49 protein-coding genes are annotated in these 57,671 nt (G+C 41.0%); 33 read left to right on the forward strand and 16 right to left on the reverse strand.

What is annotated here, in order from left to right:
- Positions 1–113: 113 nt before the first annotated feature.
- From HYG93_RS12575 to HYG93_RS12595, 5 genes are all read right to left on the reverse strand, one after another.
- On the reverse strand, positions 114–1,202 hold the full coding sequence (locus HYG93_RS12575; protein WP_256733475.1) for a TniQ family protein: 1,089 nt from the start codon (positions 1,200–1,202) through the stop codon (positions 114–116).
- Positions 1,199–2,152 carry a TniB family NTP-binding protein gene (locus tag HYG93_RS12580; protein ID WP_126132107.1) on the reverse strand — a complete coding sequence of 318 codons (954 nt, stop codon included), beginning with the start codon at positions 2,150–2,152 and terminating at the stop codon, positions 1,199–1,201. The genes HYG93_RS12575 and HYG93_RS12580 overlap by 4 nt, the downstream gene beginning before the upstream one ends.
- Positions 2,142–4,019 carry a Mu transposase C-terminal domain-containing protein gene (locus HYG93_RS12585; RefSeq protein ID WP_178962527.1) on the reverse strand — a complete coding sequence of 626 codons (1,878 nt, stop codon included), beginning with the start codon at positions 4,017–4,019 and terminating at the stop codon, positions 2,142–2,144. Before HYG93_RS12585 ends, HYG93_RS12580 begins: the two co-directional genes overlap by 11 nt.
- 1 nt (position 4,020) lies before the next feature.
- The gene (locus tag HYG93_RS12590) at positions 4,021–4,728 is read right to left on the reverse strand and encodes a hypothetical protein (protein WP_178962528.1); all 708 of its coding nucleotides are present in this window, start codon (positions 4,726–4,728) and stop codon (positions 4,021–4,023) included.
- 255 nt (positions 4,729–4,983) lie between these two features.
- A complete protein-coding gene (locus HYG93_RS12595; protein WP_171499781.1) occupies positions 4,984–5,262 on the reverse strand; it encodes a hypothetical protein in 279 nt (92 codons plus the stop codon).
- A gap of 146 nt (positions 5,263–5,408) precedes the next feature.
- On the opposite strand from HYG93_RS12595, the gene HYG93_RS12600 reads away from it, so the two are divergent.
- Positions 5,409–6,377: a hypothetical protein gene (locus HYG93_RS12600; protein ID WP_178962529.1), complete on the forward strand. Its 969-nt coding sequence runs from the start codon at positions 5,409–5,411 to the stop codon at positions 6,375–6,377.
- A 162-nt stretch (positions 6,378–6,539) separates the two neighbouring features.
- Here HYG93_RS12600 and HYG93_RS12605 read toward each other — a convergent pair whose 3' ends face one another.
- Together HYG93_RS12605 and HYG93_RS12610 are read right to left on the reverse strand one after the other, a co-directional pair.
- On the reverse strand, positions 6,540–7,829 hold the full coding sequence (locus HYG93_RS12605) for a ribonucleotide-diphosphate reductase subunit beta (RefSeq protein ID WP_106985476.1): 1,290 nt from the start codon (positions 7,827–7,829) through the stop codon (positions 6,540–6,542).
- A gap of 958 nt (positions 7,830–8,787) precedes the next feature.
- A complete protein-coding gene (locus HYG93_RS12610; RefSeq protein ID WP_178962530.1) occupies positions 8,788–11,619 on the reverse strand; it encodes a ribonucleoside-diphosphate reductase subunit alpha in 2,832 nt (943 codons plus the stop codon).
- A gap of 600 nt (positions 11,620–12,219) precedes the next feature.
- Here HYG93_RS12610 and bfmR point away from each other — a divergent pair.
- Complete coding sequence (gene bfmR / locus HYG93_RS12615; RefSeq protein WP_106985478.1) at positions 12,220–12,936, forward strand: response regulator transcription factor BfmR; 717 nt, start codon at positions 12,220–12,222, stop codon at positions 12,934–12,936.
- A gap of 40 nt (positions 12,937–12,976) precedes the next feature.
- Positions 12,977–14,635, forward strand: a complete 1,659-nt coding sequence (gene bfmS, locus HYG93_RS12620; protein ID WP_178962531.1) for a sensor histidine kinase BfmS — start codon at positions 12,977–12,979, stop codon at positions 14,633–14,635.
- 109 nt (positions 14,636–14,744) lie between these two features.
- Here bfmS and HYG93_RS12625 read toward each other — a convergent pair whose 3' ends face one another.
- A complete protein-coding gene (locus HYG93_RS12625) occupies positions 14,745–15,101 on the reverse strand; it encodes a hypothetical protein (RefSeq protein ID WP_106985480.1) in 357 nt (118 codons plus the stop codon).
- Positions 15,102–15,710: 609 nt separating this feature from the next.
- On the opposite strand from HYG93_RS12625, the gene ndhC reads away from it, so the two are divergent.
- The 24 genes from ndhC to HYG93_RS12745 all read left to right on the forward strand — a co-directional run bounded on the left by ndhC (position 15,711) and on the right by HYG93_RS12745 (position 41,935).
- Entirely contained in the window at positions 15,711–16,256 is a 546-nt protein-coding gene (ndhC, locus tag HYG93_RS12630; protein WP_106985481.1) for an NADH-quinone oxidoreductase subunit A, read from the forward strand.
- Between the two features lie 6 nt (positions 16,257–16,262).
- Positions 16,263–16,940, forward strand: a complete 678-nt coding sequence (locus HYG93_RS12635) for an NADH-quinone oxidoreductase subunit B family protein (protein WP_086212662.1) — start codon at positions 16,263–16,265, stop codon at positions 16,938–16,940.
- Between the two features lie 87 nt (positions 16,941–17,027).
- The gene (gene nuoC, locus HYG93_RS12640) at positions 17,028–18,815 is read left to right on the forward strand and encodes an NADH-quinone oxidoreductase subunit C/D (protein ID WP_106985482.1); all 1,788 of its coding nucleotides are present in this window, start codon (positions 17,028–17,030) and stop codon (positions 18,813–18,815) included.
- 13 nt (positions 18,816–18,828) lie between these two features.
- On the forward strand, positions 18,829–19,338 hold the full coding sequence (gene nuoE, locus HYG93_RS12645; RefSeq protein ID WP_106985483.1) for an NADH-quinone oxidoreductase subunit NuoE: 510 nt from the start codon (positions 18,829–18,831) through the stop codon (positions 19,336–19,338).
- Positions 19,335–20,666, forward strand: coding sequence for an NADH-quinone oxidoreductase subunit NuoF (gene nuoF / locus HYG93_RS12650; protein WP_106985484.1), 1,332 nt, complete (start codon positions 19,335–19,337; stop codon positions 20,664–20,666). Before nuoE ends, nuoF begins: the two co-directional genes overlap by 4 nt.
- An 11-nt stretch (positions 20,667–20,677) precedes the next feature.
- Positions 20,678–23,356 carry an NADH-quinone oxidoreductase subunit NuoG gene (nuoG, locus tag HYG93_RS12655; RefSeq protein WP_106985485.1) on the forward strand — a complete coding sequence of 893 codons (2,679 nt, stop codon included), beginning with the start codon at positions 20,678–20,680 and terminating at the stop codon, positions 23,354–23,356.
- 3 nt (positions 23,357–23,359) lie between these two features.
- Positions 23,360–24,367, forward strand: a complete 1,008-nt coding sequence (gene nuoH, locus HYG93_RS12660) for an NADH-quinone oxidoreductase subunit NuoH (protein ID WP_106985486.1) — start codon at positions 23,360–23,362, stop codon at positions 24,365–24,367.
- A 16-nt stretch (positions 24,368–24,383) separates the two neighbouring features.
- The gene (nuoI, locus tag HYG93_RS12665; RefSeq protein ID WP_106985487.1) at positions 24,384–24,926 is read left to right on the forward strand and encodes an NADH-quinone oxidoreductase subunit NuoI; all 543 of its coding nucleotides are present in this window, start codon (positions 24,384–24,386) and stop codon (positions 24,924–24,926) included.
- Positions 24,926–25,444 (forward strand): NADH-quinone oxidoreductase subunit J, encoded by a 519-nt coding sequence (nuoJ, locus tag HYG93_RS12670; RefSeq protein ID WP_171406245.1) that lies wholly within the window; start codon positions 24,926–24,928, stop codon positions 25,442–25,444. The genes nuoI and nuoJ overlap by 1 nt, the downstream gene beginning before the upstream one ends.
- The gene (nuoK, locus tag HYG93_RS12675) at positions 25,444–25,752 is read left to right on the forward strand and encodes an NADH-quinone oxidoreductase subunit NuoK (protein ID WP_005007970.1); all 309 of its coding nucleotides are present in this window, start codon (positions 25,444–25,446) and stop codon (positions 25,750–25,752) included. The genes nuoJ and nuoK overlap by 1 nt, the downstream gene beginning before the upstream one ends.
- Positions 25,749–27,638, forward strand: coding sequence for an NADH-quinone oxidoreductase subunit L (gene nuoL, locus HYG93_RS12680; RefSeq protein ID WP_117006417.1), 1,890 nt, complete (start codon positions 25,749–25,751; stop codon positions 27,636–27,638). The genes nuoK and nuoL overlap by 4 nt, the downstream gene beginning before the upstream one ends.
- Before the next feature lies 1 nt (position 27,639).
- Entirely contained in the window at positions 27,640–29,250 is a 1,611-nt protein-coding gene (gene nuoM / locus HYG93_RS12685; protein ID WP_106985490.1) for an NADH-quinone oxidoreductase subunit M, read from the forward strand.
- Between the two features lie 3 nt (positions 29,251–29,253).
- On the forward strand, positions 29,254–30,798 hold the full coding sequence (nuoN, locus tag HYG93_RS12690) for an NADH-quinone oxidoreductase subunit NuoN (RefSeq protein WP_106985491.1): 1,545 nt from the start codon (positions 29,254–29,256) through the stop codon (positions 30,796–30,798).
- Positions 30,799–30,921: 123 nt separating this feature from the next.
- Complete coding sequence (upp, locus tag HYG93_RS12695) at positions 30,922–31,557, forward strand: uracil phosphoribosyltransferase (RefSeq protein ID WP_106985492.1); 636 nt, start codon at positions 30,922–30,924, stop codon at positions 31,555–31,557.
- Between the two features lie 83 nt (positions 31,558–31,640).
- Positions 31,641–31,934 carry a cold-shock protein gene (locus tag HYG93_RS12700; protein ID WP_106985493.1) on the forward strand — a complete coding sequence of 98 codons (294 nt, stop codon included), beginning with the start codon at positions 31,641–31,643 and terminating at the stop codon, positions 31,932–31,934.
- A gap of 379 nt (positions 31,935–32,313) precedes the next feature.
- The gene (locus tag HYG93_RS12705) at positions 32,314–34,353 is read left to right on the forward strand and encodes a UvrD-helicase domain-containing protein (RefSeq protein WP_117006419.1); all 2,040 of its coding nucleotides are present in this window, start codon (positions 32,314–32,316) and stop codon (positions 34,351–34,353) included.
- A gap of 43 nt (positions 34,354–34,396) precedes the next feature.
- Entirely contained in the window at positions 34,397–34,849 is a 453-nt protein-coding gene (gene dut, locus HYG93_RS12710) for a dUTP diphosphatase (RefSeq protein WP_106985495.1), read from the forward strand.
- A gap of 585 nt (positions 34,850–35,434) precedes the next feature.
- Positions 35,435–36,856, forward strand: coding sequence for a phosphomannomutase/phosphoglucomutase (locus HYG93_RS12715; protein ID WP_117006420.1), 1,422 nt, complete (start codon positions 35,435–35,437; stop codon positions 36,854–36,856).
- A gap of 10 nt (positions 36,857–36,866) precedes the next feature.
- Complete coding sequence (argB, locus tag HYG93_RS12720; protein ID WP_117006421.1) at positions 36,867–37,775, forward strand: acetylglutamate kinase; 909 nt, start codon at positions 36,867–36,869, stop codon at positions 37,773–37,775.
- 151 nt (positions 37,776–37,926) lie between these two features.
- Positions 37,927–38,706, forward strand: coding sequence for a GNAT family N-acetyltransferase (locus HYG93_RS12725; RefSeq protein WP_121532240.1), 780 nt, complete (start codon positions 37,927–37,929; stop codon positions 38,704–38,706).
- A 101-nt stretch (positions 38,707–38,807) separates the two neighbouring features.
- Positions 38,808–39,656 (forward strand): class II glutamine amidotransferase, encoded by an 849-nt coding sequence (locus HYG93_RS12730; RefSeq protein ID WP_106985522.1) that lies wholly within the window; start codon positions 38,808–38,810, stop codon positions 39,654–39,656.
- 276 nt (positions 39,657–39,932) lie between these two features.
- The gene (locus HYG93_RS12735; protein WP_106985498.1) at positions 39,933–40,388 is read left to right on the forward strand and encodes a bacteriohemerythrin; all 456 of its coding nucleotides are present in this window, start codon (positions 39,933–39,935) and stop codon (positions 40,386–40,388) included.
- Positions 40,389–40,529: 141 nt separating this feature from the next.
- Positions 40,530–41,612 carry a hypothetical protein gene (locus tag HYG93_RS12740; protein WP_117006422.1) on the forward strand — a complete coding sequence of 361 codons (1,083 nt, stop codon included), beginning with the start codon at positions 40,530–40,532 and terminating at the stop codon, positions 41,610–41,612.
- Complete coding sequence (locus HYG93_RS12745; protein ID WP_106985500.1) at positions 41,612–41,935, forward strand: RnfH family protein; 324 nt, start codon at positions 41,612–41,614, stop codon at positions 41,933–41,935. The genes HYG93_RS12740 and HYG93_RS12745 overlap by 1 nt, the downstream gene beginning before the upstream one ends.
- A 43-nt stretch (positions 41,936–41,978) precedes the next feature.
- Here the strand turns inward: HYG93_RS12745 and HYG93_RS12750 are convergent, their stop codons facing one another.
- Positions 41,979–42,377: an outer membrane protein assembly factor BamE gene (locus HYG93_RS12750; protein ID WP_117006423.1), complete on the reverse strand. Its 399-nt coding sequence runs from the start codon at positions 42,375–42,377 to the stop codon at positions 41,979–41,981.
- Positions 42,378–42,489: 112 nt separating this feature from the next.
- On the opposite strand from HYG93_RS12750, the gene fur reads away from it, so the two are divergent.
- Complete coding sequence (gene fur / locus HYG93_RS12755) at positions 42,490–42,927, forward strand: ferric iron uptake transcriptional regulator (RefSeq protein ID WP_067766225.1); 438 nt, start codon at positions 42,490–42,492, stop codon at positions 42,925–42,927.
- 114 nt (positions 42,928–43,041) lie between these two features.
- On the opposite strand, the gene HYG93_RS12760 is transcribed toward fur, so the two are convergent.
- Both HYG93_RS12760 and HYG93_RS12765 read right to left on the reverse strand, forming a co-directional pair.
- Entirely contained in the window at positions 43,042–44,163 is a 1,122-nt protein-coding gene (locus tag HYG93_RS12760) for a PilT/PilU family type 4a pilus ATPase (RefSeq protein WP_106985502.1), read from the reverse strand.
- A gap of 31 nt (positions 44,164–44,194) precedes the next feature.
- The gene (locus tag HYG93_RS12765; RefSeq protein ID WP_106985503.1) at positions 44,195–45,232 is read right to left on the reverse strand and encodes a type IV pilus twitching motility protein PilT; all 1,038 of its coding nucleotides are present in this window, start codon (positions 45,230–45,232) and stop codon (positions 44,195–44,197) included.
- Between the two features lie 123 nt (positions 45,233–45,355).
- Here HYG93_RS12765 and HYG93_RS12770 point away from each other — a divergent pair, with 123 nt between their 5' ends.
- Positions 45,356–46,045 (forward strand): YggS family pyridoxal phosphate-dependent enzyme, encoded by a 690-nt coding sequence (locus HYG93_RS12770; RefSeq protein WP_121532242.1) that lies wholly within the window; start codon positions 45,356–45,358, stop codon positions 46,043–46,045.
- A gap of 57 nt (positions 46,046–46,102) precedes the next feature.
- Here HYG93_RS12770 and HYG93_RS12775 read toward each other — a convergent pair whose 3' ends face one another.
- From HYG93_RS12775 to HYG93_RS12785, 3 genes are all read right to left on the reverse strand, one after another.
- Complete coding sequence (locus tag HYG93_RS12775; RefSeq protein WP_178962532.1) at positions 46,103–49,699, reverse strand: AAA family ATPase; 3,597 nt, start codon at positions 49,697–49,699, stop codon at positions 46,103–46,105.
- 9 nt (positions 49,700–49,708) lie between these two features.
- Positions 49,709–50,962, reverse strand: a complete 1,254-nt coding sequence (locus tag HYG93_RS12780) for an exonuclease SbcCD subunit D (RefSeq protein WP_178962533.1) — start codon at positions 50,960–50,962, stop codon at positions 49,709–49,711.
- Positions 50,963–51,101: 139 nt separating this feature from the next.
- Positions 51,102–51,479, reverse strand: coding sequence for a VOC family protein (locus HYG93_RS12785; RefSeq protein WP_178962534.1), 378 nt, complete (start codon positions 51,477–51,479; stop codon positions 51,102–51,104).
- Between the two features lie 440 nt (positions 51,480–51,919).
- Between HYG93_RS12785 and HYG93_RS12790 the strand changes: the two genes are divergently transcribed.
- Positions 51,920–52,369 (forward strand): ABZJ_00895 family protein, encoded by a 450-nt coding sequence (locus HYG93_RS12790; RefSeq protein WP_178962535.1) that lies wholly within the window; start codon positions 51,920–51,922, stop codon positions 52,367–52,369.
- 65 nt (positions 52,370–52,434) lie between these two features.
- Entirely contained in the window at positions 52,435–53,343 is a 909-nt protein-coding gene (locus HYG93_RS12795) for a TIGR01777 family oxidoreductase (RefSeq protein ID WP_178962536.1), read from the forward strand.
- A 67-nt stretch (positions 53,344–53,410) separates the two neighbouring features.
- Here HYG93_RS12795 and thiO read toward each other — a convergent pair whose 3' ends face one another.
- Positions 53,411–54,520 (reverse strand): glycine oxidase ThiO, encoded by a 1,110-nt coding sequence (gene thiO, locus HYG93_RS12800; RefSeq protein WP_178962537.1) that lies wholly within the window; start codon positions 54,518–54,520, stop codon positions 53,411–53,413.
- 200 nt (positions 54,521–54,720) lie between these two features.
- On the opposite strand from thiO, the gene HYG93_RS12805 reads away from it, so the two are divergent.
- Positions 54,721–55,962 (forward strand): OmpP1/FadL family transporter, encoded by a 1,242-nt coding sequence (locus HYG93_RS12805; protein WP_178962538.1) that lies wholly within the window; start codon positions 54,721–54,723, stop codon positions 55,960–55,962.
- Between the two features lie 64 nt (positions 55,963–56,026).
- On the opposite strand, the gene hemB is transcribed toward HYG93_RS12805, so the two are convergent.
- The gene (gene hemB / locus HYG93_RS12810) at positions 56,027–57,040 is read right to left on the reverse strand and encodes a porphobilinogen synthase (RefSeq protein WP_178962539.1); all 1,014 of its coding nucleotides are present in this window, start codon (positions 57,038–57,040) and stop codon (positions 56,027–56,029) included.
- Between the two features lie 107 nt (positions 57,041–57,147).
- On the opposite strand from hemB, the gene HYG93_RS12815 reads away from it, so the two are divergent.
- Positions 57,148–57,645 (forward strand): thioesterase family protein, encoded by a 498-nt coding sequence (locus HYG93_RS12815; RefSeq protein ID WP_120363832.1) that lies wholly within the window; start codon positions 57,148–57,150, stop codon positions 57,643–57,645.
- The last annotated feature ends 26 nt before the right edge of the window (positions 57,646–57,671 follow it).

The raw sequence follows: 57,671 nt of genomic DNA on the forward strand, positions 1-57,671 counted from the left end.
CAAGCAAAAAATGGACAATGCCTATCCAAAATTGGAAATCTGCTATGAACCGCTTTAGTATCATGTTTGAAGAGCGTGTAACCAAGTATTTTTAAAACTGTATTTACACAGAATTATTTACACCCTCTGGGATGAAGATGGATTTCCTTGGTACGTGGTTTCCGTAATAAATTTTTATGTCTGTTTAATATTAAAAATTTTTCAATCGATTGGCTAGGGATAACATCATAGTAATGATTAATATCACCTAGTTTTAGAAAATCTTGCTCAATCCAATCTTCGAGTGTGTTATGAGTAACTCCTAAAACAAGTTGTAACTCACGTTTTTTTAACCCAACGATATGACTTTTATCACTTGGGGTATATGTATGGCATTTTGCCTCGACTAAAGCTGCATAATTTTTAAAAAATCTAGAATGTTTCAAAAATGGGAGCAATTGGATTCTTGGATGAGCTAGATTAATTCTTTGATTAATCAAAGTACTTAATCTAATGATGGATTGATTATGATTATTAAAATATTCGTATATCAGTTCTAATGTAGTTTCATTATCTATAACGTTATCAAGCTCAAAAAAACCTCGTATTGCTAGCCAAAAGGCAGTGAAATATTGAAAAAAATCGTTCGAATCATGGTTCAAAGTTTCTACAAACCATCTGATTGCTCGTATTGAACTACATTCAATCTTAGGTGCATCTTGCAATAGCACATGGCAATGACGGCACTTTGTCACTCCTGAGCTAAGCGATATTGAGGATCCACATTGATAACATTTATCGACAAGGAAAATAGAGTGTATTGGACATGCATATAAGGGTTGTAAAAGCCAAATTTTTTTAAAAAATGGCTGTTCTTCTAAGCATTGTGGGCAATAGGAATAAGGATAGTATTTTAATAAATCTTCATGTAGTTCTATATTGCTCCATTTTCTCGCTGATCGGCTCGTGGGGCCAGCTTTTGCAAAGGCAAGACTTTGATGATTTGGGTCAATATTAAGTAGTTGTAAGACATATTTAAAACGCGGAAGATCTGCTAATCTACAATTCGGTGCGCTTTTTGCCAAGAAATGGCGCTGCTCTTTATTAATTAATCTCTCGATAGATGAATGTCTATTAAGCTCAGCCACTCTAGCTAAGAAGCTCTCTGCCGATTCGCCATCATAAGGAATGGGATGAATAAGAAGGTTGCTAACTAATGTCATGAGTACTCCTTTTTTAGAGTACTAGCTAGATTTGATAAAGACATTTCAAAAGGATTGGTTATTTGTTTACTGATAAATGATGTAATCCCTAGGTTCCAAGCCTGACTAAAGTCATTAATAGTTATGGTATTTCTATTATCTGCCAAGGCAATTGCCATGCTTTCACGTATCAAGCTCATGACATAGGCATGATAGCCTTTCGTTGCTGTATATATTTGTACTCTTAATAGGAAGTTATCAAAATCTGGCGAAAATGAAATCTGAATTTCCGATGCCCTATGACTGACCTCTTTGAGAAAAGGGTAAAGTGTTCCTGGCGTGGTTTGAGTGCCTAAAGTCAGAGGATTTAATTGATAATGAAAAGGAAATCGCCTCGCGATTTGACTATCAACTTGAATGAATTCTGCAAATTCAGGTAAACCAACGAGACAAAAGCTTATACCTGTTTCATTGACTAAGGTCTTAAGCCAATTGCCCACTGTAATATTTAAACGGGTAGATGTTGCTTTACGTTCAAATAAATGATGAAACTCATCAAGAAAAACAAGCTTGGTTTCACACTGTTGCAGTAAATAGCCTAACCGATCTGTGAGGTAGGAGGTTGTGCCTGTGTGATGCGATGGATCCCCTAGCTTGTGTAACATTGTTATTGCTAAAGACTTCACTGTAGCTGGTGAAGGAACCTCAACATAGAATGCGGGAATAATCGTTTTTTTGCGATCTTTTTCTATTTTGATGGATCGTGGCATTTGGCTCACAATCGTATTACATAGTGTTGTTTTCCCAAGACCACCTTTTGCTAGAAGCATACTTCCAATAGGTTCTTTGTACGCGATACTGCGCTCCGCACATTGTTGGATTCCATTAAAAGCCTGCATGAACTCATCAGAAGTAATTACGATTTCGTTAAGCTGACTTACGTGTTCATAGATAGATTGATTACTTATCATGTCTTTTCACCTTAAGTGAACCAAAACTTACAGCTGGTTGTGGAGCATTCTGTTGCTGGGGGATAGCTGTGAGTTCTTCATTACTTGGATGAGAAGTTAACTCAGACTCCAGTCGTGTAAGCTGCTTAGGCAGCTCAATTTTGAGTTGCTTCAGTTTTGGTTTTTTACGGACAAGATCATTTTGTATATCTTTCATAAGCAGATACAAATTATAAAGATCCGCGTGTTTACCCAGTCTTTGTTTATCGGATTCAGACATTTGTTTTTTACGCTTCTGAACTTCCAGATGAACACTGCGAGATAGGTTATACGTGTATTCAGGTTGGGTAGAGTCTGCTTGAATAACCAGATCCTTTTTATCTGGGTGTATGATATAAACTTTGCTCAGGTCTAAATCATCAACAAGTACAGTGACTTTTTTGATGCCGTCAGCTTTCAATGTAGTGAGTGCGTGTGAAAAGTAGCTAAGCCCATCAATAATAACTTGTCCATGATTGATATTTCGGTCAACTGGTCTTCTACAAATAATATCAGCATCGGTTTTAGTTAATGAGGAGGGCTTAATCTGTTCAATAGCATCATTCCAAGCAAGAAAGGGTGTTCGTCCAGTAGAGCTGTGTACTGTTTGCTGATAGACCGTGTTTATCCAAGAATCGACGTATTCTTTAACCTTGTCTAAAGTAAGGTTTGCTTTGCCTGATGAGTCATATTCTCCTCGTGCCGTAGGATTGGAAAAGGTTGTACCAAGAAGCTTTTGCAGAATACTCTTTGTCAATGTGCCAAAAAAACGCTCGATATGAGGTTTGTTGTTTGGTGTTCCAATTTGCGATGGTGTAATAGTAATTTTGAGTTGTTCACATACGCGCGCTAGTGAATTATTTTTAAATTCGACTCCATTATCTGGAATGATAATAGCAGGGATGCCACCTGGTAGATCTTTATTAGGGCGTGTAATCATGTCTTTGATTAGGGCTAAAGTTGTCAATGCACTAGGCGGAAACATACTGATGTAAGTCCCGACAATTGCACGTGAATATGTATCAATGGCACAAGCGAGGAACGGTCGCCCGAGTGCTCGCCCAGTTTCAGGATCAATGACAATGATGTCTAAATAATGGGTGTCTATTTCTACGGTATATAGAGCAAATGGGCTTGGAGTACTTATGCCTGCAGCTTGAAAATATTTACGAGCGACTCTACTCCCTTTCTTAACACGCATTTCAATATATGGGTCTAATCTTGCAATGGCACGCTGTATGGATCTACTGCTGGGTAAATATTCAAGAGAAAGATTTTGTTCTATAAACTTGCCTAACACGAATGCCCTCACATCTTTGCTTGTTCGATGTTCTGGTTGTAGATATATTTCTGAAATTCCTTGATTGATGATTTGATAGACTTCAGGTGGATATCTTAGTGTTTTGTTGCCTTTACCTTGTTCACTTAGGCTGAGAGCGCTATTACTACTCAATCGATATTGCAATATCCAGCGTGCAACAGTTCTTGCTGATGGTGGAGAGGAATCTTTAATCTCTGCTGCAATCTCTTGAATGAGTTCTCGTAGTGGTTCAATAGAAGTGGGGGCTGCCAGTTTTGCTAGTGCAGTGAGTACATAGCGTTCCTTGCGACGAATGGTTGAACAACTGTCTGGATTGATGAATAGTTTTTCTGGAGCGAAGATACATTGAATCTCTCCATTTTTATATCGAGTTTCAAATGTACTGGTGGGAATAGAACATGGTTTTCCTCCTGCAATTGCTGCATAACGGATTACACCATAATTAGATGATGTGATTTCAAATACATGTTCATGATCAGCAAAAGTAAATCGAAGTCCTGGTTGGGGGATGAGTAATGGCTTTTCCATTTTAAACCTCCTCACCTGAATAATAAGTTTTGTGGCTGATTAATGTGATTACTTCATGAAAAAGTAAGTAGTCACCTAATCGGGGATCGAGGTCTGCTTGTTGTAGGGCTTGATTTATTTGCTCGGAATGGCTGAATTTATGAGGCTTCAACGCTTCTGTTGCGAGTTCGAGTTCGTATTTTGTCCAAGAGCATGTATGACCTCGTTGATACCAATGTTGTAATTGTTGTAGGTCTTTATTTGATGGCAAGCTTTTCTGGTCAATCAGTCGAAATGCAATGTTTAGAGGATGTAGTAAGTTTGCTAACCAAAGAAATTTGTCTAGATCGTTTACAGATAGACTGGAGATATTAGGTTTAATTTCATGAACTTCATATTGGTTATCGATTGTTTTGACTAAGAAATCTGGGTAGCAGAATTCTTTTTGTCCAAGAGCGATTTTGAGAGCTTGGGATCTAAAACATTTAACCTGTGGGTTTTTCTCAAGACAAATAGCGTATGCCAATTCAAGACGACTTTCGGTAGGAATGGAGCCTCCAGATTTTGCGCTGGGGAAAAGTGCAGTTCTTCGTCCATAGCAACCCTGGTAGATTTTCCTTTGACCATGAATTGTAGAGGCAAGATTCGACTCTGCTTTAAAAGCGTTATTAATTTGATCAAGAATAGATTGATGAGGATTGTGTTTATCATCAAAAGAAAAAGCGTACATAGAGTATTTCCAGTATGTATAGCCATTCATCCAATTTTTAGGGATGAGTTAATTCTTGCGTAAAAAATACGCAAAACTTGACTGATGGCTCTATACGGAAGATACTAGGATTCTCAAGTCTCTATATCTAACCATATAGAACCAACGGATCCGAAAGGGTCCGTTTTTTATTTGGGCAGAATTTTATGTCATGGCTTATTTCTCCTTAATGTTGTTGGCTTTTAATCTGAGTAATCAGTAGTTCTAATAAAATTTCTATTTTTTAGGTTCTTGTTGTGTAATAGCAGCATTACGTTGTTTGACTAACCACTCTGCGACATCCTTTACCAGTGCGTATTTCCCACGACGGTTTTCAACTGAAAAGACTGGGATCGGTACAGTTTTCCTTGATAGAGCTTGTCTGAAAGCGTCAGTAGAACGATACCCTAGCGCAATCCTCAATGCATCGTCTGCAATAATTGGCCCATGGCGTTCAAAAAGCTCACGTTCAATGGTTTCTACACTAACTGGGGTAATGTGTTGCATTCCTGTCATGCCATGTCCTGTCTAGTCTAAATAACATCATATATTTTGTTCATTAGAGAGTCCATGAGTTACGAAATAGTAAAACTTTAATCTTATTTTTTTATTCATATATATGATTTTTAATGATAATGTTTTTATTTTCGGATTTTTCGTAGATGATGACGAAAATCAAAAAAATGCCTGGTCGACCAAGAAGAGATCATATAGATGACATAAGAGTGTCACTGTGGTATGAGTATCTGAAGCTTAATTTGTCGGCTACTAAGCCTTGTCAACTCGAAAGAATTATTGAACCAGAGGCTTTTGGCCAAAGTATTTATGGTGTTCCTTATCACCACAATAAGTGGGTGGTTTATCGTTCAGGCATACAGACACCAATGCCACATTTGGTTGCTGCTGCTGAGCTTCATGTTCCTGGTAGCTCTACTATTATTAATAGTGTTTTATGGGAGGTCATAAGAGGAAAGAAAAAATTAGATTGGATGCTTAAAGAGGGTATTAGGCAATTATCATGGGATGTTCAGAATGTTCTATATAAAACAAATAAATCTAAGAACTCTCGCGAGTTAGTACCAACTTTAACCAGAAAAAATATTTCTCGATTGATACGCTTAGCAAACTTAGATTCTTTGGCAGCACAAATAATTTTTCTTCGAGTCGCTGATAATAGAAATGAGCGGACTCTAGCATTAGAAATAGGACAATCGATTTATCAAACGCTTTTAATTATGTGTACATATCTTCCATTCTGTTCATCTAGTTTTTGTGCTGAGTTGATAAAATTGATGCAAGTGTATGTCTTTCCACTTGCACATGATGGGAGAAAGAGGATTCATATTCAGTGTGAAAATCAATTCTTTCATGAGGTGAGACAACTGTGTAATTTTCGGCTTGCCATGGAAGACCGAGGTAGAGTGGGGATGAATGAAAAAGATGGGGTTCACGCAACCGCTGATTGGTTGAGTGGTAAGTTAGGATTTCATTTACAATTTGCCTTTTCCGCTCCGATCTTTTCTAAAGATGGACGAATAATTAGTGAGCAACGATTAAAACAATGGGGACAAGAGCAACTGTTAACAGGACATTCTGAAAAATTCCCACCTTTTGACCTTTTCTCTGATTAAAGGTCGTTATTAGGTTTTGAATCATATAATTTATTATTGATAGTAAAAAGGCTGCGAATTGCAGCCTTTTCATTTGGTTGTTTATGACAACTTATGTGTCGTTCTTTGCCAACTTATGTGTCGCAAATGACAACATATGTGTCGCGTGACGGAATCTTTCGATTACCAGCTTAACGCACCACCAGTTTGGTAGTCAGTTACGCGAGTTTCAAAGAAGTTCTTCTCTTTACGCAAGTCCATCATTTCTGACATCCACTGGAATGGGTTATTCACACCAGCAAATTGCTCAGGTAAACCAAGCTGACTTAAACGACGGTTACAGATGAATTTCAAATATTCTTCCATCATGCCAGCGTTCATACCCAATACACCACGTGGCATCGTGTCACGCGCATATTCGATTTCAAGCATTGTACCTTCAAGAATCATTTGAACAACTTCTTCTTGGAATTCAGCAGTCCAAAGGTGCGGGTTCTCAATCTTGATTTGGTTAATCATGTCGATACCAAAGTTCAAGTGCATAGATTCATCACGTAAGATGTATTGGAATTGCTCAGCAACACCGTTCATCTTGTTACGACGGCCCATAGACAAAATTTGACTGAAACCACAGTAGAAGAAGATACCTTCAAGTACACAGTAGAATGCGATCAAATTGCGAAGCAAGATTTGGTCAGTTTCAGCTGTACCTGTTTGGAAAGTAGGATCACTTAACTGTTGAGTATATTTTAAGCCCCACGCAGCTTTACGTGCTACAGATGGAACTTCGCGGTACATGTTGAAGACTTCGCCTTCATCCATACCCAAAGATTCGATACAGTATTGGTAAGCATGAGTGTGAATCGCTTCTTCAAACGATTGACGTAAAATGTACTGACGGCATTCAGGGTTGGTAATGTGACGGTAAATCGCTAATACCAAGTTGTTTGCAACCAATGAGTCAGCAGTCGAGAAGAAACCAAGTGAACGCATTACAATCGTACGCTCATCTTCAGTTAAGCCATTTTCAGACTTCCATAACGCGATGTCCGCAGTCATGTTAACTTCTTGAGGCATCCAGTGGTTTGCACAACCGTCTAGGTATTTTTGCCAAGCCCATTCGTATTTGAACGGTACAAGTTGGTTCAAGTCAGCACGACAGTTAATCATCGCTTTGTCGTCAACTTGAACACGTTGCGCACCCATTTCCAACTCTTCTAAGCCTGGTGCTACATCTAAATTACTTAGGGCAGCAGATGCTCTTTCCAACGAATTGGTTGAATGTGCTGTTGCTCCTCGGGCTGGATTGGTTCCAGCGGGTTGTGCAACTGCCAAATTCGTCTGTGGTTGCTGTGCATGAGATACCACTTGCGAATCAGCCGCTTTTTGCGGTTCGACGGGCGCAGGCTGCTGTGCTGGTGCAGCTTGTTTCGGTTCATCATCTTCGAAATCGTCCCAACTTAGGATAGACATATCAATTCTCACAAATTATACGCTTCACTTATTTACAAAACATGGATGAATGTCTTAAAAACAAACAAACATTTTGTAAAGTTAGGCGATTTAGTTATTTAATAAATTTGGGAGGTATTGTAGTTTTTATTGGCTAAATTTGATAGATGAGTCGGATGCTAAATTAACCATTGAAGTTATAATTGTCATATAATTTTTTGATTTTTATAGCATTAGTTGTTGTTTATGTTTTATTGAAAAAATCAATAAAAATCATTGACTTATATTTTTAATCCACGTCGAAAATCCCCGATAGAATCGAGGTCTTTAAGAAAAACTAGTCGGTGTTGGTATGATCGAATTCACGCGGTGACTAGGAAATAAATAAGTTTTAAGTCTAGATAAACACGCAGTATTATTTATGTTGATTACGCGATTTATGGGCTTTGAACCAGAAATAAGCAATTGGAACGTAAAAGGTCAAAATAAAGGAAACTACCAAAGCAATTAGCCCTATTTGATAGTTATGAGTCATGTGCATCATGGTTCCCCCTTTACAGTTAAAGTTGAGAGGCTAAAGAGCCTCTCTAGTCATCTCAATTACTTGGGTTGACTACGATAGTGTGCACATACATTTTCGAATCGATTAAATCGACGTCGAATATATGAGCGAACATGTACACTTTTGATATGTCCCATGGCTCGTTCCTTTACAAATCAAAATGACTTGTACTGGCTCGAATAATAATTCAATGGTAGAATTATCACCGCATTGATATATGCCAGCCTCTTCGTGACCATTTTGGTATCACTTCGAGATTGTAAGCCTTCTAGTTAGTTTTGACGGACGCTAGAGGGCTTTTTTATTGCTTAAATTTTGAATCCCCCTAAATCCCCCTTTTGCAAAGGGGGACTTGCATCCCGCCATTTGCTTCAAGGAATCTCCCTCCTTTGAAAAAGGAGGGTCGGGGAGGATTATTTACTGACAAGCCTCACAATCAGGGTTGTCAATTGAACATGCTTGCGGCACTGGCGCTGCATTTGCAAAGCCGTCTTCCTCTGCAGGAGCTTCTGGTTTTGCTTCTGGAGCTGCAACCGCGGCTACTGGCGCTGCTACAGTTGCAGGTTTAACTGCGTTTAATGCGCCTGTGTTAATTGTAGATTTCTCAGCAGATGTTGCACCCAATGCACGTAGGTAATAAGTTGTCTTAAGACCACGTAACCACGCCATTTTGTATGTCATGTCCAGTTTCTTACCATTTGCACCAGCGATGTAAAGGTTAAGAGACTGTGCTTGATCGATCCATTTTTGACGGCGTGATGCAGCATCCACAATCCAACGTGGCTCAACTTCGAACGCAGTCGCGAAGATCGCTTTAAGCTCTTCAGGAATACGAGAAATCTTTTGAACAGAACCTTCAAAGTGTTTCAGGTCGTTCACCATCACAGAATCCCAAAGACCACGGTCTTTCAACGCACGTACTAGGTACGGGTTGATTACAGTGAATTCACCAGAAAGGTTAGATTTCACATATAAGTTTTGGAATGTTGGTTCGATTGATTGAGATACGCCACAAATATTCGAAATGGTTGCAGTTGGTGCAATTGCCATCACGTTTGAGTTACGCATACCGTCTTTTTGAACTTTAGTACGTAAAGTATCCCAGTCCAAACGTGTTGTACGGTCAACTTCAAACATGCGCTCAGGGCGTGCTTTTGCAACAAGGTCAAGCGAGTCAATTGGTAAAATACCTTGATCCCACAATGAACCTTTAAATGTTTCGTAAGTACCGCGTTCAACAGCTAAGTCGCTAGATGTTGCAATTGCGTAGTAAGAAATAACTTCCATTGATTCGTCAGCAAACTCAACCGCAGCTTCTGAACCATAAGCCAATTTCATTTCGTAAAGTGCATCTTGGAAGCCCATGATGCCCATACCAACTGGACGGTGTTTCAAGTTCGAATTACGCGCTTGAGGAACAGCGTAGTAGTTGATGTCAATTACGTTGTCTAACATACGAACCGCAGTTTTCACTGTGCGCGCAAGTTTTTCACGGTCTAACACACCACCTTGAACGTGTTGTACAAGGTTAATCGAACCTAAGTTACATACTGCAATTTCGTCTTTGCTTGTATTCAGCGTAATTTCTGTACACAAGTTAGAAGAGTGAACTACACCCACGTGTTGTTGTGGTGAACGTAGGTTACATACGTCTTTGAATGTGATCCAAGGGTGACCAGTTTCAAACAACATAGACAGCATTTTGCGCCACAAATCTTTTGCACGGATTTTCTTGTGCAACATATTTGTTTCTTTCGCAATTGCTTCGTAGTAAGCATAACGCTCAGCGAATTCAGCACCTGTTAAGTCATGCAGATCAGGCGTTTCAGAAGGTGTGAATAGTGTCCATTCAGCATCTTCAAATACACGTTGCATGAATAAGTCAGGAACCCAATTTGCTGTGTTCATGTCATGCGTACGGCGGCGGTCATCACCTGTGTTCTTACGAAGCTCTAGGAATTCTTCGATGTCCAAGTGCCAAGTTTCAAGGTATGCACATACTGCACCTTTACGTTTACCACCTTGGTTTACCGCTACAGCAGTATCGTTGGCAACTTTAAGGAACGGTACAACACCTTGTGACTTACCATTCGTACCTTTGATGTAAGAGTTAAGCGCACGAACTGGAGTCCAGTCGTTACCTAAACCGCCTGCCCATTTAGACAACATTGCGTTATCACGCATTGCGCCATAAATATCAAACAAGTCATCATCAATGGTTGTTAAGTAGCAGCTAGATAACTGTGGACGAAGCGTACCTGAGTTAAATAGGGTGGGCGTAGAAGCCATGTAGTCGAAGCTAGACAATAGGTCATAGAATTCGATTGCACGTTCTTCATGGTTTGCTTCATTGAGTGATAGACCCATAGAAACACGCATGAAGAACAATTGCGGTAATTCAAAACGTACGCCATCTGAGTGGATGAAGTAACGGTCAAATAAAGTTTGTAGACCTAAATATGTAAATTGGTTTGAGCGTTCAGGTTTGATTGCTGCAGCCAATTTTGCAAGGTCAAAATTAAGAAGTTCTGGAGAAAGTAAATCAAGCTCGATACCTTTCTTTAAGAAAGTCTCAAGTGCATCACCTTCAGCGGTTTCTACATCTAAACCTAAAAACTCTAAGCCAGTTGCTACAAGCTCGTTACGGAGTAAACGCGCAGTCACGTATGTGTAATTTGGTTCTTGTTCAATACGTGTACGTGTTGCCATCATCATCGTTGTAGAGATGTCTGACTCTTTTACGCCGTTGTAGAGGTTTTTAACGGTTTCTTCAACAATCGCTTGAACGTCAATGCCTTCTAAGCCTTCAGCTGCTTTTACAACATTGGCTTCTAAAGCGCTCAAATCTAGAGGTTGAAGCTGGCCATTCGCACCTGTGATTTGTAGTGTAGGGTGATGGTGTGCACCTGTCGCTTTACGCGCTTCTGCACGTTGGTCACGATAAATAACGTATGCACGAGCAACTTTTTGCTCGCCAGTACGCATTAGTGCAAGTTCAACTTGGTCTTGGATTTCTTCAATGTGGATTGTGCCACCAGAAGGCAAACGGCGATTGAACGTATTTAATACCATCTCGGTAAGTTGAGAAATACGGTCGTGGATACGGCTAGAGTCAGTACTTTGTTGACCCTCAACAGCCAAGAACGCTTTCCCAATTGCTACAGAAATTTTTTCTGCATCAAAAGTAGCCACGTCTCCGGTGCGTTTAATCACCTGAATTTGGCCTGGGGTTGAAGTAATTACGCTCATGTCAGCATAGCTCCATTATCATCTATTGTTATGTTCAGGGCCGTTTGAACTGGGCAAAAAATATGCCACAGTGTTTGAGGAATAAACACAAGACTTAGTGGTTTAAAAGTGAATTGGACACAAGATACGGGAAAAATTTGGCTAGATCAATATTGACATTTATCTAAATGTTTCGATCGGTTTTGGCTTGACGCAATCGCAAAAAAATCCATTTTTTTTATGATTCTTGTATATGCCTTATTAGACAAGGCACTAGCATAACAAAGCTAGGATTAAGTGCTTATAGATAACCTTGTGGATAAGTAAAAATGTATAAAAAGTTATTTGAACATAGAGTCACCAGATGTATAAAAATGTTGCAAATCGATATTCATTTTATCGCTTAATTTTTAAATAAAAGGCAGGAATTTGTGGGTGTATAAAGAAAAAAGATAAGGAATTCAAAGTCTCCATAAGTTTTAATCAAAAGTTGCATTGATGTATCAGTTTGGTGAACGCCCCCTTGTTTACAATGTAAACGTGTGTATATTGCAAATTATATTTAGCCGTATCTATTGGATTTCAAAAGGATACCTAAGCACTACTATAAAGGGGCTTCACATGAGTCAAGAAGAAAAGTTACCAAAAATTTTAATTGTTGAAGATGACGAGCGTCTTGCACGTTTAACGCAAGAATATTTAATCCGTAATGGATTAGAGGTTGGGGTAGAGCCAGACGGTAATCGTGCGATTCGTCGTATCATTGCTGAACAACCAGATCTTGTTGTGCTTGATGTAATGCTTCCAGGCGCTGATGGTTTAACCATTTGTCGCGAAGTGCGTCCGCATTATCATCAACCTATTTTAATGTTGACTGCACGTACTGAAGATATGGACCAAGTATTGGGTCTAGAAATGGGTGCAGATGACTATGTAGCAAAACCTGTGCAACCACGCGTATTGCTTGCACGTATTCGCGCATTGTTACGTCGCACAGACAAAGCACCAGAAGAAGAAGTAGCGCAGCGCATTGAATTTGATGATCTCGTAATTGATAACGGTGGTCGTTCAGTCACTTTAAACAATGAACTTGTTGATTTTACTAGTGCGGAATATGACCTTTTATGGTTGTTGGCATCGAATGCTGGGCGTATCCTGTCGCGTGAAGATATTTTTGAACGCCTACGTGGTATTGAATACGATGGCCAAGACCGTTCAATCGACGTACGTATTTCTCGTATTCGTCCAAAAATTGGTGATGATCCAGAAAATCCAAAACGAATTAAAACAGTTCGTAGTAAGGGTTATCTTTTTGTTAAAGAAACCAACGGCATTTAAGCGATGCCGTTTCACCAGTTTGAGCTGTAGGACACCCTAATTGTTAAAACATAGTATTTTTTTGCGCATATACACAGGTTTAGTCATACTTGTGGTGCTGGTAGCGCTGTTCAGTTATTTACTGGTACAGATTATTAACTATCAGCGTGCGCAAGAATATCGCGAGACTTTAACCGATGGTATGGCGTATATCATCAGTGAAGGGGTGGCACGTCAGAACAATCCACAACAAAAAATGGATTGGATTTCAGATGCATCAGCTTTGCTGGAATTACCTATTTACTATGTGAAAGCCGAAAAAGTTGATTTAACACGTGCAGAAGCCAAGCGTTTAGAAAAGCGTAAAGCCGTGGTGCGTTGGGATGCTCAGACGAATGTTGCTTATATTATTATGGGCTTGCAGGAAGATCCTGAGCACTTGTTATATATTAAGGCAGATAAAATTACAGAACGGCAAATGAAGGCATTGCCGGTATTTGTATTGGATTATTTGGTTTACTATCCTGGACAAGAAAAGAAATATCTAGAAAAGATTCAACATTATTTTACTTATCCAATTGAAATTCAAAATGTGCAAGATTTGCCTCTAGATTCAGAGCAAATAGGACGCCTACGTTTAGATCACAGTATTATTTTATATCGCGACAGTGCTTCTGTACGTGGTACAACCATCTCTATCGTTTCTCCTATTCCAAGTTCAACGTCTGAAGTCTTGGTTATGGGGCCTGTACCGTTATTTAATTGGATGCCTTTTCAATTGGCAGCAGGCATTACTTTATTAAGCTTATTTGTCTTAAGTCTTGGTGTGTATGGCTTGCTGGTGCCGATGCAGCGCAAACTACGTGCGGTTAATTTTGCCTTAAATAAAATGAAAACAGGCGATATGACGGTTCGTTTACCTGTAGATAGTGCGGACGAAATGGGTTCCTTGGCATCCAGTTATAACAATATGTCTGATCATATTGAACGTCTCATAGAGGCGCAGCGTGAATTAATGCGAGCGGTATCGCATGAGCTTCGTACCCCAGTTGCACGTATTCGTTTTGCCATGGAAATGTTGGCCGACGAAGATGACTATGAGTACCGTTTACAACAGGTAGAAATGATTGATAAAGATATTGAGGCACTCAATACCTTAATTGATGAGATCATGACTTATGCAAAACTAGAGCAGGGCATGCCTTCTTTAGAATTTGAAAAAGTTTCATTGTTTGAGCTCTTGGATCAGGTGGTTATAGAAACTGAAGCTTTAAAAACAGGCAAAACCCTTGAGCTACAAGTACCACCTTTGCATATAGAAGTTGATGCAGAGCGACGCTATTTGCATCGCGTAGTACAAAACTTGATGGGCAATGCTGTGCGCTATTGCGATAATCGCGTGGTAGTTAGTGGTGGTTTAGATGAATTTGGCAATGCCTATGTCTGTGTAGAAGATGATGGTCCGGGTATTCCTGAAGAAGAGCGTACTCGTATTTTTGAAGCGTTTGCCCGCTTGGATGATAGTCGTACTCGTGCTTCAGGTGGCTATGGTTTAGGGCTTTCAATTGTGAGTCGTATTGCTTACTGGTTTGGTGGACAAGTGGTGATCGATGAAAGTCCGCGTTTGGGTGGGGCACGCTTTACCATGACATGGCCTGCAAATCGCTTTAAACGGACAAAGTCTGTTGAGCGCAATGAGTCAGACAATACAGATTCATAGTAAATATAATATTAAAACCATAGGTGACTGAGTTTTCATTGCAGATCACATAAAAAAGCCATTCTTTCAAGAATGGCTTTTTATACGCTCTTTTAAGCTAGGTCGTACTTTATTCATAAACTGTTGCATCAGGCGGAATAATTTTCTTGCCATTTTTTAGGCTATCTAATGCGTTACTATTAAAGTCAATCAGCAGTGAGTTATTTTGAGCATCAATGTTATAGCGACTAATGAGCTTTTCATCGCCATTGAGTGTTTCCACTTTATATTCATCAGCAATATTTAAAATTCCATCGAGATTTGTGGTGGCAGAGGCTTTATCTTGACGGAACAATTCATAGATATCGCGCAAATCAAAAATGGCATTGTTCGCATCTGGGTGCTTTTCAATATAATTTTCAATATGACGAACAATCAGCTGGGCAAACAAAAAATAGTTTGGTTTGTGTGTGAATTCTAAATTCATTTCTTGCTCCCTCAGGTTCTATTTAAGTTGTTTTAATTAGGAATAGCATAATTCTTTTTAAAAGCAGATAGGTCACTTGAATTTGTTGCAAAAAAATACAAATGTGCCTGCGTTTGAATATGAGCTATGTTTAAAAAAAAGAGGATTAATTCTTATCGCAAGCTAAACTATTGGTGAAAAAATAAATTGAATAATGTTTCATTGGGGGATAATTGATGTGGTAAAAATTATTAAAATTATCGTATTGTGATATTTTTATTGAAAATAATAAATTATTTAACATATTTTTTTATTTGATCGGTTGGTGATATTTTTTATTAAAATATGTGTTTTTGTGGTGTGTTGGCGTGAAAATGATGAAAATTTATAAAAATAATCATAACTTGGAAAATTATTTAATAAAGCGATGATTTGCTTGAAAATACAGCCAGAGCGTAGCTTATAGCTAAAAATGTCCAAAAAATCATCCAAAAGACTAAGGCTTATGAACTAGCAAGTGAAATCAGAAATCAGGTACAATTGGCGGGATTAATTTTGTGTTTGGTGTATTTGAAGGCCAATACATACATTCTTTGTTAATAAATTAGGCCTGCCAGGAGTTATCCCCGCATGAGTGCCATTACTCCATACGAATGGGCAATTATTGCCTTCGTGATCGGCGTTACGTTTCTATGCGTCTTTATGCTCACTGTCCCGTTACTCCTAGGGGGTAAATCGTGGGGCCGTGCTAAGCAAGAGCAGTTTGAGTCAGGTGTTGTTGGTGCAGGCGGTGCTCGTATCCGCTTGTCTGCAAAATTCTATTTAGTGGCTATTTTCTTTGTCGTTTTCGACTTAGAAGCACTATACCTTTATGCATGGGCTGTATCAGTGCGTGAAGTGGGCTGGATTGGTTTTGCAGCTGCTGCCGTATTTATTTTAGTTTTACTCGTTGGTTTGATTTACGAATTCTCTACTGGTGCTCTGAACTGGTCACCATCAGACAAACGTAAAGCAGCAGGGATTAAACCTAAAATTGGTTCACCAACTATGGACCTTGCTGAAATTACCCGCTTTAACTCAATTGAAGAATTGGTAATTGACCCTACTGGTCAAATTCCAGCTCAATCTTCTGGCCGTGTGAAAAAATCAGCGGCTGCGTCATCTGATAAGGAGTAAGACGGGATGAAATATACATTAACCCGTGCGAATCCGGATGCTGATCAATATCCACTTCAAGAGCGTCAAATCGTTACTGATCCGCTTGAAGAAGAAGTGAATAAAAATGTATTCATGACTCGTTTAGAGGACTTGATGCATACAGCAGTAAACTGGGGTCGTAAGAACTCAGTTTGGCCGTTTAACTTTGGTACATCATGCTGCTACGTAGAGTATGCAACGACCTTAACAGGCGTGCATGACTTATCACGTTTTGGTGCCGAAGTAATTCGTGCTTCACCGCGTCAGGCCGATGTGATGATTGTTGCTGGTACATGTTTCATGAAAATGGCCCCTGTAATTCAACGTTTGTATGAACAAATGCTTGAACCTAAGTGGGTGATTTCTATGGGTGCATGTGCAAATTCAGGTGGTATGTACGACATCTACTCAGTTGTACAAGGTGTGGATAAAATTATTCCTGTGGATGTGTACATTCCGGGTTGCCCACCACGTCCTGAAGCGTTAATTCAAGCATTAATGTTATTGCAAGACCAAATTCAACTCGAGCGCCGCCCATTGTCTGCGGTAATTGGTGATGATCTTAAGCCAGTGTATAAGCCAAAGATGCAGCCAGAACGTGACCGCAAACAAGCACAGCGTATTGCTGTGAAAAACCTGCGCTCTATGGATGAAATTAAATAATTTAAACGACAAATGTTTGATGCACCCTACATGGGTGTAATTGTCGTTTAGGTTGACTGAATTTGTATTAAATAGGAAGCCAAGCTAATGGCTGAAACTGAAATTGCTATGCCAGAATCAACGCCTGTTGATTCACGCCCAGCATTTGCAATTGTAGAAGAGCTCAAAGCCAAATTTGGTGAGAACTTCTATGTGCAAACGACTTTCGAAGACTTTCCAACAGTCTGGGTTGAGCGCGCACGTGTACAAGACGTATTAATGTTCTTGCGTACAGTGTCACGTCCTTACGTTATGCTGTTTGACTTGTCTGCGGTAGATGAGCGTTTACGTACGCACCGCGACGGTTTACCTGCGTCTGACTTCACCGTGTTCTATCACTTGTTATCGCTAGAGCGTAACAGTGACATTCGTATCAAAGTTGCGTTAAGCGAATCGGACTTAAACATCCAAACTGCAACCAACATTTGGCCGAATGCGAACTGGTATGAACGTGAAGCCTACGACATGTTTGGTATCAATTTCGAAGGGCATCCAATGCTCCGTCGTATTTTGTTGCCAACATATTGGGAGGGTCACCCACTTCGTAAAGAATATTCTGCGCGTGCAACTGAATATACACCGTATATGCAGAACCAAGCGAAGCAAGATTTCGAGCAAGAACACCTACGTTTTGTACCTGAAGATTGGGGTCTAAAACGTGGCAATGCTGACGAAGACTTCATGTTCTTGAACTTGGGTCCTAACCATCCATCTGCGCATGGTGCATTCCGTGTAATTTTGCAGTTGGACGGTGAAGAAGTTAAAGACTGCGTACCTGACATCGGCTATCACCACCGTGGTGTAGAGAAGATGGCTGAGCGTCAAACTTGGCACTCATTCATTCCGTATACAGACCGTGTGGACTACTTAGGTGGTTGTGCACAAAACATGCCTTATGTGATGGGCGTGGAGCAAATGGCGGGTATTACTGTACCTGACCGTGCGCAATGTATCCGTGTCATGATGTCTGAATTGTTCCGTATTAATAACCACTTGCTGTTTATTGGTACTGCGATTCAGGATGCCGGCGGTATGACGCCTGTATTCTATATGTTCGCCGATCGTCAAAAAATCTATGACGCAATCGAAGCGATCACAGGCTACCGTATGCACCCAGCATGGTTCCGTATTGGCGGTACTGCGCATGACTTACCAAATGGTTGGGACAAACTAATCCGTGAAATTTTGGATTGGATGCCAGGTCGTTTGAAAGAGTACTATACTGCTGCGCTTAAAAACTCAGTATTCATCGGTCGTACCCGTAATGTTGCTCAGTACGATGCAAAATCTGCATTGGCATGGGGCGTAACAGGTACAGGTTTACGTGCTACAGGTATCGATTTTGACGTACGTAAGTACCGTCCATACAGTGGCTATGAAAACTACGACTTTGATGTACCGTTAGAGTACGAAGGCGATGCTTATGCACGTGTTCTTGTTCACTTCCGTGAAATTGAAGAATCACTCAAAATCATCAAGCAATGTTTAGACAACATGCCTTCTGGTGCGTACAAAGCAGATCATCCACTGGCTGTTCCACCACCAAAAGATAAGACATTACAAGATATTGAAACGCTGATTACGCACTTCTTGAGCGTATCTTGGGGTCCTGTAATGCCTGCAGGTGAAGCATCTGTAATGGCAGAAGTGGTGAAAGGTGCGTCGAACTACTACATCACGTCTGATAAGTCGACGATGAGTTACCGTACGCGTATTCGTACACCAACCTTCACGCACTTACAGCAAATGCCTTCTGTGATTAACGGCAGTCTTGTATCTGACTTAATCATTTATTTAGCGACAATTGACGTCGTAATGGCTGACGTGGATCGCTAAGGGGTAACGCATTATGATGATTTTGACTGATAAAAAGCCACGTGTGAATGTTGAAGGGATTTTGACTGCGGACGAAATTCACGATATCCAACATCACATTGAGCATTATCCGTACCCACGTGCAGCGTGTTTGGATGCATTAAAATGCGTTCAACGTCGTAATGGCTGGGTAGATGATGCACAAATGAATGCGATTGCTCAATTGCTGAGCATGACACTTGCTGACCTTGAAGGTGTAGCAACATTCTATAACCGTATTTACCGTCAACCAGTTGGCCGTCACGTAATTTTATTATGTGATTCAATTGCGTGTTTCTTGATGGGTGCAGAAACTTTGGCAGAAGCATTCCAGCGTGAATTAGGCATCCAGTTTGGTCAAACGACTGCAGACGGTCGTTTCACTTTGCTTCCAATCTGCTGCTTAGGAAACTGTGATAAAGGTCCAACGTTGATGATTGATGAAGATACTCACGGATTAGTTGAAGTGACATCAATTAAACAGTTATTGGAGAAGTATGTATGAATACTGAACCAAAACCAATTTATGGCGACGGTAACCCAGAAACTCATCCGCTCACTTGGCGTTTAAGCAAGCAAGCGAATGTTCGTGGTGCAGACGACTATGAAGCACTTGAAGGCTATGCAGGCTTCAAAAAAGCTTTAGGTATGCAACCGAAAGAAGTACTGGACGTGATTAAAGCTGCGACTGTAAAAGGCCGTGGTGGTGCAGGTTTCCCAGCAGGTATTAAATGGTCGCTTATGGCGCCAAATGATAACTCAGGTCCTCGTTACCTCATCTGTAACGCCGATGAAATGGAACCAGGTACGTTCAAAGACCGTTTGTTGATGGAAGATCTTCCTCACCAATTGATCGAAGGGATGTTGATTGCGGGTTATACGCTTGAAGCAACTCACGGTTATATCTTTATTCGTGGCGAATACATTGAAGCTGCGAAATACCTGAACGAAGCATTAGAGCAAATTCGTGCCAAAGGTTACTTGGGTGAAAACATCCTCGGTACAGGTTGGAGCTTTGATCTACATGTGCATACAGGTGCGGGCCGTTATATCTGTGGTGAAGAAACTGCATTGATTAACTCGCTTGAAGGTCGCCGTGCGAACCCTCGTACTAAACCGCCATTCCCGCAAGTTGCAGGTGCTTGGGGTCGTCCTACAATCGTAAACAACGTAGAGACCTACAACAACTTACCAGCAATTATGCTTCGTGGTCCTGAGTGGTATGTTGGTTTATCTCAAGGTAAATCAAAAGATCCAGGCACAAAAATTTATGGTGCTTCAGGTAAAGTGAAATTCCCTGGTTTATGGGAACTTCCATTTGGTACAACTGCGCGTGAAGTGATTGAAGATCATGCCGGTGGTATGCGTGATGGCTTAACGCTAAAAGCATGGTTACCAGGTGGTGCATCAACTGACTTCTTGGCTGCTGAACACATCGACTTACCGATGGATGCAGAAAACATCATGAAAGCGGGTTCACGTTTAGGTACGTGTTTGCTCATGGTTGTAGACCAAACTCAATGTATGGTTTCAGCAACACGTAACCTCGAAGAATTCTTTGCACGTGAGTCGTGTGGTTTCTGTACGCCTTGCCGTGACGGTTTACCTTGGGCGGTTAAAGCGCTTAAAGCATTGGAAGATGGCACGGGTAAAAAAGAAGATATTGACCATTTACAAGAGCTTACTCGTAAGCTTTGGATTGGTAAAACTTTCTGTGCTCACGCTCCAGGTGCGATGGAACCATTAATGGGCGCACTCAAACATTTCCGTGGCGAATTTGAAGCAAAAGTAGTAAATGCTGCTGCTCAAGTTAGCAACGTAGAACAAGCTTAAGGAATTCGACTATGGCTACAATTCATGTCGATGGAAAATCGTATGAAGTCAACGGCTCGGAAAACTTGCTACAAGCATGTTTGAGTCTTGGTATTGACATCCCATACTTTTGTTGGCACCCATCCTTAGGTTCTGTCGGTTCTTGCCGTCAATGTGCTGTGACTCAATATGCGAACCCGGAAGATACCCGTGGTCGTTTAGTGATGTCGTGCATGACGCCTGCATCTGACAATACCTACATCTCAGTTGAAGACAAAGAAGCCAAAGATTTCCGTGCTTCGATTGTTGAATTCTTGATGACCAACCACCCACACGACTGTCCAGTGTGTGAAGAAGGTGGTCACTGTCATTTACAAGATATGACTGTGATGACACAACACGACCGCCGTCGTTACCGTTTCACAAAACGTACGCACTACAACCAAGAGCTAGGCTCTTTCATTTCACATGAAATGAACCGTTGTATCGCATGCTACCGTTGTGTTCGTTACTACAAAGACTACGCGGGTGGTACAGACTTTGGTGTGTATGCCAATGCGTCACGTGTTTACTTTGGTCGCCCAGAATCAGGTACTTTAGAGTCTGAATTCTCTGGTAACTTAACTGAAGTTTGCCCAACAGGCGTATTTACAGACAAAACTCACTCAGAACGCTACAACCGTAAATGGGACATGCAGTATGCGCCAAGCGTATGCCAAGGCTGTTCTTCTGGTTGTAACATCTCTCCGGGCGAACGTTATGGCGAATTACGTCGCGTAGAAAACCGTTTTAACGGTGAAGTTAACCAATACTTCCTATGTGACAAAGGCCGTTTTGGTACAGGTTATGTGAACCGTGCTGATCGTCCACGTCAACCGCAGTTCCGTAATGGTTCAACTGTAGAAACTGTATCTGTAGATACAGCACTTGATACTGTAATTGCTAAAGTTCAAGGCAAAAAAGTATTGGGTATTGGTTCTCCACGTGCATCACTTGAATCAAACTTCGCGCTTCGCGAATTGGTTGGTCAAGACAACTACTCAACAGGTATGTCTCAAAAAGAGCAAAGCCTTGTTGAATTAGCCGCTTCTATTATGCAAACCGAGGGTGTTTACAACCCAGGTATGCGTGAAATTGAAAGCTATGATGCAGTGTTAATTTTGGGTGAAGATCTGACTCAAACTGCGCCTCGTATGGCTTTATCTGTTCGCCAAGCTGCGAAAAATAAAGGCAAAGAGATGGCTGCAGAGCGCCGTACACAAGACTGGTTGGCTGAACCTGTACAACGTATTGCTCAAGATGCTAAATCTCCAATTTACATTCTTGCTGCGACACAAACACGTTTGTCTGATATTGCTGAAGGCGAAGTGGTTGCATCTCCAAACGACATCGCGCGTTTAGGCTTTGCAGTTGCAGCTGCGGTTAAAGGTGAAACAGTGACTGGTCTTGCTGACGATGCGAAAGCATTTGCACAAACCATTGCTGACACTTTAAAAGCAGCGAAAAAACCACTGATCATCTCAGGTACAAGCTTACAAGACGCATCAATCATGGAAGCTGCAGCACAAGTTGCACAAAACCTTGGTAATGCAGGTCTTACATTGACTGTTCCAGAAGTGAACTCAATGGGCTTAGCAATCTTTGGTGGCCAAAGCTTAGAGCAAGCATTTGCACAAGACTTTGATACTGTTGTTGTGGTTGAAAATGACCTTTACCGTCGTTTACCTGCAGCTCAAGTAGATGCAGCTCTTGCTGGCAAAGAAGTAATCGTACTTGACCACTCAGAAACTGCGACTGTTGCACAAGCCAATATCGTACTTTCTGCAGCAAGCTTCGCTGAAGGTGATGGTACTGTTGTTTCTCAAGAAGGCCGTGCACAACGTTTCTACCAAGTGTATGACCCAAGCTATTACAAACCTGAACTTGCGATCAAAGAATCTTGGCGCTGGTTACATGCCATTGAAACTGGTGTGAAAGGTAAAGCGATTTCTTGGACACTTCTTGATGATGTCATCGAGTCAGTTGCGAAAAACGTACCTGCACTTGAAGCAATTCAAGATGTAGCACCAGATGCGGGCTTCCGTGTACATGGCCTTAAAGTGGCACGTGAACCACGTCGTTACTCTGGTCGTACAGCAATGCGCGCACCACTTTCAATTCATGAGCCTAAACAGCCAACAGACAAAGATTCTGCATTAACGTTCTCTATGGAAGGTTATGTGGGTAATCAAACGCCATCACCATTGGTGCCGTTTGCTTGGTCTGCAGGTTGGAACTCACCACAAGCTTGGAATAAATTCCAAGACAACGTGGGTGGTCACTTGAAAGGTGGTGATTCAGGCGTTCGTTTATTCGATCGTTTAGCGAAACGTCCAGCACGTACTTTTGTTGCTCCAGCAACAGTAGTAGCAAACGCTGAAAGCTTCCGTTTAGTGCCAATGCATCACATTTTTGCATCTGGCGAATTTACAGTGAAAACACCTGCAATGGAAACACGTATTCCTGAAGCAGTATTTGCTGTAGGTGAACAAGATGCGACTCGCTTAAATGTTCAAGACGGTCAAACAATTACAGTGAAAGCTGGCGAAACAGAAATCGTATTGCCAGTACAAGTAATTGAATATTTACCGACAGGTTATATTGGTTACCCAATTGGTCTAGCACCAACGGTTTCTCTTGCTGAGCCTGTTTCAGTCGCGGTAGGAGTGTAATTCATGCAACAAGAATTAATACGTCAAACGCCGCTTTGGGCTGAGAACTGGCCGATTGCCTACTCTGTAGTTCAAGCGATTGTGATCTTACTGGTTGTAGTTTTGATCGCTGCGTTAATGTCGTTTATTGAACGTCGTCTACTTGCATTGTGGCAAGACCGTTATGGTCCGAACCGTGTAGGTCCGGGCGGTATGTTCCAGATTGTTGCCGACATGCTTAAAATCATGTTTAAGGAAGACTGGACACCAAAATTTGCTGACAAATTAACATTCCGTTTAGCACCAGCAGTTGCAATGGCAACTGCGGTGTTATCGTTCATGGTTATTCCAGTATCGCCTTATTTAGGCGTATCGGACATGAGCATTGGCTTGTTGTTCTTTATGGCAATGGCAGGTATTGCGGTTTATGCAGTATTGTTTGGTGGTTGGTCTTCAAACAACAAATATGCATTACTTGGCGGTTTACGTTCTGCTGCTCAAACCATTTCGTATGAAGTGTTCTTGGGTATCTCGTTGATGGGTGTAGTGGCAATTGCTGGTTCATTCAACATGCGTGAAATTGTTGAAGCGCAAAAAGATGTTTGGTTTGTTGTTCCTCAATTCTTAGGTTTCTTAATCTTCGTGGTTGCGGGTGTTGCGGTAACTCACCGTCATCCATTTGACCAACCAGAAGCAGAACAAGAATTGGCGGAAGGTTACCATGTCGAATATGGCGGTATGAAATGGGGTATGTTCTTCGTTGCGGAATACGTAAACGTAGTATTGATCTCTGCTTTAATCGTAACTTTATTCTTCGGTGGCTGGTTAGCGCCATTCAACCTTGAAATTCTGTATGTTCCAGCAGCATTCTGGTTCATTATTAAAACAGCATTCTTTGTAATGATGTTCGTTTTAGCGCGTGGCTCTTTAATGCGTCCTCGTTATGACCAAGTAATGAACTTTGGCTGGAAAATTTGCTTGCCATTAGCGTTAGTTAACTTGCTAGTTACTGCCGCAGTTGTGTTGTGGTAAGGGCAGGGAGAACAAAATGTTTAAATTTCTAGCCGGGTTTGGATCGATTGTACGTTCGCTTTGGATGGTGTTTAGCCACGCAACGCGTAAACGTGACACGATTCTATATCCAGAAGTGCCAGCCGAAGAAATCGTGCCACCACGTTTCCGTGGTCGTATTGTATTGACGCGTGACCCAGATGGCGAAGAGCGTTGTGTTGCATGTAACCTATGTGCGGTTGCATGTCCAGTTGGCTGTATTTCACTACAAAAAGCTGAACAAGAAGACGGTCGTTGGTACCCAGAGTTTTTCCGTATCAACTTCTCACGTTGTATCTTCTGCGGTATGTGTGAAGAAGCATGTCCGACAACTGCTATTCAGTTGACGCCAGACTTCGAATTATCTGAATACGTTCGTCAAGACCTTGTATATGAGAAAGAACACTTACTTATCTCAGGTCCTGGTAAATACCCTGACTACAACTTCTACCGTGTAACCGGTATGGCAGTTGCAGGTAAAGACAAAGGTCAAGCACAACGCGAAAGTGCGCCTGTTGATGTACGGAGTCTATTACCATGATGTGGCCGTTTTATTTGATGGCGCTTGTGGCCATCGTCTCTACGATTCGTGTTGTGACTAACACGAATCCAGTACATGCTTTATTAAGCTTAATTGTTTCATTACTTGCTGTTGCTGGTATGTTCATGATCGTGGGTGCGCCGTTTGCTGGTGCACTTGAAATCATCGTATACGCAGGCGCCATTATGGTTCTGTTCGTATTCGTTGTGATGATGTTGAACTTGGGTCAACAAACCATGGAACAAGAAAGCAAGTGGCTAACTTCATCTGCGTGGGCTTATCCTGCGTTGATGAGCTTCCTCATGGGCCTCGTTCTTGTATGGATGTTGGGTTCAGACTACACCAAACCTTCTTTGGTGATGGGTGCGGAAATTGTTGGTCCTAAAGCTGTAGGTACAACACTCTTTACTCAGTACTTATTATTGGTTGAAGTTGCCGCGATGTTATTGCTTGGTGCACTAGTTGCAGCATTCCATCTTGGTAAACGTGAACCAAGTGCAGAAGAGGAAAAAGAATAATGGGCAACATCCCTTTAGAACATGGTTTGATCGTTGCAACCATTCTTTTTGCACTGGGTTTTTACGGTGTAATGGTGCGACGCAACTTACTATTTATTTTGATGAGCCTTGAAATCATGATGAACGCTGCTGCTTTGGCGTTCGTTTTGGCAGGGAGCGCATGGGCGCAACCAGATGGCCAAATCATGTTCATCTTGATCTTAACGCTTGCTGCGGCAGAGGCTTGTATCGGTCTTGCTATCGTCCTTCAGTTCTATCATCGCTTCCATCATTTGGATGTGGATGCTGCTAGTGAGATGCGCGGATGAGCTATTTATATTTAACAGTATTATTTCCGCTCATTGGTTTTATCCTTTTAGCGGCAGGTCGTAATAACCTACCTGAAAAACTTGCAGCGGTTATTGGTGCAGGTTCTGTTGGTCTATCTGCATTATTTGCTTTGATTGCTGGCTTGGACTTTGTAAATAACGGTTCAGTTGCAACAACACAGCATTTGTGGACTTGGTTTAGCGTTGGTGGTTTAGCACCAGGCTTCTCACTACATCTTGATGGTCTGTCATTACTGATGATGGGCATGATTACAGGTGTAGGTTTCCTTATTCACATCTTCGCAACGTGGTATATGCGTGGTGAAGAAGATTTTGCACGTTTCTTCTCTTACTTCAACCTATTCGTAGCAAGCATGTTGCTTCTCGTTTTGGGCGATAACTTGGCGTTATTGTTCTTAGGTTGGGAAGGCGTAGGTCTGTGTTCTTATCTATTGATTGGTTACTACTACCAAAACCCTGCAAATGGCTTTGCTGCGATTAAAGCGTTCACTGTAACGCGTGTGGGTGACGTATTCTTACTAATTGCATTGTTCTTAATCTACCAACAGTTTGGTACTTTAAACATTGCAGAAGTGGTTGCGGCTGCACCGACTGTATTGGCACAAAGTTCATCGATCGCAATCTGGACAGCATTAATGTTGTTCTTGGGTGCGGCAGGTAAATCTGCGCAAATTCCATTACAAACATGGTTGGCAGATGCGATGGCTGGTCCTACACCAGTATCTGCATTGATCCACGCAGCAACAATGGTAACAGCAGGTGTTTACCTGTGCTGCCGTATGTTCACTGTGTTTGAACAAGCGCCTGAAGTGATGATGTTTATCTCTATCACAGGTGCGGTAACATTATTGGTTGCTGGTTTTGCAGCATTGGTACAAACCGACATCAAACGTATTCTTGCTTACTCTACGATGAGTCAGTTGGGTTATATGTTTATGGCAGTGGGTGCTGAAGCTTACCAAGCAGGCCTATTCCACATGCTTACGCATGCGTTCTTTAAAGCGTTATTGTTCCTTTCTTCTGGTGCGGTAATTCTTGCTTACCATCACGAACAAAACATTTTCAAAATGGGTGGCTTGTTCCATAAGAACAAATTCCTATTTGCATGTTTTGCAATTGGTGGTGGTGCCTTGGCAGCAATCCCATTCATCACAATCGGCTTCTTCTCTAAAGATGCGATCTTGGGTGCGGTATGGGTGAAAGGCCAAGCCGTTGCAGTATATGATTGCTTATACTGGACTGGTGTTGCAGGTGCATTCTTAACGTCTATTTATACATTCCGTTTAATTTGGGTTGTATTCTTTGGTAAAGAAAACACGCCTTACCATGAAATTAAAGGTGTAACTTACTGGGGTCCATTGGCCATCCTTGCGGTGCTGTCAACAGGTCTTGCTTATGTATTAAAAGCACCAGTAACTAACATTTTAAATGCAGCTCAAATCCCTGCGTTTAATGTTCCTGAAGCGCTTGAGCATGGCATGCACAGTGCTGAATACACAGCTGTAGGTATTGCACTTGCAGGTCTTGTGGTTGGTGTTGTGTTATTTGCCTTCGCATACAATGCAGTTAAAGCATTTGCTAAAACTTCTTTGGGTGCGGGTCTTGCGAATATCTGCCGTAATGCACTTGGTTTCGATGCGTTATACAACCTTGTATTCGTGAAACCATATTTGCTTATCGCGAAAATCTTAGGTCGTGATCCAATTGATGGCTTGTGGCTAGTATTGCCTGCACTTGTTAAAGCAGGTAACAGCTTCACAAGTTCACGTCAAACGGGTTCTTTGCGTGAATACGCATCGAGTATGGCATTCGGTACGGTTGTCCTACTGTTGATCTTGGTCGTGATTCAGGTCGTGGGGAAATAAAATGGAAGCTAATAATTTAATTTTACCCGCTCTGATCCTTATTCCGTTCATTGCAGGTTTCGCATGCTGGTTGGTCGATAAACTCGACCAACACTTGCCACGCTATATCGCCTTGATTGGTATGTTAGTGACTTTGGGTTTAACCATTGCACTTTGGCAAACAGGTACATATAGCTATGAATTAGGTAGCCAAGCACCAACTTGGGCTGCTCAATTCAATATTCCTTGGATTCAAACACTCGGAATTAACATTCACCTTGCGGTGGATGGTTTATCACTTCTTATGGTGGGTTTAACTGCACTCCTTGGTGTGTTAGCAGTAGGCTGTTCATGGGGTGAGATTCAAAAGAATGTTGGTTTCTTCCACTTAAACCTTTTATGGTCTTTAGGTGGTGTAATCGGTGTATTCCTTGCCATTGATATGTTCTTGTTCTTCTTCTTCTGGGAGATGATGCTTGTACCTATCTACTTCTTAATCGCACTTTGGGGTCACCGTGGTGCGGAAGGCAAGTCACGCGTTTACGCAGCAACTAAATTCTTCATCTATACACAAGTTGCTGGTTTAATCATGTTAATCGGTATCCTTGGCTTAGTTGCTGTAGGTTACTCATTAAATGGTCAACTTAGCTTCAACTACAACTACTTAATGGGCGTTGCTCATACAGTAGAAGCTCAAGCACCAGCACTTGCTTATGCATTTATGGTGTGTTTGTTCATTGGTTTTGCGGTAAAACTTCCAGTTTTCCCATTACACGGCTGGTTACCAGATGCGCATGCTCAAGCACCAACAGCAGGTTCTGTTGACTTAGCGGGTATCTTGATTAAAACAGCGGCATACGGCTTACTTCGTTTCGTTATTCCATTCTTCCCAATGGCTTCAGCACAATTTGCTGATATCGCGATTATTTTGGGTCTGATTGGTATTTTCTACGGCGCGTGGTGTGCATTCCAGCAAACAGATATGAAACGTCTTTTGGCGTATACGTCTATTTCGCACATGGGCTTTGTCCTTCTAGCGATCTACGCTGGTAACATCTTAACCTTCCAAGGTTTGATGATTATGATGTTGGCACATGGTCTTTCATCTGCTGCTTTGTTCATTATGTGTGGTCAGGTTTACGAACGTCTTCATACGCGCGATATGCGTTTGATGGGTGGTATCCGTGGTCAGTTTAAATATCTTGCATTCTTCTTGATGTTCTTTGTTGCTGCGCTTGTGGGTATCCCAGGTTTAGGTAACTTCATCGGTGAATTCCTGATTTTGATGGGCTCATACGCAAAATTCCCTGTGTATACAATTCTTGCTGCAGTAAGCCTTGTATTCGCTGGTTTGTATGGTTTGATCCTGATTCACAAAGCACTTTTTGGTACGCCAAATGAAGCGCAAAAAGCACATTATTCATCTCCATTAAAAGATTTGAATGTACGTGAAGTTGTGATTTTACTGATCTGTGCGTTGGGTCTGGTGTGGTTGGGTCTATTCCCACAAACGTTCCTTGACGTTTCTAATTCAAGCATGGCGTGGTTAGCGAATAGCTACATTCCTGTTCAAGAAACAGTTGAGACAGTTCAGCAGGCTGTCGTTTCAGCTGAAAATGTGGAGATCCAATAAGTCATGAACTTCACAATGTCATTTGCAGAGCTTATGCCTCTAGCGCCAGTCATGATTGTTGCTTTAACAGCAGTAGTGGTGATGTTGCTGGTTGCGATTAAGCGTAATCATAATTTAGCAGCAACGACATCCGTTATTGGTTTGAACCTTGCTGCCTTATATATCGTATTTATTGTGCTTGCTGGTCAATATGCACCTGCAAACGTAATGAATTTGTTCATCGTAGATCCGTTTACGATGCTGTATCAGTTTGTGATTGTGGTGGCAGCGCTTGCATGCTGCACACTGTCACATGCGTACATCGAAACGTATAAAGACAACCGCGAAGAACTTTACATCCTTATGCTTGTATCTGTAACAGGTGCAATGCTTATGGTTGCAAGCACGCATTATGCGTCGTTCTTCATCAGCCTTGAGTTAATGTCGATTCCTGTATACGGTCTATTGGCGTACACACATCAACGTTCTCAATCGCTTGAAGCGGGTGTGAAATACCTTGTACTTTCTGCAACAGCTTCAGCGATGTTGTTGATGGGTATGGCGTATGTATATGCATACACAGGTTCATTAAACTTCGTTTCTGAGCCAGGTAAATTATTTACAACATTTGGTCAACCAGCTGTTGTACTTGGCTTAGCGCTTATTGTATTTGCAGTTGCATTTAAATTGTCTCTTGCGCCATTCCATAAATGGACACCAGACGTATATGCAGGTGCGCCAGCACCAATCGCTACATTCTTAGCAACTGTTGCTAAAGTGGCGATGATTGGTTTATTTGTTCGTTACTTATTGTCTTCAGGTTTAATCCTTGCAGACAGCTTCGTAACACTATTAACCATTATTGCAGTACTTTCGATTCTTGCAGGTAACTTACTTGCAGTTCGTCAAGTGAACTTGAAACGTATCCTTGCATACTCTTCAATTGCACACTTTGGTTATTTATTGGTTGCAATTATCAGTGCAAAAAATACTGATTTCTTACAACTTCAAGGTTTTGCAACTTTCGAATCTGTAAACATTTATGTGATTACTTATGTGTTAACAACAATCGGCGCGTTCGGTGTAGTAACACTTATGTCTAGTCCATATAACAATACAGACGAAGCAGGTAGCTTGGCTGAGTACCGTGGTTTGTTCTGGCGCCGTCCAGTATTAACTGCAACTTTAACGGTAATGATGCTGTCTCTTGCAGGTATTCCATTAACTGCGGGCTTCATTGGTAAGTTCATGGTTGTGAAAGCTGCTGTTGCTGGCCAAGAATGGTTCCTTGCAGCAATGGTTATCGTTGGTTCAGGTATTGGTTTGTACTACTACTTACGAGTAATGGTTGTACTTTACATGACACCACCAGAAAATCCACGTATCGACGCTGTCGATCATTGGGGTCAAAAAGTGGGTGGTATCATGGTGTTAGGCGCTGCTGCATTAGTATTGTTGATTGGTGTATATCCAGACCCAATCATTGCAATTTCTAAAGTTGCTTTCTTTGCGATTTCACCAGAATTACAACAATTCATTTTGTCTTTAGTACAAAGCGGATTTAACTAATTTAGCTATTTAGCTCAGTTATTACAAAAAAGCCTCCTGTAAAGGGGGCTTTTTTAATTTTATCGTACGGCAAAATTTACTATAATAGATAGAATTTGATCTTAACCTTTTAGGTGTTCTCCCGTGGCTATCCATGAAATCCGTCATCCATTAATCCGTCATAAACTTGGCTTATTGCGCCGTGCTGACATCAGCACTAAGAATTTCCGTGAACTTGCGCAAGAAGTCACTATGCTTTTGACTTATGAAGCAACAAAAGATTTACCTGTGTGTGACCATGAAATTGATGGCTGGGCAGGTAAAGTAACTGTAGACCGTATTGCGGGTAAAAAAATTACGGTTGTGCCAATTTTACGTGCAGGTATTGGTATGCTGGATGGTTTCTTAAACCTCATTCCAAGTGCAAAAGTATCAGTACTTGGTTTAGAGCGTGACGAAGAAACACTTGAAGCGCGTACTTACTATAAAAAATTAGTACCAGACGTACAAAACCGTATTGCGATGATTATCGATCCAATGCTTGCAACAGGTTCATCGCTAGTTGCTGCTATTGATGTATTAAAAGCAAGTGGCTGTAAAGACATCCGCGTGATGGTATTGGTTGCTGCGCCAGAAGGGATCAAACGTGTTGAAACTGCACATCCAGATGTGACCATTTTTACGGCTTCTGTAGATAACGGTATTAATGAAAATGGCTACATCGTTCCTGGTTTAGGCGATGCGGGTGACAAAATTTTTGGTTCAGTACAAAAAGACTAATTTTAGTACCGAATGAAAAAAGAGGCTTTCATAGCCTCTTTTTTATATAATGATGAAAAGATATTTGAGCATAGGACAGTAGCATGAAAGATGAAGTGTACGTAGGTAAAGTCAAACAATATGATCCTGAAAAGGGCTATGGTTTTATCGGTTCATCTGAGGGAGATATTTTCTTCCATATTTCAGATTTTCCATCTGCAGATGGTGAACCAAAACGTCATGATCGTGTGAAATTTACCGCAGTGAAAAATGGTGATAAATTTAAAGCGGTCAAGATTGAACGTGTAGAAGACAATTCAGCCAAAGCGAAAAAAACGAAAGTTGTGCAAAATAATAAATCAATTACATCAGCTTTGCTGTCTAACTTTAAACGTTAAGTCATTTTTTGCTGTTTTAGATGCTGTATAACAGATTCAATTCAGTAACATAAAAAAGGGGCAACGTGCCTCTTTTTTATTGGCTTTGTGCGGGTCTAATTTTTAAATATGCAGGGGTATTTTTTACTGAATGGTATTCAGAACAGTTAAAAATTTAGCTCAATACATTGCGTTTGTATCTGGCAGGTTTTTAGAGTTTATGCCTGAAAAACAGACAACAAGCCTATGTGTATTTTTAAAATAATTTATATATTATCAATATTTTGCATATTTAAGCACTCTGAGTTTTTAAATTTCAATCGCGCTAAATCATCTTTAGGGTTATACAGCGAACACTGAGATGACTATAATCGACACCGAATCAGGATGAGGAATCACTATGTCACTCGCAAGTCAGTTAAACGACAAGCAACTTGAAGCCATGAAATATACTCAAGGACCCTTGTTAGTACTTGCAGGTGCAGGTTCAGGCAAGACCTCAGTGATTACCCGTAAAATTGCGTATTTGGTGAAGCACTGCGGTATTCCTGCGCATCGTATTACTGCGATGACCTTCACCAATAAGGCTGCACGTGAAATGAAAGAGCGTGTGACCAAATTATTAACACGTGAAGAAGCCAAGGGCTTGTCGGTGTCGACCTTCCATACCTTTGGTTTAAATTTATTACGTCTTGAACTTAAAAATACACCTTTAAAAAATAACTTTTCCATTTTAGATGCAGATGACTGCAAACGCATTTTGATGGACTTAATGCATCGTGACAATTTATCTGGTGCTGAAAGCAAAGAATTGATCGCGAAAGCCATGAAAATGATTTCGGATTGGAAAAACGACCTGATTCCACCTGAGCAAGCTCACACCACTTGTGAAACAGCAGAAGATGTTCAATTTGCACATTTATACCAATTGTATGAGCGTAATTTACGTGCGTACAACGCCGTAGATTTTGATGATCTAATTGTAATGCCAACACGATTATTACAAGAAAATGCAGAAGTACGTGATCGTTGGCAAAACCGAATTCGTTATTTGTTGGTGGATGAATATCAAGATACCAATACCGCGCAATATATTTTGGTCAAGCTCTTGGTGGGGGTGATGGGCCAATTTACTGCGGTAGGTGATGATGACCAATCCATTTATGCATGGCGTGGTGCAAAGCCTGAAAATATGGCCTTGTTAAACGAAGACTTCCGTAATTTAAAAGTAATTAAGCTCGAACAAAATTACCGTTCGACCAGTCGCATTTTAAAAGCCGCGAATACTGTGATTGGCAATAACCCGCATATTTTTGATAAAAAATTGTGGTCAGACAAAGGCCATGGTGAAGTGATTCGTGTCATTACTTGCCGTAATGATGATGATGAAGCGGAACGCGTCGTAAAGGATTTAATTACGCACAAATTAATGAATGGCAAAAACTGGAAAGATTATGCCATTTTGTACCGCGGTAATTTCCAAGCGCGAATTTTGGAAACGCAGCTTCGCCAAATGCAGATTCCGTATAAATTATCGGGTGGTCAGTCGTTCTTTGCGCGCTCAGAAATTAAAGACATGATGAGCTATTTGCGTCTGATTATTAACCCAGAGGATGACAGCGCATTCTTACGTATTATTAATACACCTAAACGTGCGATTGGCCCTGTGACCTTAGAGAAACTGGGGCTGTTTGCACAAGAAAGTAATTTGTCCTTGCTAGCAGCATCGGGTGATCAGCGTTTAACTATGGCGATTCCCAAAAAAGCCACCACGCAATTGGCCGAATTTCATGACTTCATTGAGCGTTTCACACGTAATTTAATCGAAGATGATGAACCTGTACCCATTATCCGCCAAATGATGATTGAAGCTGGCTATATCGATTATGTGAAAGAAACGGCAGCCACACCAGCACAGGAAAAAACCAAGCTCGACAATATTGAAGTGTTGTACAGCAGTATCCAAAGTTTGATTAACCGTGCTGAAGATGTCGACGAAAAAAACATTGAAAGTGTCATTCGTAAAATGGTGTTGCTGGATATGTTGGAGCAACAGCAAGAAGAGGAAGATACAGATAAGGTCAATTTATTAACCTTACATGCATCAAAAGGTTTGGAGTTTCCTTATGTCTACCTGATTGGTTTAGAAGAGGAAATTTTGCCTCATAAAAACTCAATTGCGGCCGAAACTGTTGAAGAAGAGCGCCGCTTAATGTACGTGGGTATTACCCGTGCACGCCAAGGCTTGACCATTACTTTGGCAGAACAACGTAAAGCGGGTGGGCAAATGAAACAAATGACCCCGAGTCGCTTCTTGGATGAATTGCCACAAGATGAACTTGATTGGTTAGGTCGTAAGAAAAAACTGGCGGGTAATATTGATCCAAAATTGCAAGCACAGCATTACTTAGAAAATTTACGTGCGTTGATTAAGCGCTAATAAGCAATTTGTAAAATAAGTTACATTGAAACAGGAATGAAACATGAAAGTTCAAGTTAAAGTACTCGACTCACGTCTAGGTACAGAATGGCCAATGCCTGCGTATGCTACAGCTGGTTCTGCAGGCTTAGATTTACGTGCTTGTGTTGCCGAAACGACAGTGATTGAACCAGGTCAAACTGTGTTGATTAAAACAGGTCTTGCAATTTACATTGAAGATGTCAATTTTGCAGGTATGATTTTGCCACGTTCTGGCCTTGGTCATAAGCACGGCATCGTGTTGGGCAACTTGGTAGGTTTGATTGATTCTGACTATCAAGGCGAATTAATGGTTTCTGTATGGAACCGTAGTCAGACTGCTTTTAGCCTAGAACCAGGCGAGCGCTTGGCGCAGTATGTACTGGTACCTGTGGTGCAAGCACAGTTTAATTTAGTTGAAGAATTTGAAGCAACTGAACGTGGTGCTGGCGGTTTTGGTCATACTGGCAAAAACTAAGCAGGCAATGCATGTAAGGTAATGTTTTCATTGCTTTACATGCATATTGACGATTGATTTATAAAAATAATAGTCATAGAAATAGATTAAAAATTAAAAAGTGTGAACCAGTTTGCGTATTAATGGGTGGCTTTATCAAATATCCCTAATATTAGTGATTGTTGGTATTATGTAATTCTCATAAACTATTGGGCAGATCAAATAGCCTAATATAGAAATAGGATAGTGCGATATTTGAGGTGCATAAACTATTCTATCTGTTTGATATATTTTATCTTTTAACTTGAACCGACTGTTTTTTTGTAATTACGTATTATTTTCACGCTTAAAATTTTTATCTTTTATAATTATGGGGTTAATAATTTTTTAAGGAATTTTGGATAAAATATTTTTTACTCAATGGTCAATTGATATTAACTATTTTATATTCAAAAGCTTAAGTTTTATTAATTGATTCTTAAACTAAAATGATTTAAAAAAGGAACACTTTTTTAAAGTATTTATGTGCTTAATTGTTTAATCAAACTGATTGTTCCTCCTAAAGTAGGCCACTGTTGATACGGGCAATTAAAAGAAGAATATCTTATGGGTTTACTCTATAACAATTTTCCGTCTCATATTTTCCGCGCGTACGACATCCGTGGTAAATCTAGTTTATTAACCAGTGATATGGTGGGTTCGATCGCCCATGGTTTAGCTCAGCAATATTTAAAACGTGGCCAAACATGCTTGGCTATTGGTTATGATGCACGTATCAATAGCCCGTTATATGCTTCAATTATTCAAGACGTGTGCGAAAGCTATGGGCTTGATGTGACGATTATTGGTTGTTGTTCTAGTCCAATGTTGTATTACATTGCACGTGATTTTTCTGGCAATGGTGTAATGGTGACTGCCAGCCATAATCCAAAAACAGATAATGGTATAAAGTGGATTGTGCAAGGCGAACCACCCACACCTGAAATGATTCAGCATGTTGCAACAGATGCAAAACATCATTTTGTGCCTAAGAAATCTGTAACACCACTTGAATTACCACACCAAATATTGCCTCAATATTGCTTACAATACCAACATGCATTATTGGCTGATATTCAGCTTCAAGCACCAATAAAAATTGTATTAGATGGTATGCATGGTTCAGCAGGTCGCTGTGCAAATTTAGTTTTAAATAAGTTGGGTTGCGAAGTGAGTGCCTTGCGTTGTGTGGCGAATGGTGAGTTTCCAGACCATGCACCAGATCCATCACAAATTGCCCATTTAAGCCAGCTACGAAATGCGGTTGTTTCACAGCAAGCAGATATAGGCATTGCGCTAGATGGTGATGGCGACCGTTTGGTGTTAATTGATGCACAAGGTACGGTCATTACTGCCGATCGTTTGTTATGTTTATTTGCGGAAATGTGTTTAAAAACGCATCCGCAAGCCGAAATTGTTTATGACGTAAAATGCTCGACGATGGTGCGTAATACAGTGCAGGCACTCAATGGCCAAGCAACCATGTTGCGCACGGGAAGTACCTTTTTACGCAAGTATTTGGCGCAATCAAAAGGTCACGCGGTATTTGGTGGCGAATATGCAGGGCATTATGTATTTAATGACGGGCGTGGCTGGGGCTATGACGATGGCTTATATGCAGCACTGCGTGTGATTGAATATATGCAAGCAGAGCAATTAAGTTTGGCTGAACTCTTGGCGCGTTATCCAGAACGCGTGGGTACGGAAGATCTTTATATTTCCACCCATCATGTCGACCCAAAAGCTGTTTTGGCCGAAGTAGAACGTCAATCTCAACAGATTCATGCAGAAATTAGCAAAATTGATGGGATACGGCTTGATTTTGATGATGGATTTGGCATCATTCGAGCATCGAATACAGGCGAGTATTTCACCCTTCGTTTTGATGCGGATGATATGACGCGTATGCGCCAAATACAGCGCCTGTTTGTCAATATGTTAGTTGAGCAGTATCCAGACATCGCTCAAGACATTTCAGATGCTCAATAAGGAGAGGCGAATGCCACATCAGCATACCGGCATCGACAAAGCACAGATTTTGACAGAGGCTTTGCCGTACATTCAACGTTTTTCAGGTAAAACGCTGGTTGTAAAATATGGCGGCAACGCAATGACTGATCCTGAGCTAGAAAGCTCATTTGCACGTGATATTGTTTTATTAAAAACTGTAGGTTTAAACCCTATTGTGGTTCACGGAGGTGGCCCACAAGTTGATTCGTTTTTGAAGCAATTAGGCCGTGAGTCTGACCGTATTGACGGTATGCGCGTAACTGACCCAGCTACGATGGAAGTTGTAGAAATGGTGTTGGGTGGTAGTGTGAATAAGTCCATTGTGAACCTGATTAATAAGCATGGTGGCCGTGCAATTGGTTTAACAGGTAAAGATGGTAATTTGCTTCGTGCACAGAAATTATTGATGCAGAAGACGGCAGAAGATGGTTCTATCAAAGAAATTGATTTAGGTCTAGTGGGCGAAGTCGTTGGTGTAAAAACTGATGTCTTGGAAATGTTCACGCAAGGTGATTTTATTCCAGTGATTGCACCATTGGGTGTAGATGAAGAAGGCAACACCTATAACATCAATGCAGATTTGGTTGCGGGTAAAGTGGCTGAAGCACTCGGTGCGGAAAAACTTATCTTGTTAACCAATATCAGCGGTGTATTGGATGAAAACAAAAACCTACTGACTGGTTTAAGCACACAAGAAGTTGACCGTTTAATTGAAACGGGCGTGATCTATGGTGGCATGATTCCTAAAGTGGGCTGTGCATTAGATGCAGTGAAGGGTGGTGTGGTAAGTGCACATATTGTCGATGGTCGCGTACCCCATGCAACGTTGTTAGAAATTTTTACTGATCATGGTGTGGGTACTTTAATTACCAACCGTCAAGCTGCTAAAAAAGCTTAAGCCTTCAAGATCGTCTGCCGTAAATATAAAAAGCCCCATTTCGATGGAGCTTTTTTTGCAGGATTGAATTGCAACAGAATGCTATGTGGTCATGAAAATGTCATCGCGTACACCTAGTGTAAAACAACGTCAAAGAGCTGAGGTTGTGCACATGTTGGATAAACTAAATCAGTACCGTCAAAATTTTGCCTTACCCTTTTATAAAAAAAACCACAAAGCAACCAGTTATAGTTTTGAGTGGGTTGAAGACTTAGCTGGCCTTCAGCAAGTACAACAATTTAGAGCAATGCAATTTGGGGCACAGTTTAATTTGCACTTTGCAAATGGGCTAGATCAAGATTTATATGATTTTAATTGTGAACACGCCGTATTACGTGACAAAGTCACTCAAGAAATCGTAGCGTATACCAGAATTAAGCGCTTACAAGGCCATGAGTTAGTCACAAAGAGCTATAGTCAACATGAATTTGATATAGCCAGCCAATTGGGCCATTTAGAGCATATTGTGGAAATTGGACGAACCTGTGTGCATCCACGCTATCGTTCAGGCAAAGCATTGTCTGTGTTGTGGCTAAACTTACTCCCCAAGGTATTGTGGGAAATGAAAGCCAAATATGTCATTGGTTGTGTGAGTGTGCGGCTCAAGGGCAATGAAGCGCAGGCTTATTACACCCATCAATTTATAAAAAACTTAAAGCAAGGTACGAATTCTATACGGGCACAACAGTCGTATGAACCTGCATATCCGCAATATAGCTTTAAGCAGGATGAACGTATTCCAAAATTGTTTGATGTGTATTTAAAAATGCAGGCAACTTTGTCGCAACAGGCCTATTACGATCAAGAATTTAATTGTGTGGATTATTTTGTTTTTTTAGAGGTAGCCAAAATGGCAAAAAACTTTATTTTTCAGCAAAAAATCACGCAATAGCGTTCAAAATAGCGAGCTGTGATGGATTTTGTTATTTGTAATCGTTTCAGGACTCATGCAGAATAGCGTTATCATTGACCACACTTATGATGATGACGCTTATGTGCCAGCTGTTAGGGATGAATTGTGCGACACCAACGGATATTACGTTTTCTTTCCGTGGTTTCTCTCAGCGTGCAGGTATTACATCGGATCATTGTGATGGTTTTGGTATCGCTTTTTTTGAAGATAAAGCCTGCCGTTTATTTGTAGACAATCAATCCGCCGTTGAATCACCGATTGCTGAATTGATTCGTAATTATCCAATTAAATCACGCAATGTGATTGCGCATATTCGTAAAGCGACCCAAGGTAAAATCAATTTAGAAAATTCGCATCCATTTAGTCGTGAGCTTTGGGGGCGCCAATGGATTTTTGCTCACAATGGTGATTTACATGATTTTTCACCTGAATTAGCAGGTCGTTTTACGCCTGTAGGCAATACAGATAGCGAATTGGCTTTTTGTTATTTGCTCGAACAATTGGTTAAACGTTTTGGCTATGAAGAGCCCAGCTTAGACCAAATCTTTGATGTACTCATTGAGATTTCTCCGCAAATTGCTGAACATGGCACGTTTAACTTCTGTTTATCCAATGGCCAAGCTTTGTTTAGCTATGCCATTACCAAATTACATTGGTTGGTACGTGAGTACCCATTTAAACCTGCACAGTTAATTGATTTAGATGTGGAAGTCGATTTTAGTGAAGTGACGACTGCTGATGATCGTGTGGCAGTTATTACCACAGAGCCTTTAACTCAAAATGAAGTTTGGACGGCATTTAAACCCGGTGAGATGATTCTCTTTCAACATGGTAAGCCTATTCGTCATGCTATGAGTGAAATTGCGCGTTTAGAGCGTGAGCGTTTAGATCCATCTTTGCGTCGCGTGACATTGGCAGATCATTATTGATTGCATTCAATATTCAAAATAATTGAGCTCTATATTTTAAATGACTGTTTTTTTGAAAATAGATGTAATTATTTATATGATTTATACTTGAATTGATTAAAAAATATCTGACTCTTGTGGTCAAGATTAAATATTAAAACAATAATAAACAATGATTTACATAATATTACTTTAAATACACATAATTCCGAGTAAATCACTTCATTTTTATTTAATCTATTTCGCTATATGATTAATTTTATGTGATAAATAATTCAAAAGTGGTAGGTGGTCGTAATGAAAATGAAATGGATTCCAGAATATAATACTGGCATTGATGTGATTGACGATCAGCATAAACGTATTCTTGATTATATTAATGAAATTGATAGTGTAGATGCCAATACGGATCGTGCACGTATTCAAGAAGTATTGAATAATATTATTGACTATACACAGTCTCATTTTACCTTTGAAGAGTCTCTTCAAGAAGAAGCGGGTTATAAATACCGTGTACCACACAAACGTGTACACGATTTATTTATTAAAAAGATTGAGTCATATCGCGATCGTTTTAATATGGGCCACGCGATTGAAGCAGAACTTCATGAAGTATTATCTAAATGGCTCATTAATCATATTCAACACGATGATGCAGATTATGTCGGCGCCGTGAAAGAAAATATGATGGGAATCATTAAAGAAAAAGAACAGAAAAAAGGTAAAAACTGGTTCGCTCGCTTCTTCTCATAATTCAAGATGAACGAGATAAGAAGAACTAAAATCTAATAATGATTTAGCGCAGCAAATCACCGTAAGGTGGTTTGCTTTTTGTTTTTGATTTTCCAGACAGAGCAGGGCAAAATAGCGCTAGCTTTTTTAAAGGAACGCCTCATGCAGGATAATGCTATGTCAAAATGGTTATCGCCTCTGATGGCTTTTTGTGTCTCATTTATTATTATTGCGACTCTTGCGCCAATAACGGGGATTCAAATTGACCGTCAGCTAGATTTCTGGTTGCTCTGGCTTGCAACAATGCTCATTTTAGCATTGCCATTGTGCTATTTAGAAATCGCACTTGCAAAACGCTCAAATACCACCGCTTTACAGGCATTATCTAAATTAACACGCGATGCAGATGCATCTGCGAAATGGCGTTTGGCAGGCTGGTTAGCTGCTGTTTTTATTCCATTTTTGGTGGGTGGTGTACTGTCTAATATTAGTCAGCTTTTACAAGCTACGGCAGTTCCTGCGCTAGGAACACCTATTGTATTGGCAGGTCTTGCAGTATTGGCAATTGTTTTGTCCTTTATCCCACGCCAAATTACGGTACTTCTAACAGCTGTAGGTGTATTGGCTTCTTTAGTGTTGGCCAATGTTATGGGCACACAGCTTCCAGCATGGCATGTTACACCTGTTGAATTTAGTGAATGGGGAAGTGCAACAGTATTGGCTCTAGTTGCGAGTGGTTTAGGGCTAGGCCTATATTGGCAAAGTAGTTTATTCGCAACACAAAGCCAAGAATCTGCAACTCAAACTGCACTACCTATTTGGTTCGCACAATTATTGGCAGTTGTTGCGTTTGGTTTCTTTGCTGTCAAAACAACCGTACCTGCGTATGCATTAGCATTTGCAGCAACAATGTTTGCAGCTTTAGTGCTCAATTTAGCACGTGAACAATTACAGCAGCGCCAAATTGCAATGCCTGTGCAGTGGCTCGTAATACTGGTTCCAGTATTTATTTGGGCAATTCCAAGTATTAGCCCTATTTTCAACACAGTGTTGATTCTCTGGGGCTTGGTGATTTGTTTGGTATATGCGGTTTTCGTTGGTTGGATTATGAAAATTAGCCATTTGCGTAAAGCACTGAATTTTTCAAATGAAGCGTTTTATAATATTTGGCGTATAGCGGTGCGTATTGTTATTCCACTATCGATTGTGTTGGCGATTGTGGCTGTATTAGGTCGGATGCTCTAATGGCGGTACAAAAAATTTGGGTGGCTTATGCTGGCCCGACAGCTCAATTTCATATTTCAGTCCCATTTAATGAAGGCATGACTGCATTAGATGCGATTCGTCTTAGTGGGATTGAGCAACAAACAGAACTCCCCGAAAACCTTCAATTGGGTATTTTTGGTGTGCGTTTAAAAGATCATCAGCAAATTTTACAGGCGGGTGATCGCGTTGAGATTTATCGTGCATTAACGATTAATCCAAAAGAGATACGCCGTAATCGGGCTGCAAAAAATCCGGTCAGTCGTTATTGTCGCGGAAATCGCTTTAAACAATTATGGTCATAAAAAAAACCCCTCAACAGAGGGGTTTATTTTTATATGAAACTGATTATAGTGGCGGTGCAGTTAAAATTGCTTCTTTTGAGCCAGGTAGACCTGGTTGTGATTCTGGAATAGTGTCCAAACCTTCGATTTTTTCGACGATGCCGTTTTGGTTAAAATAAATTTTTAAATGCTGACCAGATGCAGCAGGAATCTTCGCTTTTTTAGCATAGGTTCCTGGGGTATAATTGTAGATGTAGTCCCAGCGCAAAGGATTCATTGGATCTGTAATTGTTGGGCTTCCAAGCACAAAACGAACTTGTTGGAATGTCATACCCACTTGGATTTTTGATGCTTGCGCCTTAGTTAACGGCGTTCCTTGTGGAATATCAACTTTATAAACGCCCAAGGTTGAACAGCCTACGAGCAATGAAGTGACGAACAACGTCAGCATGAGTTTTTGCATTTTGCTACACTATCCCAAATTAATTATGATGCATTTGATCCAAGGATAGATCATACTGCATCTAAAGTTTGTTGCCTATTCCAACTTTAATTTTGTTGAGAGACCTTTTTTCATGCCAATATCAAACCAAGATTTACGCAAAGCTGGACTTAAAGTTACGCTTCCACGAATTAAAATATTGGAATTACTAGAAAATTCAAGACAACATCATTTAAGCGCGGAAGACATTTATAAGACTTTACTTGAACAAGGTGAAGATGTGGGTTTAGCAACTGTGTATCGCGTGTTAACACAGTTTGAAGCTGCTGGGATTATTCAGCGTCATCACTTTGAAAACAATCATTCTGTATTTGAAATTATGCAGGAAGATCATCACGACCATATCGTGTGCCAAAACTGTAACAAAGTGGTCGAGTTTACCAATGATGTGATCGAGCACGAACAGCACGAAGTGGCGAAAAAATTCGGTTTCGAACTGACAGGCCATTCATTAAATCTATATGGTTATTGTGATGCGCCAGCATGCCAAGAAGCATACCGTAAAAAATAATGCCAAACTGGATTTGATTTAGCTTTGTGTAAATCAAATCCAATAAGCACAAAAAAAGGCTGAGAGATCAGCCTTTTTTTGTGCTTTAATTTCAGAGTCTTAGTAAATTACCGCCTACACTTGACCATCAAAGGTAATGTTGGTGCTGGCATTCATTAAGCGATCTCCACCTTCTTCAGACAATTTGATTTGTAGGCGTAAGTCGTTTGGTGAATCGGCGTGTTTGAGTGCATCTTTGTAGCTAATTTGTTTGGCTTTATAAAGGTCAAACAGGGCTTGGTCAAAGGTTTGCATGCCTAATTCACGAGAACGTTTCATCAGGTCTTTAATTTCATGTACATCACCTTTACGGATCATGTCTGAAATTAAAGGTGAGTTGATCAAAATTTCAATCGCGGCACGGCGAGAGTTACCATCAATGGTTGGAATCAACTGTTGTGCAACCACGGCTTTTAGATTTAACGATAAATCCATAAACAATTGGTTGTGACGATCTGCTTCAAAGAAGTGAATGATACGATCTAATGCTTGGTTGGCGTTGTTGGCATGTAGTGTCGCAAATACCAAGTGACCTGTTTCAGCAAAGGCAATGGCATAGTCCATTGTTTCACGTGAACGAATCTCACCAATCAAAATGACATCAGGTGCCTGACGTAAGGTATTTTTCAGTGCGATTTCAAAAGAATCGGTATCAATACCCACTTCACGCTGGGTAATAATACAACCTTGATGCTCGTGTACAAATTCAATCGGGTCTTCAATGGTGATGATATGACCTTTTGAGTTTTGGTTACGATAACCTACGAGTGATGCTAGGGATGTTGATTTACCTGTACCTGTTGCACCCACAAAGATAATAATACCGCGCTTGGTCATCGCTAATTCTTTTAAAATTGGCGGTAACTTGAGTTGCTCCATAGTCGGAATGATCGTTTCAATACGACGGAGCACCATGCCTGGCTCATCACGTTGCTGAAATGCACTCACACGGAAACGCGCTGATTTAGATGGGTTGCTGATTGCAAAGTTACATTCACGTGTTTCTGCAAACTCTTTACGCTGTTTGTCGTTCATGATGGCATTTAATAATTGGCCAACAGTTGAACCTGGCAGTTTTGTAGAGCCAATAGGTACAATTTGACCATTAATTTTCATGGACGGCTCGACATCGGCAGTAATAAAAAGGTCAGAGGCCTTTTTTTCCACCATAAAGTCGAGCAAACCGTTAAAATCCATAAGGTTTCCCCAAATAATATAATGCTAATTTTTATAAGAAAGATTCTGGCTGTTTTGCTGCAGTACGTGCAGTTTGTGGGCTAATGATGCCTTTAGACACTAAAGTTTTTAAGCTTTGGTCTAGCGTTGTCATGCCGTAGTTTGCACCCGTTTGAATGGCAGAGTACATTTGCGCGACTTTGTTTTCACGAATCAAGTTACGGATTGCAGGAATACCGATCATGATTTCATGCGCTGCCACACGGCCACCACCATTTTTCTTTAATAGTGTTTGTGAAATAACCGCTTGTAGGGATTCTGACAACATGGCACGAACCATATCTTTTTCTTCAGCAGGGAATACGTCAATCACACGGTCAATGGTTTTAGCCGCAGATGTGGTATGTAGCGTACCAAATACTAAGTGACCAGTTTCAGCAGCTGTAAGCGCCAAACGAATCGTTTCAAGGTCACGCATCTCACCGACCAAGATAATGTCAGGGTCTTCACGCAGTGCTGAACGAAGTGCTTCGTTAAAGCCGTGGGTATCGCGGTGGACTTCACGCTGGTTAATTAGGCATTTTTTTGATTGGTGTACAAATTCGATTGGATCTTCGACCGTCAAAATATGGTCATAACGGTTGTCATTGATGTAGTCCATCATGGCTGCCAATGTCGTCGATTTACCCGAACCTGTAGGCCCAGTCACCAGTACGATACCGCGTGGGTATTCACAAATCTCTTTAAAGATTTGCCCCATACCCAAATCTTCCATTGAAAGCACTTTTGATGGAATGGTACGGAATACCGCACCAGCACCGCGGTTTTGGTTAAATGCGTTCACACGGAAACGTGCCACGCCTGGAACTTCAAATGAAAAGTCTGTTTCCAATTTTTCTTCATAATCACGGCGTTGCTTGTCATTCATAATGTCGTACACCAATTTGTGTACTTCTTTATGTTCTAATGCAGGCAAGTTAATACGACGAACTTCACCATCTACACGGATCAGTGGAGGCATACCTGCTGATAAGTGTAAATCTGAAGCGCCATTTTTAGCCGAAAATGCCAATAATTCTGTGATATCCATAAAATCCCCGAGTACGTCTAAATCTTAATTATTTTGGTAGAATAATAAGGCTTTCCCTCAGCTTAACCAACTGTTAGTTAAAGGGCAAAGGAAAAAAAGATGAATGAAATGAGAACCTCGTCAATGAATACACTTCAACACGCAAAAGAGCAGGTACTAGAGCAGATTAATCAGGCATGTCTGAAGGCTGGTCGTGCTGGTGAATCTGTACAGTTACTGGCGGTATCTAAGACGCATCCGAGTGAAATGCTGCGTGAAATGTATGCGACGGGGCAGCGTGCATTTGGTGAAAATTATTTGCAGGAATCTTTAGATAAAATTGAAGCACTCAAAGATTTAGAGATTGAGTGGCATTTCATTGGTCATGTGCAGCGTAATAAAACCAAACATTTGGCTGAAAAGTTTGCTTGGGTGCATGGGGTCGACCGTTTAATTATTGCAGAGCGTTTATCGAGTCAGCGAGAAGAAACGCAAGCGCCATTAAATATTTGTCTGCAAGTGAATATAGATGCACAAGATACCAAAGATGGCTGTCAGCCGAATGAAGTTGCAGATTTGGTGGCACAGATTTCTTTATTACCGAATTTACGCTTACGCGGTTTGATGGTGATTCCTGCACCCAACAATCCGCAAGCCTTTAAAGATGCCAAAGCGCTCTTTGAACAAGTCAAAGTACAGCATGCAAAACCTGAAGATTGGGATACCTTAAGTATGGGCATGTCGGGTGATATGACAGATGCGATTGCCGCTGGCTCAACTATGGTTCGTGTGGGGACAGCATTGTTTGGCGCACGCGATTATTCGCAGCAATAATAAATTTAATCCTCCCTAACCCTCCTTTTTCTAAGGAGGGGATTTGTAATGCTTGGTTTATCCCACGACGTGAATGGTACTTGCACCTGCACCGATCGGATTGACCTGAATTTGCACTGGGATTCGTTCGTGCATTTCTTGAATATGCGAGATCAATACCACTTTACGGCCTTGGTTTTGTAATTGATCTAGTGCATTCATTACCATGTGCAGACTTGAAGCATCTAGCGTACCAAAACCTTCATCAATAAATAGGCTTTCGATTTTTGTCGTTCCTGATGCCATGCTCGCAATGGCTAAGGATAATGCAAGTGCGGTTAAGAATGACTCACCGCCTGAAAGTGAAGAGACAGAGCGGGTTTCACCATCCATATCGTGATCGACAATGGCTAGGCTTAAAGAGTTTTCAAGGCGCTTTAAGGTATAACGCTGAGATAGCATCGCTAATTGCTGGTTAGCATACTCGATTAAAAGATCGAGGTTATATTGCTGCGCCAAATCACGGAATTTCTTGCCCGTTGCATCGCCCATTAAGCTCGAAATCTTATTCCAACGATGTTCCTCAGATTGGATCTGTTGAATCTGTTCGGCAAATTGCTGCTGTTTTGCGATGTTGCGCTGATGTACTTCGAGTTTGAGTTTCACTTCATCACGCTGTTCCATCACTTGGGTCATTTGTTCTACTAAGCTTTGTAATTGTGCAAGCAGAGCTTCAAATGTGATTTCAGGCTGCAGTGTTAAGTGCTGCTGTAATTGCTCATCCAATGTTTTTTTAGCCGATTGTGCATCGCTATATGCACGTTCAGCCGTGATAATTTGCTGTTTAAGCTGTAGCTCGTGTTCATGCGAAATTTCACTCAGTTGCTGTAACAGGGTGTCATTAAAATCAATATGCAGCGCTAACCACTGTTGAATACTCAGCGCGGCTGCATTTTGTTGTGTTTGCAGCTGTAGTTGCTGCGTCTGATATTTTTGCAGTGCTGCTTGAGCCGTATCAAAGGCTAGGCGTAGTTGCTCAAACTGTTGACGCACCTTATTAAACTGAGTTTGCAGCTGTTGTCGGTTTTGCTCAAACTGCAATAACCATTCATGCGGTTTTTCAACAGTCACTTGGGTCATGGTAAAAATAGCTTGGATTGCAAGATCGCTATTTTGTTTACCTTCTTCTAACAGTGTCGAAATGCGTTTTTCAGTTGCCGTAATATTCTCTTGACTGAATTTACTGTGCTGTTTCGCCTGTTCCAGCTGCTGTGTTATTTGATTCAGTTGCGTATTTAATTCATTACGCTGTTTTAAGGTGTGAAGGCGCTGCTGCAATTGCTGATAAATCTGTTCAGCAGCGGTTCGGGTAGACTGCTGCCATGCATGTTTTTCAGTGTTATTGAGTAAAGACAAAATAGGCTGAATATTTTGTTCTGCATGCTGTACATCGGTCAGCTGCTTTGTCGTGTGCTGAATGTATTGAGACAAAGTCTGGCTGTTTTGCTGCGCCTGTTCATGGGTTTTTAAATCAGCTTCGGTTTGCTGCAAAGACTGCTGTGTTATTTCAATATGATGCATTACAGCTGTTTCAAGTAAGCTCAAATCTGCACTTAAATCATAAGGGATGTTCAGTGCATGAAGTGATTGTTCAAGCTGTATTTGGGCGTTGCTCTGCTGCGTGCTGATTGCAATGAGTTGCTGTGCATTGGCTTCAAAGGCAGTGGACTGCTGTGTGTATTTTTTTTGCAGTTGCTGCCACAGATCAAAGGCTGCTTTTTCCTGCGCTAGCGCTTGTTGTTCCTGCTGTTCTTGCAGTTTTAACAATTCATGGGAAAGCGTATCTTGGTTATGTGTATAAGGGTGCTCGGTGCTGCCACAGACCAAACATGCTTCGCCATCAATTAGATTTGCTCTGAGCTGTTCAATATTTTCTGCATGCAGTAATCGCTGCTGCTGCAACACAGTTTGCAAATTCTCTCGAGCCGATTTTTGTGTATGAAACTCAGTTTCAGCTGTGCTGCATTGTTGCTGATGCTGTGTGAGATCGCTTTGCAGTTTTTGCTGTTCTTGCAATTTTTGCTGCTGTTCAACATGAATAGCGTGGTAACGCTGCCAATGACTCTTGGTGACATCCAACTGATTGAGACGATTTATTAGGTCTTCACGTGATGTACGTAAGCCTGTAATTTTAGAATTGAGCACTTGGTCTTGCCCAAATTGCTGAATAAGCTGTTCAAGCTGTTGCTGTTTTTGAGCGACTTGCTGCGTAGCTTGCGCGACATCACCATATTGCTGCTCAAATTGCACATAACTTTGAATAAAGCGCTGTAAAGGGCTGAGATGTGCAGACAGCGCTTCATCTAAAACTTGAAAATGTGCTGTTTGCAGCAGTAGGGTATTTTGCTGCTCTAACTGTTGTTCTAACTGCTGCTGCACTTGTTGCAATTGCTGTTCGGATTGAAGTAGCGGGGCATGCTGGGCTTGAAGTTTTTGGAGTTCATCTTTTACAGCAATGAGCTGATCACCTAGCACTCGGCGGTCGGCAATCCGCGCACGTACAGATTCAATTTGATCCTGATGATCAATTTCAAATTGGTGCTGCTGTTTTTGCTGTAAATCAATTTGTTCAAATTGTGCTTTTTCATGATTAAACTGAATTTCAATTGTGCTGAACTGCTGCTGTGCTTGAGCCAATTGCGGCTGCAGCGCCACCATTTCAGTATTTAAATTTTTTCGTTGAATGATGCTTGGACGGATTGAGGCGAATTTTTCAAGTTGCTGTAATTGCAGCTTCTGTGGCTGCAGTGTATCTAGTTGCTGCTGCTGAACAGCCAAATATTGCTCACGCTGCTGAATATCCGCAATCAGTTTATCTTTGTGTTGAAACCATTGCTGCTGTTTGAGCAGTTGCTCCTTTTCATTTTCAAATTTTTGGTAAGTATCTGCATGGCTTTGAAATTGCGCCGTGTGTAAGGCAATATCTTCATCAGACAATATTTCAATATGTCCTAAAACATTTTCCAGCTCTTTACGCTGATTGGCAATTTCTTTGGTTTTATCAAAGGCCAATTGACCAATTTTTGCGAAGATTTCAGAGTTGGTTAGATATTCTAAAAGTTTTCCACGTTCATTATCACGTGCTTTTAAAAAAGCAGTGACCTCTGATTGTGCGAGTAGTACTGTACGGGTAAATTGTTCGAAACTGAGTTTTATAATTTCGGGGATATGCTTTTCAACCTGTTTGGTTTGATTAGCAATAATTGTTTCGTCCGTTAAGCATTTTAGTGAACGCTGTACACTTTGCAATTTACCGTTTGGGTTTTCACGTGCACGTTTAATTTCCCAACGTGCAGCATAGACTTTTTGGTCTTGAGCAACAAAGCTGAGCTCGGCAAAGCCTTGGGCTGTACCACGGCGCAATATTGTTTGTGTTGATTTCGTGAGGAGTTCTGACCCATCTACATCAATAAGTTTACCATCGCTGTTTTTAAGACGTGGTACCTCGTTGAATAACGCCAAACACATGGCATCTAAAATGGTCGATTTACCTGCACCAGTTTTGCCGATAATTGCTACCAAACCTGCACTGGCTAAAGGTTCAGATTCAAAATCAATAAAATGCTCACCCGCTAAAGATGCCAAGTTTTTAATACGTATAGATAAAATTTTCATGGCAATTCCTTAAGCGTTCGCATCATCTTCAAGTGATTTTTGAGCTTCATCGACCAAACTTAAAAAATCTTTAATTACGGTATCATCAGCACCGTAACCTTGTTTTTCCCAAAGATTTTGGAATAATTTTTCAGGCGTAGGCGGATCAAGGTTGATAGCAGCTTGCTGCTGATTATTTTGATCTGAAGTTAAATAACGGCGGCTGATGCGCACCAAACGATAACGGTTTGGCGCTAAAGCCTCTTCAAACTGCTGTCTTAAATTAGGTGCAGGCGGGGTGTCGGTATGATATTCAATTTCGACATATTCACGCTGATCAATATCTTCAATTTCACCGCTCGTCAAAGCGGATAATTGTGCCAAAACTTCTGGAATTGTGCCTTTGATTCGATGCAATTGCACACTGCGCGGAATCGCTAAGGACTCCATTTGAAAGCGTGATTCATCGCTTTGAGTCGGGTCAATACTGATCTCAAGCACTTGGTGCTTATAATTAATTTCACTAAATGACAGGGGAATCGGTGAGCCGCTATAACGGATATGAGCCTGTCCGACTTTTTGCGGTTTATGCAAATGCCCAAGTGCAACATAGTCGATTACATCATCAAATAGCGCAGTCGAAAGCGCTTCTTCATTGCCAATAATAATTGGGCGCTCTGAGTCCGACGTTTCACCGCCTTGCATGTGGGCATGTGACATTAAAATTAAGGCTTGATCTGCTGTTTTACGTGCTTTGGCTTCTGCAATTAATTGCTGATGTACATAGGCAATGGCGCTTTGGCTATTGGTGGTTTGATCATTTAAACCAGTAATCTCGGCAGCACGTAAAAAAGGTAAAGTCAGACACCATGCCACGATATTTTTTTGTTCATCTAAAATAGGTACGAGCAGGCGGTCTAAATCAAGCTGACCTTCGGTATTTTTATGGACCACACCTACAGCTTTGGCATGGTATTTTTCTAATAATGGCTCAACTTGTTCAATACGGTAACCTGAGTCATGGTTGCCTGCGATCATCAGGGTTTGCATGTGCGGGGCACGCACATGTGCATCAGCTAAAAACTGATACAGCTGCTTTTGTGCTCTAGATGCAGGGTTGATGACATCAAAAATATCACCTGCAATGAGCAGGGCATGTGGCTGTTTTTGTGCTATTTGCTCAAGTAGCCAATTGAGAAACTGTTCATGTTCGTAGTCACGCGAATGGTTATAGAAGAATTGTCCTAAATGCCAATCAGAAGTATGAAAAAAACGAACAGTCATGCTAGCCCCAAAACATCAAAAGATTTGATTGGGCTCTAAAGTATCATAAATACTGAATATTCCGTTGATTATTGATTATTCATGCGTCAAGCTAAGTCGCTTAGGGCGTTGCTAAAATATGAGCATTTGTACAAAGTGGTTATGCTGCATTGGGATCGACTTGCACAAGTCCAAAAGTATTGTGGTCGGGATCTAAGAAATAGCCTTGCCAGCATTTGCCTGCAATGGCGAATTTTTCCATAGCGACTTGACCGCCATTCGCTAAAATTTTAGCTGCTGTTGCATCAAAGTTTTCAACTTCAATCGAACAGGTAAAGGCATTGGTGCCACAATGTGTGGGCGGGGTCTGGGCAGGTCGCTCGAGTAAGCCACCATGTATACCCGCAGTTTCAATTTGATAATATTGAATGGGAAGGCCGTCTACACGATGAAAAGTCCAACCAAATATTTCACTGTAGAATTGTGTGTCTCGTTCAGGATTTGAAGATTGAATTTCAAAATAAATAACAGCATTCATGCGGAGATGCTCCAGCAGAAGGAATGAGATGAGATTGATCTTAAGGTATAGCTTTGCAGACGATGTGCGTTTTTCTGTAAAGATGAGTGCTTGGATTGAAATTTTAAAAATTGAGTTAGAATGATAAGACTGAGTTTTGTGTTGAAATAAAAAACGCAGAAAATAAAAGACCGACGATTCGAGTGATGGTGAAATCGTCGGTCAAAAAATCTATTTCAAGGTTTAAGATTTGGCTGCTGTTCAAAGGCTCAAACCTGAAAAGAAAATTATTGCTTTAAGAAAGGTCACCGAAACATTGTGGATGCCAGTACAAATCATCGGCTGCTACAGACCTTGTACCCTATATAACGCTACCTATGAGAGATTGGTTGACAATAAAATGAAAAAAAATTCATTTTTTTTTATACTGAACTGATTTTATTTCTTAGGTCATCATTCAGATGTCGCTAACTCGTTATTTTGTCATGTTTTTTATCATTTGCTTGGTGCTCAGCTGTGTTTGCGGTGTGTTGGCCGCGCTACTACCAATGGGTGTAGGCGGTATTTTAACAGCTGTACCCTATATCGTGGCAATGGTTTGGGTGCTTTATATCTTTTTAAAGCGAAATCAACGTGCACCAACACAGGCAGAGCGTAAAAAAATCACTTTAGGCTTTACCTTAATTTTTTGGGGTTACAACATGGCCTTTCAAATTTTAGGCGTTGCTTTATTTGCGATAAAAGATCCTGAAATTTGGCAAAACTTTATATCGTACTTACAACAGCCTAAGTTTATGAGTTTGGTGGTTATTATGGGTATGCTGTTGGCGATTCCATTGTATTTACTTACCTATTGGTTTTATGGCGCGCAAGCAAAGCGCATGTCAGTTAAAATGTTTGGCCATGAATAAGGCTTGAACAAAACATGAACTTATCTTATAGATGGTAGGGTATCTCCATTTATTAGAGACGGTTTATGCTGAAGGAACGGGTGTTAATTACAGGGGCGAGTGGTTTTATTGGTACACGCCTGACGGAATACTTGTTAGCTAAAGATTATGCGGTTATTGGTTTAAGTCGTAAAAAAGATTTGGTTTCGCCGCATCCTGATATGCAATGGATCACAGCGCTCAGTGAGTTAAAAACAGACCAGATTGATTATGTGATTAATTTGGCGGGTGAAAGCATTGGGCAGGGGCGCTGGACGGCTGCGCGTAAGCAAAAATTAATTGCCAGTCGAGTACAAACAACTGAGCAATTGTACCGGTACTTAGAACAGCGCCGTATTGTACCCAAATGCATTATTTCGGGCTCTGCAATTGGTTATTATGGAATAGACACCACTGAGCAGTGGCAACAGGCATGTACCGAGCAGTCGCCCGCCCAAACCATCTTGCAATCTGAGCTGTGCCAACAGTGGGAACAGACTGCGCTACAATTTTCGAATCAAAATACTAAAATCATTCGGCTGGGGATTGTGCTGTCTGCAAAAGGTGGCATTTTACCGCAAATGTTATTGCCTATTCGATTGAATGTGGCTGGAAAAATAGGTCACGGACGCCAACCCGTGGTATGGATTCATATTCGTGATGTATTGCAAAGCATTGAATTTATAATGACATCGAATGTACCTAAACAGGTGTGGAACTTGGTGGCACCTGAGCGAGTGAGTCAGGCAGATTTTGTCTCTTTAGCATCCAGACAATTAAATAAACGACCACTATTAAACTTACCTGCAGGTTTAATGAAGTTAGTGCTAGGTGAGCAATCACAATTGATTTTAAATGGTCAATATGTCAAACCCCAAGCTTTACTCGATGCTGGCTATACGTTTCAGTTCTCTACACTCAAAGAAGCATTAGCCAATTTATTAGCGTCACATTAAGTTCATATAAGCGAGCAATAAAAAATGCCTGATGAACAGGCATTTTTTATATGGCGCGCTGTGAGGTTTAATGGAGGCTCGTTAATGCTAAAGGGCTGTAAGCCTGTGGATTAACAAGGGTGTCTTGTTGTAGCACCAGCTGACGCAGTAACTGTGCAGAAGCAGGCCCCATACATAAACCATTCCGATAATGACCAAAATTCGCCCATAAGTTGGTAGTATTAGGCATTTGTCCAATATAGGGAATACCTGTGGGTGAGCTTGGGCGTAAGCCAGCCCATTGCTTTACAATCTGAAGTTCTGCAAGTGCAGGAACCATTTTCAGGCTAGCCTTATAAATATCTTGTTGAACGTGTGTAGATGGACGGTGATCAAATCCTAAATGATTCATGCTAGATCCACAGACAATATGCCCGTCGCGACGTGGAATTAAGTACATTACTTCATTCATACACATGGTCGGTAGCCAATTTTCTGGGCCTTTAAACAGGAGCATTTGACCTTGAACGGGAGCTATAGGAATTTGTAGCCGAAGTTGCTTAGACCAATGTTCTGACCATGCACCTGTGCTAATGACATAATGATCTGCTTCAAAACGTTCACCACGTGTGCTTTCGATCGCTTGAATTTGTGTATCTTGAATAATGAATTTTTCAATCCACGTCTGTTCATAAAACTGCACCTGCGGATGCTGTTTTAAGTAGCCAATGATGGATTTAAGCAGGCGAGGATTACGCACATTGGCAATTTGAGGAAAATAAATGGCTTGTTCTAATTGATGAGAAATCCGTGGATTCAGCTGTTTTATTTTGTCGTATTGTAGATGTTCGCAGTATTGCATAGGTTCATCATGCAATTTGGCATAATTCAAACCAATCTCAAAATCAGCTTGATCAAAAATCAGCATGCCTGTTTCATGTATTTCGAAGTCGATACCAGAAATAGGGCGTAGTTTTTCATTCCATGTGCGATATAAGTCTTTACCGTGTTTGGCCAAGTCATTGACCGCTTGCGGGTAACGCCAAGGATACATCGGAGAGAGAATACCGCCCCCTGCCCAAGAAGCTGCTTTACCCGCAGATTGTTGATCAAAAATTGAAACTGAACAGCCTTGATCTATAAATTCTAGGGCAGACAATAAGCCGCTAATGCCTGCACCTATGATGGCAATATGCATTCCGTGTTACTGCATCTTCAAAAAAATAAGGGCAATTATAAAGCATCTGATTGGCTTTTGAGTTTTAGAATGCCTATATGAAAAATCGATTTGTTTTCTTTTTTTATATCTCTAAAAGAGATAAGTTTGTTGTTTTTTATTTGATTACAAAATATCGCAAACAAAATATGATTTCCTTAATTAAAAATAAGGGCGTCACGATGAAAACAATTTATAGCGCATTATCTTTGGGGATATTGGCAATATTCAGTAGTGCAACACATGCGACAACTGGATATTTTATGCATGGTTATGGTGTTAAAGCGCAGGGTAATGCAGGTACATCAATTGCAAATTTTAATGAAGCATTAACAATTGCCAGTAACCCAGCAGGTTTGAGTTGGGTGGGGCAGCAAGTCAATGTTGGCGCAACAGTATTTGCGCCAGATCGTTCTGCCAATATTCAAGATAGCCCGCAAGCCAATGGTGAATATGATGCCAATGGACGTGAATATTTTGTGATTCCAGAAGTAGCTTATAGTCATCCAGTGAATGATCAAGTTGCTGTCGGTTTTGCGATTTATGGCAATGGCGGGATGAACACCAGCTATAAACAAAGCCCTTTTGAAAAATATGGCAGTACAGGCCCAGCTGGCGTCAATTTATCTCAAGTATTTTTCTCGCCCGCTGTGGCATGGAAATATGCACCGAACCAATCTGTGGCGGTCGCATCGAATATTATGTATCAGCAATTTGAAGCCAAGGGCATTGATGGTTTTGCCCAGCTTTCACAAGACAGCAGTAATTTAAGTAATCGCGGAAAAGATTCATCAACGGGTATTGGTTTTAAATTGGGATGGTCTGGGCAGTTCTTTGATGACCAATTGACCTTAGGTGCCAAATATTCATCTAAAGTTAAAGCTGGTACATTTGATAAATACCGTGGTTTATTCGCAGAAAGTGGCGGTTTTGATGTGCCTGAAAGCTATGGTGTAGGCGCTGCATTTAAACTTACACCCGCATTAACGCTGGCAGCTGATGTTGAACGGATTAACTATTCAGATATTGCTTCCGTGGGTAATCCGCTCAATTTAACCCAACCGCTGGGGACAGCTCAAGGAGCGGGTTTTGGCTGGCAAGATATTAATATTTATAAAGTGGGTGCAACTTATCAGGCAACACCTAAGCTCAGCTTACGCGCAGGTTATAGCCATAATGATCAGCCGATTAAAGCGGATCAGACTTTCTTAAATATCTTAGCCCCAGGTGTGGTACAAGATCATTTAAGTCTAGGTGCTACATGGTTAATCGACACACATCAGGATGTCAGCATTGCATATACCCGTGCTTTAGAAAAAGAAGTGAAGGGGCAAAACTCTATTCCCGCAAACTTTGGTGGGGGCAATTCCAACCTAAAAATGAATCAGAATATTTTAGGTTTAGCCTATAGCTATAAGTTTTAAGCATCTTTAGCAAAATAAAAAAAGCATCTGATCAGATGCTTTTTTTATGGCTAAATGAAGACACTTATTTCATGTCTTTTAACATGAGTGCGGCTTCTTCGGCAAAGTAAGTCCAAATACCATCAGCACCTGCACGGCGACAACTCATCAGTGATTCAATAATCACATTTTCAGATAACCAACCTTTTTGAATGGCACCCGCCAACATGGCATATTCACCGCTGACTTGATATACAAAAGTTGGAATACCAAAAGTATCTTTGACTTCACGGACAATGTCGAGATAAGGCATACCAGGCTTCACAATCACCATGTCTGCGCCTTCTTGGATATCCAAAGCGATTTCATGGAGTGCTTCTGCACGGTTACCAATATCCATTTGATAATTGTACTTGTTGCCACCTTTTAAGTTGCTTGAAGACCCGACAGCATCACGGAAAGGGCCATAGAAACTAGATGCATATTTTGCAGAATAGGCCATGATATTGGTATAGATATGGCCATTGGCTTCAAGTGCTTGGCGAATCGCGCCAATACGACCATCCATCATATCGCTCGGTGCAACAACATCTGCACCCGCTTCTGCATGACTTAAAGCTTGTTTAATTAAACATTCTACAGTTTCGTCATTTAACACATAGCCTGTGTCATCAATAATGCCATCTTGACCATGAGTCGTGTATGGATCGAGTGCGCCATCGGTAATCAATACCATTTCAGGCAATTCTTTTTTAAGCAGGCGAACTGTATTTTGGACTAAGCCATTGTCTTGCCAAGCGGCTTCAGCGCTCAGACTTTTGTCTTCTTGTGGTGTTACAGGAAACAGCGCTAATTTTGACACGCCTAATTCCAATAAGCTTTCAGCTTTTTTAAGCAGTAGATCTGCAGATAAACGCTGAACATTTGGCATGCTTGGAATATCTTGGGTTTGATTTTGACCAGGCAATACAAATACAGGATAAATAAGGTGATCAGCCGTCAGTTGGGTCTCTCGAACCATGGCACGCAATTTATCATTTTTACGAATGCGGCGCATACGAGTGGCAGGAAATGCTGGACGATTGAACGTATAGGTCATAACAATCTCAGTGATCAGTCTTAAACTAGAGCTATTGTAGACTTATAATCCTGTTTTAGGACAACACGCTTCATTTTTTTATTCAATTAAGGTAATTCGAGCAGACTATGACGGACGCAGCAAAAAATTGGACAGGTAATATGGATTTAAGCTCGAATGTGGACATGACACAAATTTTACAAGGGTTGTGTCAGGCATTTAATGCATCGCCATTTTTTGCTCATAGCCTCATGCACATGTCAGTGGTAGACGGGCAAATCGAAGCACGTGTAGATATGGCGCCTAATTTGGTGGGTAATGTGGCATTTCAAATTTTGCATGGTGGCGTGGCTGCAACTTTGCTAGACAGCATTGGCGGCATTTCTGCAATGGGTGAGCTCTATAAGCATGCAAAAGCTGAAGATATGACCGAAACCAGTAAAAAGGTATCCCGTTTGGCAACAGTGGACATGCGTGTAGATTATTTAGCACCAGGCCGTGGCCAATATTTTACAGCCCGAGCAGAAACTTTACGTTTAGGTCGTAAGGGCTGCACCATGCGGATGACCATGCACAATGACGAAGGCAAAGCGATTGCAACAGCGATTGCATCGTATGCATATTAATATTGGCTTAAGCTAACTTTATAATA

This window comes from Acinetobacter sp. SwsAc6, from assembly GCF_013391565.1.
Classification (GTDB): domain Bacteria; phylum Pseudomonadota; class Gammaproteobacteria; order Pseudomonadales; family Moraxellaceae; genus Acinetobacter; species Acinetobacter cumulans.

Coding starts and splice junctions, on each gene's coding strand:
- HYG93_RS12575 (WP_256733475.1), bottom strand. CDS start 1,202: ATGACATTAGTTAGCAACCTTCTTATTCATCCCATTCCTTATGATGGC.
- HYG93_RS12580 (WP_126132107.1), bottom strand. CDS start 2,152: ATGATAAGTAATCAATCTATCTATGAACACGTAAGTCAGCTTAACGAA.
- HYG93_RS12585 (WP_178962527.1), bottom strand. CDS start 4,019: ATGGAAAAGCCATTACTCATCCCCCAACCAGGACTTCGATTTACTTTT.
- HYG93_RS12590 (WP_178962528.1), bottom strand. CDS start 4,728: ATGTACGCTTTTTCTTTTGATGATAAACACAATCCTCATCAATCTATT.
- HYG93_RS12595 (WP_171499781.1), bottom strand. CDS start 5,262: ATGACAGGAATGCAACACATTACCCCAGTTAGTGTAGAAACCATTGAA.
- HYG93_RS12600 (WP_178962529.1), top strand. CDS start 5,409: ATGATGACGAAAATCAAAAAAATGCCTGGTCGACCAAGAAGAGATCAT.
- HYG93_RS12605 (WP_106985476.1), bottom strand. CDS start 7,829: ATGTCTATCCTAAGTTGGGACGATTTCGAAGATGATGAACCGAAACAA.
- HYG93_RS12610 (WP_178962530.1), bottom strand. CDS start 11,619: ATGAGCGTAATTACTTCAACCCCAGGCCAAATTCAGGTGATTAAACGC.
- bfmR (WP_106985478.1), top strand. CDS start 12,220: ATGAGTCAAGAAGAAAAGTTACCAAAAATTTTAATTGTTGAAGATGAC.
- HYG93_RS12625 (WP_106985480.1), bottom strand. CDS start 15,101: ATGAATTTAGAATTCACACACAAACCAAACTATTTTTTGTTTGCCCAG.
- ndhC (WP_106985481.1), top strand. CDS start 15,711: ATGAGTGCCATTACTCCATACGAATGGGCAATTATTGCCTTCGTGATC.
- HYG93_RS12635 (WP_086212662.1), top strand. CDS start 16,263: ATGAAATATACATTAACCCGTGCGAATCCGGATGCTGATCAATATCCA.
- nuoC (WP_106985482.1), top strand. CDS start 17,028: ATGGCTGAAACTGAAATTGCTATGCCAGAATCAACGCCTGTTGATTCA.
- nuoE (WP_106985483.1), top strand. CDS start 18,829: ATGATGATTTTGACTGATAAAAAGCCACGTGTGAATGTTGAAGGGATT.
- nuoF (WP_106985484.1), top strand. CDS start 19,335: ATGAATACTGAACCAAAACCAATTTATGGCGACGGTAACCCAGAAACT.
- nuoG (WP_106985485.1), top strand. CDS start 20,678: ATGGCTACAATTCATGTCGATGGAAAATCGTATGAAGTCAACGGCTCG.
- nuoH (WP_106985486.1), top strand. CDS start 23,360: ATGCAACAAGAATTAATACGTCAAACGCCGCTTTGGGCTGAGAACTGG.
- nuoI (WP_106985487.1), top strand. CDS start 24,384: ATGTTTAAATTTCTAGCCGGGTTTGGATCGATTGTACGTTCGCTTTGG.
- nuoJ (WP_171406245.1), top strand. CDS start 24,926: ATGTGGCCGTTTTATTTGATGGCGCTTGTGGCCATCGTCTCTACGATT.
- nuoK (WP_005007970.1), top strand. CDS start 25,444: ATGGGCAACATCCCTTTAGAACATGGTTTGATCGTTGCAACCATTCTT.
- nuoL (WP_117006417.1), top strand. CDS start 25,749: ATGAGCTATTTATATTTAACAGTATTATTTCCGCTCATTGGTTTTATC.
- nuoM (WP_106985490.1), top strand. CDS start 27,640: ATGGAAGCTAATAATTTAATTTTACCCGCTCTGATCCTTATTCCGTTC.
- nuoN (WP_106985491.1), top strand. CDS start 29,254: ATGAACTTCACAATGTCATTTGCAGAGCTTATGCCTCTAGCGCCAGTC.
- HYG93_RS12700 (WP_106985493.1), top strand. CDS start 31,641: ATGAAAGATGAAGTGTACGTAGGTAAAGTCAAACAATATGATCCTGAA.
- HYG93_RS12705 (WP_117006419.1), top strand. CDS start 32,314: ATGTCACTCGCAAGTCAGTTAAACGACAAGCAACTTGAAGCCATGAAA.
- dut (WP_106985495.1), top strand. CDS start 34,397: ATGAAAGTTCAAGTTAAAGTACTCGACTCACGTCTAGGTACAGAATGG.
- HYG93_RS12715 (WP_117006420.1), top strand. CDS start 35,435: ATGGGTTTACTCTATAACAATTTTCCGTCTCATATTTTCCGCGCGTAC.
- argB (WP_117006421.1), top strand. CDS start 36,867: ATGCCACATCAGCATACCGGCATCGACAAAGCACAGATTTTGACAGAG.
- HYG93_RS12725 (WP_121532240.1), top strand. CDS start 37,927: ATGTTGGATAAACTAAATCAGTACCGTCAAAATTTTGCCTTACCCTTT.
- HYG93_RS12730 (WP_106985522.1), top strand. CDS start 38,808: ATGTGCCAGCTGTTAGGGATGAATTGTGCGACACCAACGGATATTACG.
- HYG93_RS12735 (WP_106985498.1), top strand. CDS start 39,933: ATGAAAATGAAATGGATTCCAGAATATAATACTGGCATTGATGTGATT.
- HYG93_RS12740 (WP_117006422.1), top strand. CDS start 40,530: ATGCAGGATAATGCTATGTCAAAATGGTTATCGCCTCTGATGGCTTTT.
- HYG93_RS12745 (WP_106985500.1), top strand. CDS start 41,612: ATGGCGGTACAAAAAATTTGGGTGGCTTATGCTGGCCCGACAGCTCAA.
- HYG93_RS12750 (WP_117006423.1), bottom strand. CDS start 42,377: ATGCAAAAACTCATGCTGACGTTGTTCGTCACTTCATTGCTCGTAGGC.
- fur (WP_067766225.1), top strand. CDS start 42,490: ATGCCAATATCAAACCAAGATTTACGCAAAGCTGGACTTAAAGTTACG.
- HYG93_RS12760 (WP_106985502.1), bottom strand. CDS start 44,163: ATGGATTTTAACGGTTTGCTCGACTTTATGGTGGAAAAAAAGGCCTCT.
- HYG93_RS12765 (WP_106985503.1), bottom strand. CDS start 45,232: ATGGATATCACAGAATTATTGGCATTTTCGGCTAAAAATGGCGCTTCA.
- HYG93_RS12770 (WP_121532242.1), top strand. CDS start 45,356: ATGAATACACTTCAACACGCAAAAGAGCAGGTACTAGAGCAGATTAAT.
- HYG93_RS12775 (WP_178962532.1), bottom strand. CDS start 49,699: ATGAAAATTTTATCTATACGTATTAAAAACTTGGCATCTTTAGCGGGT.
- HYG93_RS12780 (WP_178962533.1), bottom strand. CDS start 50,962: ATGACTGTTCGTTTTTTTCATACTTCTGATTGGCATTTAGGACAATTC.
- HYG93_RS12785 (WP_178962534.1), bottom strand. CDS start 51,479: ATGAATGCTGTTATTTATTTTGAAATTCAATCTTCAAATCCTGAACGA.
- HYG93_RS12790 (WP_178962535.1), top strand. CDS start 51,920: ATGTCGCTAACTCGTTATTTTGTCATGTTTTTTATCATTTGCTTGGTG.
- HYG93_RS12795 (WP_178962536.1), top strand. CDS start 52,435: ATGCTGAAGGAACGGGTGTTAATTACAGGGGCGAGTGGTTTTATTGGT.
- thiO (WP_178962537.1), bottom strand. CDS start 54,520: ATGCATATTGCCATCATAGGTGCAGGCATTAGCGGCTTATTGTCTGCC.
- HYG93_RS12805 (WP_178962538.1), top strand. CDS start 54,721: ATGAAAACAATTTATAGCGCATTATCTTTGGGGATATTGGCAATATTC.
- hemB (WP_178962539.1), bottom strand. CDS start 57,040: ATGACCTATACGTTCAATCGTCCAGCATTTCCTGCCACTCGTATGCGC.
- HYG93_RS12815 (WP_120363832.1), top strand. CDS start 57,148: ATGACGGACGCAGCAAAAAATTGGACAGGTAATATGGATTTAAGCTCG.